The organism is Halpernia humi, from assembly GCF_900108025.1.
Taxonomy (GTDB): domain Bacteria; phylum Bacteroidota; class Bacteroidia; order Flavobacteriales; family Weeksellaceae; genus Halpernia; species Halpernia humi.
On record NZ_FNUS01000001.1, the window covers coordinates 922,473 to 980,143 of the forward strand.

At 33.0% G+C, this 57,671-nt stretch carries 47 protein-coding genes (2 of these 47 cut by a window edge); 29 read left to right on the forward strand and 18 right to left on the reverse strand.

The window, feature by feature from the left end; all coding sequences use genetic code 11:
• The 5 genes in view from rocD to C4S29_RS04310 are tightly spaced (at most 41 nt apart) and all read left to right on the forward strand, a layout consistent with a single transcriptional unit that may run on beyond the window.
• Positions 1 to 1,201, forward strand: the 3' portion of a protein-coding gene (gene rocD / locus C4S29_RS04290; protein WP_103912870.1) for an ornithine--oxo-acid transaminase. Its footprint begins 74 nt before the window's first position; only the last 1,201 of its 1,275 coding nucleotides appear in the window; its start codon lies beyond the left edge, outside the window; the stop codon is at positions 1,199 to 1,201.
• A gap of 41 nt (positions 1,202 to 1,242) precedes the next feature.
• Positions 1,243 to 2,010 (forward strand): glycosyltransferase family 2 protein, encoded by a 768-nt coding sequence (locus tag C4S29_RS04295; protein ID WP_103912871.1) that lies wholly within the window; start codon positions 1,243 to 1,245, stop codon positions 2,008 to 2,010.
• 27 nt (positions 2,011 to 2,037) lie between these two features.
• Entirely contained in the window at positions 2,038 to 3,009 is a 972-nt protein-coding gene (locus tag C4S29_RS04300; RefSeq protein WP_185116939.1) for a glycosyltransferase family protein, read from the forward strand.
• 3 nt (positions 3,010 to 3,012) lie between these two features.
• Positions 3,013 to 3,945 carry a glycosyltransferase family 2 protein gene (locus C4S29_RS04305; RefSeq protein WP_103912873.1) on the forward strand — a complete coding sequence of 311 codons (933 nt, stop codon included), beginning with the start codon at positions 3,013 to 3,015 and terminating at the stop codon, positions 3,943 to 3,945.
• A 9-nt stretch (positions 3,946 to 3,954) separates the two neighbouring features.
• Positions 3,955 to 5,247: a glycosyltransferase gene (locus tag C4S29_RS04310; RefSeq protein WP_103912874.1), complete on the forward strand. Its 1,293-nt coding sequence runs from the start codon at positions 3,955 to 3,957 to the stop codon at positions 5,245 to 5,247.
• A 16-nt stretch (positions 5,248 to 5,263) separates the two neighbouring features.
• Here C4S29_RS04310 and C4S29_RS04315 read toward each other — a convergent pair whose 3' ends face one another.
• Positions 5,264 to 5,608, reverse strand: coding sequence for a phosphomannose isomerase type II C-terminal cupin domain (locus tag C4S29_RS04315; protein ID WP_103912875.1), 345 nt, complete (start codon positions 5,606 to 5,608; stop codon positions 5,264 to 5,266).
• A gap of 85 nt (positions 5,609 to 5,693) precedes the next feature.
• On the opposite strand from C4S29_RS04315, the gene gltX reads away from it, so the two are divergent.
• Together gltX and C4S29_RS04325 are read left to right on the forward strand one after the other, a co-directional pair.
• Positions 5,694 to 7,205: a glutamate--tRNA ligase gene (gene gltX / locus C4S29_RS04320; protein ID WP_103912876.1), complete on the forward strand. Its 1,512-nt coding sequence runs from the start codon at positions 5,694 to 5,696 to the stop codon at positions 7,203 to 7,205.
• A gap of 52 nt (positions 7,206 to 7,257) precedes the next feature.
• Positions 7,258 to 8,214: an acetyl-CoA carboxylase carboxyltransferase subunit alpha gene (locus C4S29_RS04325; RefSeq protein WP_103912877.1), complete on the forward strand. Its 957-nt coding sequence runs from the start codon at positions 7,258 to 7,260 to the stop codon at positions 8,212 to 8,214.
• 82 nt (positions 8,215 to 8,296) lie between these two features.
• On the opposite strand, the gene C4S29_RS04330 is transcribed toward C4S29_RS04325, so the two are convergent.
• Positions 8,297 to 8,869 (reverse strand): DUF6759 domain-containing protein, encoded by a 573-nt coding sequence (locus C4S29_RS04330; protein ID WP_103912878.1) that lies wholly within the window; start codon positions 8,867 to 8,869, stop codon positions 8,297 to 8,299.
• A gap of 134 nt (positions 8,870 to 9,003) precedes the next feature.
• Here C4S29_RS04330 and tsf point away from each other — a divergent pair, with 134 nt between their 5' ends.
• The 8 genes from tsf to C4S29_RS04370 all read left to right on the forward strand — a co-directional run bounded on the left by tsf (position 9,004) and on the right by C4S29_RS04370 (position 22,938).
• Positions 9,004 to 9,828 (forward strand): translation elongation factor Ts, encoded by an 825-nt coding sequence (gene tsf / locus C4S29_RS04335; RefSeq protein ID WP_103912879.1) that lies wholly within the window; start codon positions 9,004 to 9,006, stop codon positions 9,826 to 9,828.
• A gap of 125 nt (positions 9,829 to 9,953) precedes the next feature.
• Positions 9,954 to 12,989 (forward strand): choice-of-anchor L domain-containing protein, encoded by a 3,036-nt coding sequence (locus C4S29_RS04340; RefSeq protein WP_103912880.1) that lies wholly within the window; start codon positions 9,954 to 9,956, stop codon positions 12,987 to 12,989.
• A gap of 56 nt (positions 12,990 to 13,045) precedes the next feature.
• Entirely contained in the window at positions 13,046 to 17,182 is a 4,137-nt protein-coding gene (locus C4S29_RS04345) for a T9SS type B sorting domain-containing protein (protein ID WP_103912881.1), read from the forward strand.
• A gap of 112 nt (positions 17,183 to 17,294) precedes the next feature.
• Complete coding sequence (locus C4S29_RS04350; RefSeq protein WP_103912882.1) at positions 17,295 to 18,104, forward strand: hypothetical protein; 810 nt, start codon at positions 17,295 to 17,297, stop codon at positions 18,102 to 18,104.
• A gap of 89 nt (positions 18,105 to 18,193) precedes the next feature.
• Positions 18,194 to 20,797 carry a phosphatidylglycerol lysyltransferase domain-containing protein gene (locus tag C4S29_RS04355; protein ID WP_103912883.1) on the forward strand — a complete coding sequence of 868 codons (2,604 nt, stop codon included), beginning with the start codon at positions 18,194 to 18,196 and terminating at the stop codon, positions 20,795 to 20,797.
• A gap of 51 nt (positions 20,798 to 20,848) precedes the next feature.
• The gene (locus C4S29_RS04360) at positions 20,849 to 21,538 is read left to right on the forward strand and encodes an AcvB/VirJ family lysyl-phosphatidylglycerol hydrolase (RefSeq protein ID WP_103912884.1); all 690 of its coding nucleotides are present in this window, start codon (positions 20,849 to 20,851) and stop codon (positions 21,536 to 21,538) included.
• Positions 21,539 to 21,625: 87 nt separating this feature from the next.
• Positions 21,626 to 22,303 carry a tRNA (guanosine(46)-N7)-methyltransferase TrmB gene (gene trmB, locus C4S29_RS04365; protein ID WP_103912885.1) on the forward strand — a complete coding sequence of 226 codons (678 nt, stop codon included), beginning with the start codon at positions 21,626 to 21,628 and terminating at the stop codon, positions 22,301 to 22,303.
• On the forward strand, positions 22,303 to 22,938 hold the full coding sequence (locus C4S29_RS04370; protein WP_103912886.1) for a DUF6759 domain-containing protein: 636 nt from the start codon (positions 22,303 to 22,305) through the stop codon (positions 22,936 to 22,938). The genes trmB and C4S29_RS04370 overlap by 1 nt, the downstream gene beginning before the upstream one ends.
• A 155-nt stretch (positions 22,939 to 23,093) precedes the next feature.
• On the opposite strand, the gene C4S29_RS04375 is transcribed toward C4S29_RS04370, so the two are convergent.
• From C4S29_RS04375 to rplM, 4 genes are all read right to left on the reverse strand, one after another.
• On the reverse strand, positions 23,094 to 23,582 hold the full coding sequence (locus tag C4S29_RS04375; protein ID WP_103912887.1) for a papain-like cysteine protease family protein: 489 nt from the start codon (positions 23,580 to 23,582) through the stop codon (positions 23,094 to 23,096).
• 184 nt (positions 23,583 to 23,766) lie between these two features.
• A complete protein-coding gene (gene rpsB, locus C4S29_RS04380) occupies positions 23,767 to 24,528 on the reverse strand; it encodes a 30S ribosomal protein S2 (RefSeq protein ID WP_103912888.1) in 762 nt (253 codons plus the stop codon).
• A 188-nt stretch (positions 24,529 to 24,716) separates the two neighbouring features.
• Positions 24,717 to 25,103 carry a 30S ribosomal protein S9 gene (rpsI, locus tag C4S29_RS04385; protein WP_103912889.1) on the reverse strand — a complete coding sequence of 129 codons (387 nt, stop codon included), beginning with the start codon at positions 25,101 to 25,103 and terminating at the stop codon, positions 24,717 to 24,719.
• A gap of 7 nt (positions 25,104 to 25,110) precedes the next feature.
• Complete coding sequence (gene rplM / locus C4S29_RS04390) at positions 25,111 to 25,566, reverse strand: 50S ribosomal protein L13 (protein ID WP_103912890.1); 456 nt, start codon at positions 25,564 to 25,566, stop codon at positions 25,111 to 25,113.
• 807 nt (positions 25,567 to 26,373) lie between these two features.
• Between rplM and C4S29_RS04395 the strand changes: the two genes are divergently transcribed.
• From C4S29_RS04395 to C4S29_RS04405, 3 genes are all read left to right on the forward strand, one after another.
• Complete coding sequence (locus C4S29_RS04395; RefSeq protein ID WP_103912891.1) at positions 26,374 to 27,480, forward strand: DUF3667 domain-containing protein; 1,107 nt, start codon at positions 26,374 to 26,376, stop codon at positions 27,478 to 27,480.
• Positions 27,481 to 28,340: 860 nt separating this feature from the next.
• Positions 28,341 to 29,534, forward strand: a complete 1,194-nt coding sequence (sucC, locus tag C4S29_RS04400) for an ADP-forming succinate--CoA ligase subunit beta (RefSeq protein ID WP_103912892.1) — start codon at positions 28,341 to 28,343, stop codon at positions 29,532 to 29,534.
• A 96-nt stretch (positions 29,535 to 29,630) separates the two neighbouring features.
• Positions 29,631 to 29,921 (forward strand): GNAT family N-acetyltransferase, encoded by a 291-nt coding sequence (locus tag C4S29_RS04405; RefSeq protein WP_103912893.1) that lies wholly within the window; start codon positions 29,631 to 29,633, stop codon positions 29,919 to 29,921.
• Here C4S29_RS04405 and C4S29_RS04410 read toward each other — a convergent pair.
• The 5 genes from C4S29_RS04410 to smpB form a co-directional block, all read right to left on the reverse strand.
• Complete coding sequence (locus C4S29_RS04410) at positions 29,910 to 30,881, reverse strand: glycosyltransferase family protein (protein WP_103912894.1); 972 nt, start codon at positions 30,879 to 30,881, stop codon at positions 29,910 to 29,912. The genes C4S29_RS04405 and C4S29_RS04410 overlap by 12 nt on opposite strands.
• 84 nt (positions 30,882 to 30,965) lie before the next feature.
• Positions 30,966 to 31,790, reverse strand: coding sequence for a UDP-2,3-diacylglucosamine diphosphatase (locus tag C4S29_RS04415; protein ID WP_103912895.1), 825 nt, complete (start codon positions 31,788 to 31,790; stop codon positions 30,966 to 30,968).
• Positions 31,791 to 31,851: 61 nt separating this feature from the next.
• Complete coding sequence (locus C4S29_RS04420) at positions 31,852 to 32,592, reverse strand: YebC/PmpR family DNA-binding transcriptional regulator (RefSeq protein ID WP_103913037.1); 741 nt, start codon at positions 32,590 to 32,592, stop codon at positions 31,852 to 31,854.
• Positions 32,593 to 32,691: 99 nt separating this feature from the next.
• Complete coding sequence (locus C4S29_RS04425) at positions 32,692 to 34,185, reverse strand: OmpA family protein (RefSeq protein WP_103912896.1); 1,494 nt, start codon at positions 34,183 to 34,185, stop codon at positions 32,692 to 32,694.
• 77 nt (positions 34,186 to 34,262) lie between these two features.
• Positions 34,263 to 34,721, reverse strand: a complete 459-nt coding sequence (gene smpB / locus C4S29_RS04430) for an SsrA-binding protein SmpB (protein ID WP_103912897.1) — start codon at positions 34,719 to 34,721, stop codon at positions 34,263 to 34,265.
• Between the two features lie 89 nt (positions 34,722 to 34,810).
• Between smpB and C4S29_RS04435 the strand changes: the two genes are divergently transcribed.
• The 4 genes from C4S29_RS04435 to C4S29_RS04450 all read left to right on the forward strand — a co-directional run bounded on the left by C4S29_RS04435 (position 34,811) and on the right by C4S29_RS04450 (position 39,376).
• Positions 34,811 to 36,433 (forward strand): ABC-F family ATP-binding cassette domain-containing protein, encoded by a 1,623-nt coding sequence (locus C4S29_RS04435; RefSeq protein ID WP_103912898.1) that lies wholly within the window; start codon positions 34,811 to 34,813, stop codon positions 36,431 to 36,433.
• Between the two features lie 181 nt (positions 36,434 to 36,614).
• The gene (recJ, locus tag C4S29_RS04440; protein ID WP_103912899.1) at positions 36,615 to 38,327 is read left to right on the forward strand and encodes a single-stranded-DNA-specific exonuclease RecJ; all 1,713 of its coding nucleotides are present in this window, start codon (positions 36,615 to 36,617) and stop codon (positions 38,325 to 38,327) included.
• A gap of 60 nt (positions 38,328 to 38,387) precedes the next feature.
• Complete coding sequence (gene nadD, locus C4S29_RS04445) at positions 38,388 to 38,969, forward strand: nicotinate (nicotinamide) nucleotide adenylyltransferase (RefSeq protein ID WP_103912900.1); 582 nt, start codon at positions 38,388 to 38,390, stop codon at positions 38,967 to 38,969.
• A gap of 65 nt (positions 38,970 to 39,034) precedes the next feature.
• Positions 39,035 to 39,376 (forward strand): DUF3817 domain-containing protein, encoded by a 342-nt coding sequence (locus C4S29_RS04450; protein WP_103912901.1) that lies wholly within the window; start codon positions 39,035 to 39,037, stop codon positions 39,374 to 39,376.
• Positions 39,377 to 39,441: 65 nt separating this feature from the next.
• On the opposite strand, the gene C4S29_RS04455 is transcribed toward C4S29_RS04450, so the two are convergent.
• Positions 39,442 to 40,866 (reverse strand): SDR family oxidoreductase, encoded by a 1,425-nt coding sequence (locus C4S29_RS04455; RefSeq protein WP_103912902.1) that lies wholly within the window; start codon positions 40,864 to 40,866, stop codon positions 39,442 to 39,444.
• Positions 40,867 to 40,933: 67 nt separating this feature from the next.
• Positions 40,934 to 41,434, reverse strand: coding sequence for a DUF6702 family protein (locus tag C4S29_RS04460; RefSeq protein ID WP_103913038.1), 501 nt, complete (start codon positions 41,432 to 41,434; stop codon positions 40,934 to 40,936).
• 54 nt (positions 41,435 to 41,488) lie between these two features.
• On the opposite strand from C4S29_RS04460, the gene C4S29_RS04465 reads away from it, so the two are divergent.
• From C4S29_RS04465 to C4S29_RS04475, 3 genes are all read left to right on the forward strand, one after another.
• A complete protein-coding gene (locus tag C4S29_RS04465) occupies positions 41,489 to 42,076 on the forward strand; it encodes a HupE/UreJ family protein (RefSeq protein ID WP_103912903.1) in 588 nt (195 codons plus the stop codon).
• A 73-nt stretch (positions 42,077 to 42,149) separates the two neighbouring features.
• On the forward strand, positions 42,150 to 44,519 hold the full coding sequence (locus tag C4S29_RS04470) for a M1 family metallopeptidase (protein ID WP_103912904.1): 2,370 nt from the start codon (positions 42,150 to 42,152) through the stop codon (positions 44,517 to 44,519).
• 535 nt (positions 44,520 to 45,054) lie between these two features.
• A complete protein-coding gene (locus C4S29_RS04475) occupies positions 45,055 to 47,256 on the forward strand; it encodes an outer membrane beta-barrel family protein (RefSeq protein WP_103912905.1) in 2,202 nt (733 codons plus the stop codon).
• Positions 47,257 to 47,355: 99 nt separating this feature from the next.
• Here the strand turns inward: C4S29_RS04475 and C4S29_RS04480 are convergent, their stop codons facing one another.
• Positions 47,356 to 48,564, reverse strand: coding sequence for a tetratricopeptide repeat protein (locus C4S29_RS04480; RefSeq protein WP_103912906.1), 1,209 nt, complete (start codon positions 48,562 to 48,564; stop codon positions 47,356 to 47,358).
• Positions 48,565 to 48,624: 60 nt separating this feature from the next.
• Positions 48,625 to 51,999 (reverse strand): methylmalonyl-CoA mutase family protein, encoded by a 3,375-nt coding sequence (locus C4S29_RS04485; RefSeq protein ID WP_103912907.1) that lies wholly within the window; start codon positions 51,997 to 51,999, stop codon positions 48,625 to 48,627.
• A 184-nt stretch (positions 52,000 to 52,183) separates the two neighbouring features.
• On the opposite strand from C4S29_RS04485, the gene C4S29_RS04490 reads away from it, so the two are divergent.
• The 3 genes from C4S29_RS04490 (at position 52,184) to C4S29_RS04500 (ending at position 54,125) form a co-directional block, all read left to right on the forward strand.
• Positions 52,184 to 52,624: a GNAT family N-acetyltransferase gene (locus C4S29_RS04490; protein ID WP_103912908.1), complete on the forward strand. Its 441-nt coding sequence runs from the start codon at positions 52,184 to 52,186 to the stop codon at positions 52,622 to 52,624.
• Positions 52,624 to 53,694, forward strand: a complete 1,071-nt coding sequence (locus C4S29_RS04495) for an alanine racemase (protein WP_103912909.1) — start codon at positions 52,624 to 52,626, stop codon at positions 53,692 to 53,694. The genes C4S29_RS04490 and C4S29_RS04495 overlap by 1 nt, the downstream gene beginning before the upstream one ends.
• Before the next feature lie 98 nt (positions 53,695 to 53,792).
• The gene (locus C4S29_RS04500) at positions 53,793 to 54,125 is read left to right on the forward strand and encodes a hypothetical protein (RefSeq protein ID WP_103912910.1); all 333 of its coding nucleotides are present in this window, start codon (positions 53,793 to 53,795) and stop codon (positions 54,123 to 54,125) included.
• Between the two features lie 7 nt (positions 54,126 to 54,132).
• Here the strand turns inward: C4S29_RS04500 and ctlX are convergent, their stop codons facing one another.
• Positions 54,133 to 55,056 (reverse strand): citrulline utilization hydrolase CtlX, encoded by a 924-nt coding sequence (gene ctlX / locus C4S29_RS04505; protein WP_103912911.1) that lies wholly within the window; start codon positions 55,054 to 55,056, stop codon positions 54,133 to 54,135.
• An 88-nt stretch (positions 55,057 to 55,144) separates the two neighbouring features.
• Here ctlX and C4S29_RS04510 point away from each other — a divergent pair, with 88 nt between their 5' ends.
• Positions 55,145 to 55,807, forward strand: a complete 663-nt coding sequence (locus tag C4S29_RS04510; RefSeq protein WP_233740478.1) for a copper homeostasis protein CutC — start codon at positions 55,145 to 55,147, stop codon at positions 55,805 to 55,807.
• A gap of 162 nt (positions 55,808 to 55,969) precedes the next feature.
• On the opposite strand, the gene C4S29_RS04515 is transcribed toward C4S29_RS04510, so the two are convergent.
• Complete coding sequence (locus tag C4S29_RS04515; RefSeq protein WP_103912913.1) at positions 55,970 to 57,163, reverse strand: homoserine dehydrogenase; 1,194 nt, start codon at positions 57,161 to 57,163, stop codon at positions 55,970 to 55,972.
• Positions 57,164 to 57,180: 17 nt separating this feature from the next.
• A protein-coding gene (locus C4S29_RS04520; RefSeq protein ID WP_233740479.1) for a homoserine O-acetyltransferase family protein crosses the window boundary here: on the reverse strand, positions 57,181 to 57,671 show its 3' portion. It continues 457 nt past the right edge of the window; the window shows 491 of its 948 coding nt (coding positions 458-948); its start codon lies beyond the right edge, outside the window; it ends in the stop codon at positions 57,181 to 57,183.

Below are 57,671 nucleotides of genomic sequence, written 5' to 3' on the forward strand. Positions count from 1 at the left end.
GCTTCCTGTGGTTTTAGAAAAAGGCGAAGGCGTTTTTGTTTGGGATGTAGAAGGTAAAAAATATTATGATTTTCTTTCCTCCTATTCCGCTGTAAATCAAGGGCATTCTCACCCAAAAATTGTGCAGGCATTAGTAGATCAAGCGCAAACTTTAGCTTTAACTTCCCGTGCTTTTTATAACAACGCACTCGGTCCGTATGAAAAATATGTTACCAACTATTTCGGTCTAGATAAGGTTTTACCAATGAATACTGGTGCAGAAGCAGTTGAGACAGCTATTAAATTATGCCGAAAATGGGCGTATGAAAAAAATGGAATTGAAGAAAACCAAGCAGTAATTGTCGTTTGCAAAGGAAATTTCCATGGAAGAACGACTACCATTATTTCTTTTTCTGATGATGACAACGCTCGAGATAATTTCGGCCCTTACACTGGTGGCTTTGTAAGCATTCCTTACAATGACATTGATGCGTTGAAAAAAGTGGCAAAAGACAAAAATGTAATTGGGTTTTTGGTAGAACCAATTCAAGGCGAAGCGGGAGTTTACACGCCAGATGAAGATTTTATCGCGAATGCACAAGCGGTTTGTCATGCCAATGGAATGTTATTTATTGCTGATGAAGTTCAAACAGGAATTGCACGTACCGGAAGTCTTTTAGCGGTATGTGGAAATTGTACTTGTGAAAATAAATGCGAAAAGCAAGCGACTTATACTAAACCAGATATTTTAATTTTAGGCAAAGCACTTTCAGGCGGTGCTTATCCAGTTTCTGCGGTTTTGGCAGATAATGAAATTATGGAAGTCATAAAACCAGGCCAACACGGCTCTACATTTGGTGGAAATCCTATCGCTGCAAAAGTAGCAATCGCTGCCTTAGAAGTAGTTAATGATGAAAATTTAATTCAAAATGCACGAAAATTAGGCCATCTTTTTAGAAAAGAAATGAACCGAATAATTGCAAAAACCGACTTAATTGTAAAAGTGCGAGGAAAAGGTTTACTAAACGCAATCATCATCAATGATTCACCAGAAAGTGATACGGCATGGAATCTTTGCGTAGCCATGAAAAACAACGGACTTCTTGCAAAACCAACACACGGCAATATCATCCGCTTTGCACCACCTTTGGTGATTACCGAAGAGCAACTTTTGGATTGCGTTGCCATTATTGAGAAAACGGTTTTAGAATTTGAAAAATAATCTCGAAACATTAAAGTTTTAATCTTCAAAATTTTAGTTTGATGAATAACACTATTGCTAAAATTAGTGGTTTGATGATTACTTATAACGAAGAAAAAAACATCCACGAAGTTTTGAAATGCTTTCATTTTTGCGATGAAATCATTATTGTTGACTCGTTTAGCACCGATAAAACCGTAAAAATCGTGCAGAAATTTCCAAAAGTAAAAATCATTGAAAATAAATTTGAAGATTTTACCAAACAACGAAATTTAGCATTAGAAAATGCAGCAAATGATTGGGTTTTATTTCTAGACGGTGATGAAAGAATTACACCTGAATTAGAGAAAGAAATAATTACTGAACTTGCAAAACCGAACAAGAAAAACGCCTACTATTTTTATCGGCAATTCTTTTTTGCAGGGAAAGCGCTCAATTATTCTGGCACTCAAAATGACAAAAATTTCAGACTTTTTAGAAAATCGCAATGCCATTATATTGCAGATAAGAAAGTACACGAAACGCTTGCAGTAAATGGTGAAATTGGAGTTTTAAAAAATAAACTTCTTCATTATTCCGTTAATAATTATAAATCTTATCGCGAAAAAATGTTGCATTACGGAGAATTAAAAGGGCAAGAATTATTTTCAAAAGGAAAACGCTTTAGTCTATTGGCGCAATATTTGAAAACAACCTTCAAATTTTTTAAATCTTATATTTTAAAATTTGGCATTTTAGATGGAAAAGAAGGCTATCAATTATCTTATCTGCAAAGTTTAAGCGTTTTTGAAACCTATGAATCCTTAAAAAGAGTAGAAAATAAATCTTAACTTGCCATTCAGAGAAATAAAATCTTAATGAAAATTTGTATCATAAGTTTTGATTTTTGGAATTACGACGAACACATTGCAGCGGCTTTACGCAGCAAGGGTGTAGAGGCATATCATATCAATATTGGTGCGTATAAGCACAAAGATTTTTCTGCAAAAATCACCAACACTTTTTCTAAAGTTTTTTTGAAAAAAAATATCAAAAATGAAAAAAGACAAAATTTCATTCTAGAGCAATTAGAAGCGCTTGGGCATCAAGATCAGATTTTGATTATTAACCCAGAATTGATTGAAGAAAAATTTCACCTAGAAATAAAAAAATTCACATCCCGCTACATCGCCTATTTATACGATAGCCTTGCGCGTTGCCCAGCAGAAAGTATTTTGCATTTGTTTGATGATATTTATTCTTTTGACGCGCAAGATGTTGCACAATATGGCTTTACAAAAATCAACAATTACAACTATTTAGAAAAAGTAGAGATAGAAAAAAATCCGGAGTTTGATCTGGTTTATTTGGCTTCTTATGACGAACGTCTAAAAATGCTCTATAAAATTACCGATCAATTAGAGAAAATGGGCATGACGTATCGATACATTATCGTTGGAAAAAAAACATGGAAGAAGAACCTCTTGAAACTCGTAAGTTTCACAGGAAAAGACAAATCAAAAAAATACCAAAGCCGAAGAGTTAACCAAAAAAATATTCCGCAATTTTATACGCAAGGTAAAGTTTTGCTAGATTTGGTGCGAGAAAACCAAAGCGGTTTGAGTTTTAGAATTTTTGAAGCGATGGCTTTAGGCAAAAAAATAATTAGTGATAATCAATCGCTCAAAAATTACGATTTTTATAATCCTGAAAATATATTAATTTTGAAAGATGATGCAAGTAATCTAAACAAAGCCTTTTTCGAAACACCATACGAACCTTTGCCAGAAGAAATTTATAGAAAATACACTTTAGAGACTTGGGTGGAAACGGTTTTTGAATTGAAATAGAAAATGACAACTTCCGTAGCACTTTGCACCTACAATGGTGAAAAATTTTTAAAACAGCAGATTGATTCTATTTTAAATCAAACTGTTTGTGTTGATGAAATTACTATTTGTGACGATTGTTCTACAGATAAAACCGTTGAAATATTAAATGATTACAAAATAAAATTTCCAGATTTATTTCAGATTTTCATTAATGAAAAAAATCTTCGTAGTGTAAAAAATTTCGAAAAAGCCATTTCACTTTGCACAAAAGATATAATTTTTTTATGCGATCAGGATGATGTTTGGAAGATTGAAAAAGTAAATTTGTTTTTAAAGAAATTTGCCGAAAATTCAAATTATAAAGTTATTTGCAGCAATGCGGAACTTATAAATGAAGAAGGAAATTCCATAAATAAAAATACGATTTGGGATGTACCGTTCTATTTTAAAAAAAATAGAAAAAAAATAGATTATTTTAAAAGTTTTTGCCTCATAGGTAATTTTGCAACTGGAGCAAATATGGCTTTTGATCGAGATTTTATTTCAACTATACTTCCTTTTCCAGAAAAAAACTTTCATCATGATGAATGGCTTGCAATAGTTTCAAGTGCAGAAAATAAATTTCTTTTTTTTGATGAAAAAACTGCCTATTATAGAATTCATCAAAATCAGCAAGTTGGAGGTGTTTTTTTTGAAAATAAAAAAAATATAGAAAGCCAATTGTTTAAGCGCTTTAATCTTGAAAATCAAAATATTTCTTTCAGAATTTTAAAACGCCGAATTTTAAATTTAAAAAAGAAAAAAGAAAAAATATTATCAATATCTGGAAATCAAAAAAGCGCAATCAAAACTAGGTTATTGCAAACAATTGATAATTACTTATTAAATTTGAAGTTTCAACTAAAAAAAGAAAATAGCCTCAAGTATTACTTTTTTGAATTATTTTATTTTTAATCATTACCAATGGCAAACAGCAAATTTGGCGTCAATATTTCAGGATACATAAACAAGCAATTCGGTTTAGGTGCGGGCGTTCGAGCGAATATAAATTCTATAAAAACCACTTCTATTCCATTTGCAATTAATGATTTTAATATTAAGATTTCTGAACATATAAAAGAAGATTTTAAAAGTGCCATTGAAGTTTCAGAAAAAAATCCATATAATATTAATTTAGTTCAAATTAATATAGATAGACTGCATTCTGTAGTACAAGATGTGGATAATTCTTATTTTAAAAATAAGTATAATATTGCATTTTGGGCGTGGGAATTAGAAAATTTCCCAGAGGAATCTAAAATATTTTTCACCTTATTTAATGAAATTTGGGTGCCAAGTAATTTCTGTACAGAAGCGATTTCTAAAGTTTCGCCAGTTCCTGTTATAAAAATAATGCATGCGATAGATATTGAAAAGCCTAGGTTTAATAGAGTGGATTTTGGCTTGCCAGAAGAAAAATTTATTTTCCTGACTATGTTTGATTATTACAGTTCAATGACTCGTAAAAACCCTTTAGGAAGTATTGATGCTTATGAAAAAACTTTCGGTATAAATAATAAAGATGTTTTATTGGTGATAAAATCTTCTTTAAGTAAAGAATTTCCAAAAGAAAAAAAAGAATTAACAGATAGAATTGGCGACAATAGAAGCATAATAATTATTGAAGAAATTTTAGAGGAAAATAAATTATTTAGTTTAATTAATTGCTGTGATTGCTTTGTTTCACTTCATAGATCTGAAGGATTTGGACTCACAATGGCGGAAGCGATGTTTCTGGGTAAGCCCGTGATTGGAACCGCTTATTCTGCAAATATTGAGTTTATGACGATCAATAATAGTTTTTTAGTTAAGTATGATTTAATTGACACAGGAAATAATTATTTATTTGTTGGTGGGAAAAGCGTTTGGGCAGATCCAGATATTTCTCATGCTGCAGAATTAATGAAATTTGTGGTTGAAAATCCTGAGGAAGCAATTAAAATCGCGAAAAAAGGGCAATATTTTGTGAAGCAGAATTTAAATCCAAAAAAAATTGGTGAAAAAATTGAAGCCCGTTTAAATTTTATAAATCAAGAATTCTGTAATAACATTAACGTTGAAAACTCTAAAGCGGAAGAATATTTAAGATTTGAAAACCAATTACTTCAGCAAAAAATTGATAAAATGAAAACGCTTTTTGGCGTTCAAATAAAATTAAAATTTAAAAATTTACAAAACAAAATAAGAGGGCGAAATAGAAAATATTTCTGGGAATAAATTATCTAAAACTTTTTTATGCTCTCGAATACTCATCATCCAACCTCACAATATCATCTTCCCCGAAATAAGTTCCGGTTTGCACTTCTATAAAAATAACAGGTTTTTCTGTTAAATTCATAATGCGGTGTTTTGCACCCAACGGAATAAAAATACTTTCGCCATAGGATAATTTTATTTCTTCGTCATCTAAAATTATTGTTGCATCACCTTCTATAATCGTCCATTGTTCCTGCCTTTTATGATGGTATTGATAAGATAATTTCTGACCAGGATTCACAATAATTCTTTTTAATTTATAGTGCGGCTCATCTGCCAAAACAAAATATTTTCCCCAAGGTCTTTCGCCAATTTCTAACATAAAAATTATTATTTTACAAAACTAAATAATTTAAACGAAACTATACATACTATATTTTCTTAAATTTGCAGCCTAATAATTAAAAATGAGCAACGTAAGAGTGCGCTTTGCACCAAGCCCAACTGGGCCATTACATTTAGGAGGCGTTAGAACCGCTTTATACGATTATCTTTTCGCTAAAAATACGGGCGGAAAATTTATTTTAAGAATTGAAGACACAGATACCGCAAGATTTGTGGAAGGTGCCGAAGAATATATTTTAGAAGCCTTGGATTGGTGCGGCATCACACCAGACGAAAGCCCAAAACATGGCGGCAATTTTGGCCCATACAGACAATCCGAAAGACGCAATATTTATGACAAATACATAGCAGAAATCTTAAAAACAGACTATGCTTATTTGGCTTTTGATACGCCCGAAGAACTTGACGAAATCCGGAAGGAATATGAAGAGAAAGGCGAAGTTTTTTCTTACAATTACATCAGCAGAAACCGTTTAAAAAACTCTTTTTCTCTATCTAAAGCAGAAGTGCAAAACCTTTTAGATCAAAAAACGCCTTATGTCATTCGTTTTAAAATGCCCGTTGATCGCACTTTAATTTTAGAAGACATCATCCGCGGAACATCACATGTAAATACCAACTCTTTGGATGATAAAGTTTTAGTAAAACACGACGGAATGCCAACTTATCATTTCGCAAACGTTATAGATGATCACGAAATGGAAATTTCACACGTCATTCGCGGCGAAGAATGGCTGCCCTCACTTGGCTTGCATAATTTATTGTACGAAGCTTTTGGCTGGGAAAAACCTCAGTTTGCACATTTGTCTTTAATTTTAAAACCGGAAGGCAAAGGAAAACTAAGCAAACGCGATGGTGACAAATTTGGTTTCCCCGTTTTTCCATTAAATTTTAAAGACCCAGAAACTGGCAATATTTCTAAAGGTTACAGAGAAGAAGGCTACTTGCCCGAAGCGTTTATTAATATGGTTGCACTTCTCGGTTGGTCGCCTTCAGATGATAAAGAAATCATTTCTTTAGTTGAAATGGTGCAAGAATTTGATTTGAATAAAGTGCATAAAGCAGGCGCAAGATTTAGTAAAGAAAAAGCGGAATGGTTTAACCATCAATATTTGCAACAGAAAAGTGACGCAGAAATTTTAAATAATTTAAAAAATATTTCTGAAGTATCTGAAAGTAATATTTCAGACGAAAAATTATTAAAAATCATTGGCTTAATGAAAGAGCGTGCTAGTTTTGTGAAAGAGATTTACGCTGAAGGCATTTTCTTTTTTAATGCACCAAAAACTTTTGATGAAAAAGCATCTAAAAAAGCTTGGAATGAGAAGACGGCAGAAATTTTAAAAAAATTATTCGATAAATTATCCCAAACATCTTTTCAAGCGGAAGAAATTTCTATTGAAATTCATGCTTTTGCTGAGGATGAATCTTTGGGTTTTGGCAAAATTATGATGCCGCTTCGTTTGGCTTTGGTAGGCGAATTAAAAGGCCCTGATGTACCAGATTTATTAGAGATTTTAGGAAAAAACGAAAGCGAACAAAGAATAAAATTTGCGATTGAAGCATTAAAATAAGTAGATTGCAAAAATATTTAATTAAATTTGATTTATAATTCTAACGTAAAATATGGAGTATTTAGATTTTGAGCAACCCGTGAAAGACTTGATGGATCAGTACGAAACTTGTAGTCTTGTAGGTGATGAAAGCGGCGTTGACGTAAAATTGGCCTGCAGCCAGATCGAAGATAAAATCTTAGAAACCAAGAAAAAAATCTACGGAAATCTCACACCTTGGCAAAGAGTTCAACTTTCTAGGCATCCTAATCGGCCTTATACGCTTGATTTTATAAATGGAATAGTAGATGCGAATAGCTTCCTCGAACTCCATGGCGATAGAAATTTTGCAGATGATCCCGCAATGATTGGCGGCCTTGCGAAAATAGATGGCCAAAGTGTAATGCTTATCGGAACGCAAAAAGGTAGAACGACCAAAGAAAGACAATTTCGCAGATTCGGAATGAGCAATCCGGAAGGCTATAGAAAAGCACTGCGATTGATGAAATTAGCGGAAAAATTTAAAATACCTGTGGTAACTTTAATAGATACACCGGGCGCATATCCTGGTTTAGAAGCAGAAGAACGCGGGCAAGGAGAAGCAATAGCGAGAAATATTATTGAAATGACGACTTTGAAAACACCAATCATCACTATCATTATTGGTGAAGGTGCGAGTGGCGGCGCTTTAGGAATTGGTGTTGGAAACAAGGTTTACATGCTCGAAAACACTTGGTATTCTGTAATCGCACCCGAAAGTTGCTCCTCAATTTTATGGCGAAATTGGGATCATAAAGAAGATGCTGCCAATGCATTAAAATTAACGCCGAAAGATATGTTGCACGAAAAATTTATTGATGGCATTATAGAAGAACCGCTTGGTGGCGCACATTATGACCCAGAAACAACCTTTAAAAATGTTAAAAAAACCATCCTTACAAATATAAACGCATTCAGAAAGTTTTCCGAAAAAGAATTGGTAACACAAAGACAAGACAAGTTTATTGAAATGGGGAAATTTAAAGGCTAAAACCTTATTAATAATACAAAAAATCCGTGGAAAATTATTTTTCTGCGGATTTTTTTTGTGTATAAAAAGCTTTACATTTATCTTATTTTTTAATGTATTTTGGGTTATTCAATGTTATCACAATATCTCTAGTAACACTTTTTACAGAAGAATATTTAGCATCGCAAACCGAAGAACTTAAGGCGTATGTGCCCTTCTCAACCATTATAAAATTATTATTTCTTGCCGGAATTGTTAAATTATAATACTTTTTACCACTAATTTTCATAATTAAATTGCAGGAAGAATTATTCACAATTTGGATGTAGGCATTTTTATCGCTAGGATCATTATTAAAAAGATGTGTTAAAACCGCCGCCGTTTTTTTATTTCGATCGTTAGAGCCGTCCTTCAAATCGCGCCGCACCTCCTTTTCTAACTTTCTTTTGGTAAGGTTTGTTACTTTAGGTTGCGCCGCAGTAGAGCCTTTACCCGCAATTAATGAATAAAGTTTTCTTTTAAATTCTGGCGTCTTCGGATTGTTCGGATTATATTTCACAAAATTTGCAATTACCTGAGGATCATTGCTTTTTTCGACTTGAGCCTCCGTATATTTCGATTGTGATAAAACGAAAATTGAACATAATAGACTAGAAATAAATAGAAATTTTTTCATTTTTAAGGGTATGATTTTTATATATAACTTTATTTAAACGTTAAATACATCTTTTTAGTTTGCATTAAATTTATTATCTTTGCAGCGCTGAAAAAACAGCAATAATTTACACTAAATTTAATAAAATATTTGATATGTATACACCCGCAGCAGCAGACGTAGCAAAATTAAGAAGTACTACAGGCGCAGGAATGATGGATTGCAAAAAAGCTTTGGTAGAATCTGAAGGAGATTTCGAAAAAGCAATTGAAATTCTAAGAAAAAAAGGCCAAAAAGTTGCCGCTAACAGAGCAGATAGAGAATCCACAGAAGGTGCTGTAATTGCAAAGGTAAACGAAGACAACACAATGGGCGCAATCATAGCACTAAATTGTGAAACAGATTTTGTTGCAAAAAATGCAGATTTTGTTCTTTTGGCTAATGAATTGGCAGAACAAGCAATTTTCTATTCTAATAAAGATGAATTTTTAGCATCAGATTTCCACGGACAATCGGTTGCTGATAAATTAATAGAGCAAACTGGGTTAATTGGTGAGAAAATTGAAATCGGTGCTTTCGAAAGAATTGAAGGGCCATTTCTTGGTGCATACATCCACGCTGGAAATAAAATTGCAGCAATCAGCGCACTTTCTGGGAAAGTAGATGGCGGAAGTGAAGCCGCAAAAGCCGTATCAATGCAAGTTGCAGCGATGAACCCGATTGCTTTAGACGAAACAAAAGTGTCTCAAGAAACAATTGATAGAGAATTAGAAATTGAAAGAGATATTTTAACTAAAGAAGGAAAACCTGCTAATATTATCGATAATATTTTGAAAGGTAAAATGCAAAAGTTCTACAAAGACAACACTTTGGTTCACCAAGCTTTCATTAAAGATAGCGGAATGAGCGTTGCAGAGTATGTGAAATCTGTTAGTAGTGATTTAAAAGTAGTTGGTTTTGTGAGAGTAAGCCTTACTTAATTTTTTATAACCGAGAGATTTTACAGAAATCTCGTTATTCTAAATATATTATCTCCGTTGAATATCAGCGGAGATTTTTTTTGCTTAAAATCTGTTTTTATTTAAGTAAATTTACAACCCAAATTATGTTTAAGGCTTTTTACTTTAAAATATTATTTATCATTGTTCTCTGCAGTACCTTTTTTTTGAAGGCGCAATACATCTCTGTTGACAATGTTTACACAGCAGATCAATTAGTGAAAGATGTTTTTTTAGGCAGTGCAAATTCTAATTGTGTGCAAGTTTCTAATGTGCAAGTATCTGGTTGGGATTTTGGTAGCGGAGATTTGAGTTATGGCTATTTTAATAAATCAAACTCAAGTTTTCCATTAGGTGAAGGGATTTTACTTTCTACAGGAAGACTTTTTCAAGCACCTGGGCCAAATAATGGAAACACGAGTTCTACTGCTTCTAATTGGTTCGGAGATGCAGATTTAGAAAAAGCTTTAGGAATTGGCGGCACTTTCAACGCGACTTCTTTAGAATTTGATTTTATTCCTGTGCAAACCAATAAAATTAGTTTTGATTATATTTTTGCTTCTGAACAATATCTTTCAAATCCTTCTGCAAACCAATGTGGCTACACTGATGGTTTTGCATTTTTAATTAAAAAAGCAAACTCCACGGACGCTTATACAAATATTGCTTTAGTTCCAAATACCAATATTCCTGTAAGTGTAAATACCGTTCGTGGTCCCGGAACAATTTGCCCTGTTGCAAACGCCCAATATTTTGAAGGTTTTAATCCACAAAATTCGCCGGTGAGTTTTAATGGTCAAACTAAAATTTTAACAGCAAAAACTGATGTAATCCCAGGTGAAAAATACCATATAAAATTAGTGATTGCCGACCAAGGAAATGGTCTTTACGATTCTGGTGTATTCTTAAAAGCCGGAAGTTTTTTGGGTAATAAAGATTTAGGACCAGATCGATTAATTGCTACAAATAATGCTTTGTGTGCTGGTTCTTCTTTGGTTTTAGATGCTACAACTTTAGGCGCAACTTATCAATGGTACAAGAATAATCAAATTTTAACTGGGGAAACAAATGCAACTTACACGGTAACTTCAGCAGGAAATTATTCTGTGATAATCTCAAATTCTGGTTGTAGTTTAAAAGGAGAAATCAATATAGAATATTCTGCCGCGCCAGTTTTAAAAGATTTAACAATCACAAATTGTGATGATAATTTTGATGGAAAAATTGATGTAGATTTTAGCCAAATAATTCCGCAAGTTTCTAGTGATTTGCAAGGCTATCAACTTTCATTTTACGCAGATCCCAATTATCTAAATATTTTACCGACCAATTGGTCTTATTATGCCGATACAAGAGTTTATGTAAAAGCAACTTCTGCGTCAAATTGCCCACCAATTACTTCTATCATTGATTTTAAAATTGGTGATAAAATCCCGATAACTTCGCCAATTTCACAAAACATTTGTTCACAAGGAAGTTCGGAGGCTGTGTTACTTTCAGATTACATTAATTTTTTCACTACAGATACTTCTGTTAGTTTTAAATTTTATAAAACTTTTGCTGATGCACAAGCAAATATTTCTGGTACCGAAATTTCTGATAATCAAAACATTAACCAAGATGAAACTTTCTACATTAGAGTTTCTAAAAATGGAATTTGTGACAATATCGGAACTTTAAATTTATTGTTTAAAACAGCAACTTATTCCACCACACTTCCGCCAAATGTGACAGTTTGTGAAGGTTCCACAACCATTTTAGATGCAGGTTCTGGTTTTGTTTCTTATTTGTGGAGCACGGGCGAAACCACACAACAAATCACTGTAGGAAAAGGAAATTATTATGTAGATTTAACTTCTGCAAATGGCTGCACAGTTCGCCAAAATGTAAATGTTACAGAAGAATTGAAAGCCGTTTTAAACACGTCTGCTTATTCTGGTGAAAATTGTGATGATAATTTTGACGGCAAAATAGATGTTAAATTTTCTGATATTTCGCCCATAATTTTACCAAATTCTACGGGTTTTACTGTAAAATATTATTCTTCACAAGCATTTGCAAACGCTGGTGGAACAAATAATTTGCCCGATAATTTTTCCTATTCTTCAGACACAACGGTTTGGGTGAGAGTAGAATCTTCGGTTTGTCCGCCAATTATTCAGCCTTTAAATTTTAAAATAGGAAATTCATTAGTTTTAATAAAAAATAATACTACAATTTCAGAATGTGATGATGATTTTGATGGATTAAAAACCGTTGATCTTTCTAAATATTTGTCTGAATTTACAACAGATTCTGGCGTGAATGTGAGTTACTACAATAGTCTTCAAGATGCTAAAAATAAACAGAATTCAATTTCAAATCCGGTTTCTGTAAACCAAAATGGAACTTTTTATTTAAGGTTTTCTAAATTTAATTTTTGTGATGCTATTGCCACTTTAAATGTGAATATTAATGTTCCTAAAGGTTCTACATCTTTAAAAGATCAAGTGATTTGTTCTAATGCAAAAGTTATTTTAGACGCTGGAAGTGGATTTAAATCTTATCACTGGAGCACAGGAGAAACGACTTCTTCTATTTTAGTTGGCGTAGGCGATTATTATGTAGATTTAACCTCAACAGATGGCTGTGTTTACAGACAAAATGTTACCGTAACGGCTTCTTCACAAGTAATTATTAAACAAATAAACATTACAGGAAGCACTGTAGAAATTTTGGCAGAAAATGGCACTAAACCTTATCAATACAGCATTGATGGAGTAAATTTTCAAAATTCTAATATATTTAAAAACGTTTTGCGCGGTATTCACACGGCTTATGTAAAATCAGCAAATGATTGCGGTTTTGCAACTAAAGATTTTATTATTATTAATCTGATTAACGTAATCACGCCAAATGGAGATGGCAAAAATGATGTTTTAGATTATTCTGATTTAAAAATAAAAAATGATGTTTCCATAGAAATATTTGATAGAACTGGAAAATTAGTTTACAAAAACACGGATAAAACCTTTACTTGGGATGGGAAAAGCGATGGTAGAAATTTACCTACCGGAAATTATTGGTATATTTTGAAATGGATTGAGCCAGACACACAAATCCCTGTTATTTACACAAATTGGATTCTACTTAAAAACCGATAATTTGTTTCAAAAGCAAATAAATAATTAGTTATAAATTTGCAAGAACCACAAATAGTATGAAAAAATTATTATCCTTTCTATTTTTTACATTTTTAATTATAAAAAGCTTTGCGCAACTAGATACTGAGCATTGGTTTGCACCGATGATGGATCGGGTAAACAATGGCGAAGAAGTTCAAACTATTTATTTCTCTACAAATGTTACGACGCCATTTCCTGTCACAATTTATAATAATAATATCCCAATTGGCACTGTAAATGTAAGCAAAGGAAACCCTCAAAAATTTAGCGTTCCTCGTAAATACATTATTACTACTACTGAAACAGATTTGTTTCATCCCGTTACAATGGGTCTTTATACGAAAGGTGACCAACCCTATTTTGCCAACTTAAGATTTTCTATGTATAACCATGCAGAAATTTTAACATCCAAAGGAAAAGCAGGAATTGGGACGAAATTTTATGTTGCGGTGGCGCCAATTTCCGTTAGCAATAATATTTTAAATTTTATGACGAGTGTTTTAGCAACCGAAGATAACACGACGGTTACTATTTCTGGATATCAACCCACCGTTATTTTTTCTACGCCCCAATCTTCAACCATCACATTTACTTTAAACAAAGGAGAGTCTTACATTATTGATGGAAAAGGTAATATTTTTGGGAACAGGCTTGGTTTTATAGGTGCAAAAATAGTTTCAGACAAACCAATTTCTGTGACCAATGGAAATTTTAATGGGCAATATGCTGGCAATTATTCCAACAGTTCGGATATTTTGATGGATCAATCTGTGCCTGTCGAAAGATTGGGGCAAGAATTTGCTTTAGTAAAAGGAAATGGCCCTATCGGTGATGGGATGGAAGGCGGCCTCATTATCGCAACTGAAGATAATACGCAAATTTATGTAAATAATATACCTACCGCTGTTGCTACTTTAAATGAAGGCCAATATTACAAATTATCAGAAACTTATTACACAGCGCACAGCGGAAATGTGTATAATATGTATGTAAAAGCAACAAAAAATATTTATCTCTATGAATTATTGGCAGGTGCAAACTCTGGTAATGTGCAAGCAACAGGCGGCTTTAATTATATTCCACCGCTAAGTTGTTATCTTCCAAAGACTATTGATGAGATTGGTTTGATAGATGAAAATTTGACCTTTTCTAATGGCTATCCGTTTGGGCAACTAAAAATTCCGACGAAATTAAATATAATCACCGAAGCTGGCGCAAGTGTTAAAATAAACGGTGTCGCACTTGCTCCAACAGAAGGCCCTTATCCTTTATTAGGGAACACAAATTGGGTCACTTATTCCAAAGAAAATGTTTCTGGAAACATCACAATTGAATCTACAAAATCTGTAACTGCGGGTATTGCGGCTGGCGATGGCGCAGTTGGGTATGGCGGCTATTTCGCAGGTTTTTCCTCTATTCCTGCAATTTCTAAAAAATCTGGAACTTGCATACCGGGAATCATTTTAGAAGTGCAATCTGGTTTTGATACTTACCAATGGTTGCTAAATGACGTCCCTATTTCAGGAGCGCAATCTAACACTTTTGCGCCTTTAGTTGCAGGAAATTACACGGTAAAAGTTACGAATGGCTCTTGCCCTGCCGTAACAACTAAACCTTTTTTAGTACTAAAATGCCCAACAGAAACCACGATTACAAAAACAGTTTGTGGCATTTTTACCATCATACCAAAATTTACAAATTCTACGCAAAACATTGTTTTAAGTACGATAAAAATTACAACTCCACCATCAAAAGGTATTGCAAAAATAGATCCTACAACAGGGAATATTACCTATACACCAAACGCAGGTTCAACCGGAACAGACTCTTTTAAATATAAATTTTGTGGTGACGGTATTTTTGAAGAATGTGAAGAAGTTACAGTAAATATAACACTTGGACAGTTGACCGTAAACAATGCCACTTTAACAAATTGCAAAGTAGGAAATAGTGGCATATTTGATCTTTCTAGCGCAAATATTACCACCAGTTCTCCTGTTACCAAAAAATACTATAAAACGCTCCTAGGCGCACAAAATGATGATCCCACACAAGAAATTTTAAACTTTACAGCCTATTCTTCTACCGGCGGCGATGTTTTTGCCGTAGTAACAACACCAGAAGGTTGCCGCGATATTGCAACAATTACTTTGCAGTTTTTCCCAGAAATTATTTTAGACACCACACTTTACAACGCCACAAATTGCGATGAAAATTTAGATGGAAAAATAGATATTGATTTTTCTACCATTACGCCAATAATTCTACAAAACGCAACTTATTTCGAGACGAGATATTACTTAAATTTAGCAGATGCCAATGCTTTAAATGGAAATTTCTTACCTAATAATTGGTCTTATTCTGCGGATACACAAGTTTACGTTCGTGTAATTTCGCCCGACGGATGTTTACCCGGAACAGGTATTATCAATTTTACAATTGGTGCTAAAGTTTCAATAAACTCTCCTATCACACAAAATGTTTGTTCTCAAAATTCTTCAGAAAACATTGTTTTATCAGATTATATTCCATTTTTTACAACTGATACTGGTGTAACATATACATTTTTCAAAACTTTAGCAGAGGCTAAAGCAAATGTTTTTGGTAGTGAAATTTCTGCAAATCAAATAATTTCTGCAGATACTTCATATTTTGTAAGATTTTCAAAAACAGGTGTTTGCGACAATATTGGAGAATTAAATTTAATATTTGCAAAACCGCTAAATTCTACAACTTTGCCCGCAGAAATTACAGTTTGCGAAGGTTCTACCACTCTTTTAGATGCAGGTTCTGGTTTTAAATCTTATTTATGGAACACCGGTGAAACCACACAAAGTGTAACAAAAGGAAAAGGCACTTATACCGTTACACTCACCTCACAAAACGGCTGCTCAATCGACCAAACAGTTGAAGTGAAAGAATCTTTGAAAGCCGTTTTAAACACCGCAGATTACACCGCAGAAAATTGCGACGATGATTTTGACGGTTTTGTTAATATTAAATTTTCAAATATCACACCTATTATATTACCAAACAGCGCAGGATTTACCGTAAAATATTACGCGACAGATGCCTTCGCAAACGCAGGTGGAACCAATAATTTACCAAATGACTTTGCCTACAATACAAATACAACAGTCTATGTTCGGGTAGAATCTGCTTTTTGCCCACCAATTGTTCAGGCATTAAATTTAAAAATAGGCACTTTACTTCCTTTAATTAAAAATACAGTATCGGTGTCTGAATGCGATGACAATTTAGATAACATTAAAAGTGTAGATCTTACAAAATATTTAACAGAATTTACCGCTGATCCTACCGTGAACGTAAGTTATTATGATAATTTACAAAATGCTAAAATGGCACAAAACGCCATTTCTAACCCAGTTTCAGTCAACAAAAGCGGCACTTACTATTTCCGAATATCCAAAATTGGTTTTTGCCCTGTTATTGCAACTTTAGATATTTCTATTGATGTCCCAAGAGCATCTAGCGTATTGCAAGACAAAAATATCTGCCCTGGAACAACAACCGTTCTCGATGCAGGAAGTGGCTTCACATCTTATCTTTGGAGCACCGGCGAAACCTCCTCTTCTATCACAGTAGGCGTTGGTGATTATTATGTAGATTTAGAAAACCAAAAAGGCTGCATTTACCGCCAAAATGTTTCCGTAAAAGAAGTTGAATTACCAAAAATTACGGCAATTGACATCAAAGGATCAACAGTTACTATCACTGCAGAAGGCGGCAATAAACCTTATTATTACTCATTAAACGGTTCGCCACAGCAAGCTTCAAATGTTTTTACAAATGTAAAAAGTGGTAAAAATATTGTTTTTGTGACATCCGCAGATCAATGTAATCCTGTTTCAAAAGAATTTTCTATTATAGTTATCACCAATGTCATTACGCCAAACGGCGATCATTACAATGATACTTTTAACTTTTCTGATCTAAAAACAAAAGACAACGCCAAATTTGAAATTTTTGATCGCTACGGAAAAATGATTTTTAAAGGCACGGAAAGTAATAATTTCACTTGGGATGGCACTTCTAATCTTCGGAACCTACCAACAGATTCTTATTGGTACGTTTTAGAATGGCAAGAATTCGGTGCTGCTACAACCGTGAAACAAAGCGGTTGGGTTTTGCTTAAAAACACTAATTTTTAACAACATTTATCATTTTTCATTGCATTTTATTCAAAGTTTAATATTTATTTAACTTGCTTTAGTACTAAAAGAACTTGCTTATTATTAAATTCTAATTACTTTTGTGGTCTGTATGAAACGACTACTTATTCTACTTTTTTTTCCCTTCATTGCACAACTACATGCGCAGATTTTTGGTGGTGAAATTTTTTTGAAAGACAATTCTAACCTTTATCTCAATCAAATTTATGTTACCAATCTAGAAACTCAAAAAACCGTTTTAGCAGATTTTAATGGTGATTTTCAATTAGAAGCCAAACCAGGCGATATCATTCGATTTACCTCCATCGTCACCGAAAGAAAAGACGTGAAAGTAATGCCAAACATGATGATTTCTTATCGAAATTTAATTGAATTAAAATTGGCTTATACAGACATTGAAGAAGTTCTAATCCCCAATTTTAAAGTTTCTGGCAACCTTAGAAAAGATGTTCTAGCCTTGCGAACCGATAAGAAAAAAGACGAATTAGAGAAAGCCATCGGTTTGCCCAAACCAAAAGGAAACGGTTTGCCACCACAACTTCCCGTGGCAGGTTTTTATGGCGGCGGCCTCACTTTTAGTTTAGAAAGTATTTATGATATTTTATCTGGCGAAAGAAAAAAGCAAGAACGCTACCAAGAATACGAAATAATGACCAGAGATATTACCAATATTCAAAAATATTTTGGCGACGACTATTTTATCAGATTGAAAATTCCGCAAAATTTAATCCCCAACTTTTTGCAATTTGTGTACAGTTCAGATAATCTGAAATATTATTTAAACAATAATAATTATGAAGCCACGCAAATTTACATAGAAAAATACCTTCCTATTTACCTTGTGAGACTCAAAAACTCTAATCTTCAAAAAATTATTTCGCAACCTATAACAAATGAATAGGTAATTATTACTTTTTTTAATTAAAATTTTTGCGCTTATTATTTGTAAACTTACTTTAACTTTGTTTCTTAATAATTGCATATTTCTAAATGTTTTCTTTTAAAAAACCCGCTTTTTTCGAAAATTTTTGGCCAAAATCTTATTGGAAAGAAATTCTCGCCATTTTTATAATCCTTCTTGCTTTTGTTTTTTTTAAAAGTGAGCGGCACGAAATGCGCCAAATCGTTCCACAGTTGGAAGCTGCAAATCTCACCTGGATTTTAGTTGGTGTTTTTGTAACCCTTGCTTACGTATCGCTTCAAGCCTTGATGTATGTGGAAAGTTTTAGAGCCGTTGGTTTAAAACTAAAAATTTCTGAAGCCATCACTTTATTTTTAAAACGAAATTTTTTAAGCGTATTTCTTCCCGCAGGCGGCGTGACGTCTTTGGCCTATTTGCCCACAGAATTAAAAAGAAAAAATTATAACGCTGGCAAAATGCACCAATCTGGCGTTATTTATGGTTTTGTAGGTTTATTTACGGTTTTTCTTGTTGGCATTCCCGTCATTGCATATAGTATAATTAAACGGCAAAATATCGGCAACGCTTGGCTTGCACTTTTGGTTTTAGGTGCTATTCTATTGCTGCTGTTTTTATTATTTAAAGACATTCAGCATAAAGGATTTTTTTATAAATTTTTAGATAAAATTTTTCCTTCAGCAATGGTTTATATCGAGGATATTTTTTCTGCAGAAGTAGATAAAAAATATTTTTATAGAGTTGTGATTTATTCTATTATCATTGAATTTGTCGGTATATTTCACGTTTTTATTGCAATGGCAGCTTTGGGCGCGTCGCCATCTTTTAGCGCGGCAGCAATTGGATATACTGTCTCTGTTCTACTAATGATTATTTCCCCTTTTTTGCGAGGTTTAGGCGCAGTAGAACTCACGATGCTTTATATTTTTACTGCCTTTGGATTTAGCAACAGTACCGCTTTGGGCATTACACTACTCTATCGAATTTTCGAATTTTGGTTCCCGCTACTTTTAGGGATTTTTGCTTTTCTTTATAATGGTAGAAAATTATTTGCACGGATTTTTCCAGCGTTGGCAATCTTTTCTTTAGGTTTAATAAATATAATTTCTGTAATTACGCCACCTTTAGCCGACCGAATTAGTATCATGAAAAACTATTTGCCCGTTGAAGCATTGCATCTGTCAAAACTATTGGTTTTGGTTTTAGGTATTGCATTAATGGTAATTTCTGCACGTTTGATAAAAGGCTTAAAAAGCGCTTGGTATTTGGCAATTATTTTTTCTATCTTTTCTATTTTCGGAAATGTTTTAAAAGGCTTTGATTATGAAGAGGCCACCTTTGCGGCATTTACTTTATTTTTACTTATTTCAACACGGAAGCAATACGTTTTAAAAAGCAATCGTAAATGGTTGAAAATGGGTTTAAAATCAGTCTCAATAGTGCTTTGCGCAGTTTTAATCTTTGATTTTTTTAGTTTTTATTTAATAGACAAACGGCATTTCGGTATAGATTTCACGTGGAAACAATCGCTCTATTATACCTTTCAAAGTTTTCTTTTATTTTATACCGACCTTCCAAAACCCGAAACTGTTTTTGGTAAAGATTTCATAAGCATTACCAAATTTTTAGGATTTATGTCTTGGTTATTTTTGCTTTTTGCTTTATTAAAACCATTCAACCAAATATTTGGTGAAGGCGCGAAAGATAGCCGTAAACAGGCGGAAATTTTACTCAATAATTACGGGAATTCTGCCCTAGATTTTTTTAAAATAAGCAAAGACAAATTGCTTTTAGTCTCAAAAACTTTGGACGCTTTCACCTCTTATAAAGTTGCAAATGGATTTGCCATTGCACTAGAAGAGCCCGTTTGCAATGAAGAAGATAAACTATTTGCAATAAAAGAGTTTGAAGAATTCTGCAAAAAAAACGGCTTAAAATCGGCTTACTATCGCGTGCCCGAAGTAAATTTAGATCTATTTAAAATATTAAAAAAGAAAAAATTATTAATTGGTCAGGAAGCAATTGTAGATGTTCAAAATTTTACTTTACAAGGAAAAGACCGCAAATCTTTGCGAAACGGCATCAATAGTATTTCAAAAAAAGGTTTTGTTTCAGAAATTATTTTAGCACCACAAAAGGAAGAATTTTTAAATGAATTAAAAAATATTTCTGATGAATGGTTGAGTGAATTCAACAAAAAAGAAAGCGTTTTTTCGCAAGGTAGTTTTGAGACCGATTTATTAAAAAATCAAGACATTATTATTATAAAAGATGCAGAAGAAAAGGTTCAAGCTTTTCTAAATGTGATACCAGATTTTGCGCCAGACGAAACCACTTATGACTTAATCCGGAAAAGAAAAGCGGCACCTGGAGGCTGTATGGATGTTTTAATAGTAGCATTGATAGATTATGCAAAAAATAAAAATCTGAAATTTCTAAATATGGGCCTCACACCAATGAGTGGTTTAGACGCGCCAGATAATGCTGCAGAACAAATTATGAAATACGCGTATCACCGCGTTGGCAGTTTAAAACATTTTCAAACGCTGCGCTTTTTTAAAGAAAAATATGCTACAATTTGGGAAAACAAATACCTTATTTATGGCAATGATTTTGATTTGCTGCAGATACCTAATGCCCTAAATAAAGTAATGAAATCGCATCAAAAAGTTTAAAAATTAAGCGATCGCAAATGCCCATTAAAAAAAACAACCCGTAAAAGTGCAATGAAAAAATCGTCATATCTAAAAATAGTGCTGCTTGCAAGTCTAATGTTAATGATAAATTGCAAGCAATCTTCAGAAAATCCGGATTTTCCTGTGCGAGAACTAGATGCCAAAAACAACACGCCATTTATATTTTATATTAGCGGGGATGCAGGATTCAATACATTCTCTAAAAAACTAAGCGATCGTTTGCACAATGATCAGTTTGATATAACTGCATTAGATTCAAAATCTTATTTTTGGGCGCCTAAAACACCGAAAGAAACGACCGAAAAAATAAGTGCTTATTTGAGTGCAAAACTAAAAAATAGAAAAAACCAAAAAATAATTATGCTTGGCTACTCTTTCGGCGCGGATGTTTTGCCTTTCATTGTAAACAGATTACCAGAAAATTTACAAAAAAAAATCGCTGCTGTAGTTTTGCTGGATCCTAGTAAAACCGCAGATTTCGAAGTGAGTTTACAAGGCATGCTTCTCGATAAAGCGCGCGGCGATTACGAAGTTTTACCAGAAATAAATAAAATGAAAGTGGAAAAAACTTTAATTATAAGAAGCGATATTGGTTTAAAATTTCCGATAAATAAAGTTACGATCCCAAATTTAATTTCAAAACACCTTCCGGGAAATCATAGATTTAATTATGATTATGCAGAATTAGCACAATTAATTTTAGAAATTAATAAATCTTAATAAAATTTTCAGTTTTTTTTGAGTTTTATAAGATCTAAAAGTTTGCTATTGAGAAGAATAAAGTTAATTTTGTGCCGCTAAATAATTATGGGAAAAAATAAACAGGCACGTTTCGACGAAAATAAAATCTTACCAAACGTTTTTCAACCAACCAGAGCAGAAGTTTTGGAGCAATACAAACTCAAAGGAAAATGGAATGCGGAGGTTTTCAAAAATGAAAACCCCATTGTTTTAGAATTGGGTTGCGGAAAAGGCGAATATTCTGTAGGTTTAGCAAAAGCATTTCCAGATAAAAATTTTATTGGTATTGATATTAAAGGTGCAAGATTTTGGTTTGGTGCAAAAGAAGCAAACGAATCCGGTTTAGATAATGTCGCGTTTTTAAGAACGCAAATAGAACTCGTTGATTATTTCTTTGCAGAAAATGAAGTGGATGAAATTTGGATCACTTTCCCAGATCCGCAGATAAAATACCGACGAACAAAGCACCGATTAACGCATCCTGATTTCTTAGTGCGCTATAAAAAATTTCTAAAAAAAGATGGTTTAATTCATCTTAAAACAGATTCAGAATTTTTGCATGGCTACACTTTAGGTTTGCTTCAAGGCGCAGGTCACGAAATAATTACAGCGCACCACGATATATATGGCGCACCAGAATACGAAGCAAATACGCCACTTTTGCGGGAAATTCAAACTTATTATGAAGATCTTTTTGCAAAAAAAGGAAAAACCATTACCTACATAAAATTTCGTCTTCATTAATGAAAAAAATTACGAAAACACTAATGATTTTGAGTCTTGTTTTTTTCAGCCAAAGTTTTGCACAGAAAAAAACCGACAAAGAAAAGAAAAAATACAATTATGTTTTAACGACTACAAACATAAATGATATTGAAGAATTTCTTGCAACTGCAAATCATGAAGATCCAAGATATCCAATTTGTAAACGTAGATTGGTAGAATTGAAAAATGCAACTTGGATGAAAAATGGTCCTGTTACATTTATGCAACCACGACCAATTATGCAAGTTCCAAAAATGCAACAGCAATCTTTTGTAGATCAAACAGAATTTAATGAATTAAAAAAGAAAAATGGAGAAAAACACACTACAAAAACGGTCAATCTTCTTAATTCATTATTCAACCCAGATTTAAAAAGCGAAGAAAAAATCATATTGGTACAAAATCATTCTAATTGCAACATTATATTTTCAATACAAGGAGAAAAGGCAATAAAATTGGCGATTCCGGCAAAAGGTGAAGATTTTGCAATTGTGAAAAAAGGCGAATATCATTTAGAATCCAATATTTGTGGCATATCTTACAAAAGCACAAAAAATTTTCAGAAAAGCTCCATTTTAACATTGGAAGATCCTGTAATGTTAGGAAATAGATAAAATAAATGAAGATAAAAGCCGTTCCAATTTTTTTTGAGATGGTTTTTACAATATTAAACTTTAAGAACTATGCAATTGGAAATTTATCTAGTTTTTGAAAATATTGTTGCATTGCAATTCTAAAAAGTATTTTGGAGTTTTAATTTATTAAAAAATTAAAACGGTGTTCCAACTACAACAGAATTTCCCCATTTCCAGGCGTAATATAATTGCTTTATACTTTGTTCATAGGTCATCCCAGTTGCAGGATCGCTTACAACGATAAGCCCGTTCTTAGAAATCCTTTGTAGCAAAATAAAATGACCAACATGGGGATTATTGGTTGGATTTACAAATGCTATTAATTTCCAACCATCACGCAAAGTTCTATAAAGTTCTTGGTAATTAGCAGGGTAAGGAACGGTCCATGATTTAAAATTATAAGATTTAAGCAAATAATTAATTTCCGCTGGGCTTGCTGGTCTATCTTGCGGATATCCGGTTAATCTTGAAACGATTTGTGCTTGAGATTGCTTAACATTTGCTTGCCACAATGCACTCTGAATGCAAGAAGCCCAACACCAGTTTGGCTGCTCTTGAACGCTTATTTGCGCTACTAATTTTAATGAAAACGCAAAAAATATTAATAAAATTGTTTTTTTCATAATTTATGATTTTTATGTTTGATTAAATCTATTAATAAGGCTGTTTTCAAAATTACTAATTTTTTTTTAAAAGACTTTTCGCTGCCATCTAGCTAAAAACATTTTTAAAATTGATACTAGAAAAATAAAACATAAAAAAACCGAACTGTTTTCACAATTCGGTTTTTATATTTCAGAAAAAATCCTATTTTTCGTCGAAATCTGCATCAGCCTCTACTGATACTTTTTCGCCTTCTTCTTTAGATTTTTCTTTTTCTGCTTTTCTTTGAGATTGTCCTTCTTTGATGGCGTCTGCAACTACTGTTAATAATAAATCAACAGATTTTGAAGCATCATCATTCCCTGGAATAACATAATCTACTTTTCTTGGGTCAGAGTTAGTATCTACGATTGCAAATACAGGTATACCTAAACTTTTCGCTTCAGTTACTGCAATGTGCTCACGCAAAATATCTACCACAAAAAGTGCGGAAGGAAGACGAACCATATCAGAAATAGAACCTAAATTCTTTTCTAAATTAGCTCTTTGTCTATCTACCTGCAATCTTTCTTTTTTAGATAAAGTTTCGAAAGTACCATCTTTCTTCATTTTATCAATCTGGTTCATTTTTTTAACCGCTTTACGGATGGTTACGAAATTCGTAAGCATTCCTCCTGGCCATCTCTCTGTAATATAAGGCATATTAAGTTCCGAAGCGTGTTTTGCTACGATTTCTTTCGCTTGTTTCTTTGTTGCTACGAAAAGTACTTTTTTACCTGCAGAAGTTAATTTTTCTAAAGCTTTACAAGCTTCGTCTAATTTCACTGCTGTTTTATGTAAATCTACGATGTGAATACCGTTTTTCTCCATAAAAATGTATGGAGCCATATTTGGATTCCATTTTCTAGTCATGTGACCGAAATGAACGCCTGCCTCTAAAAGGTCTTTTACATTTGCTTTTGCCATGTTTTTGTTTTTTAGTTTACATTCCGCTGTTACGCAATCAACATTTCTTAAGATGGGAGAAAAGTTTGGGTGCTAAACTAAACGGGCAATTTTTAATTAAGATTTGTAGAGCCAAGAACCGAGAACCAAGAGATAAAAACTTTGAAAAGTCTTGCATCTTGAATCTTGCATCTTGAATCTGAAATTTTTTAACGTTTTGAGAATTGGAATTTCTTTCTCGCTTTTTTCTGTCCTGGTTTTTTTCTTTCAACCATTCTAGCGTCTCTTGTTAATAAACCTTCTGGTTTCAACAATAAGCGGAACTCTGCATTAATATCGCAAAGTGCACGAGAAATGCCTAATCTGATTGCTTCAGCTTGGCCAGTGTTTCCACCACCGAAAACATTTACTTTCACGTCATACTGCCCTACAGTTTCTGTTAACAAAAATGGTTGATTCACTTTGTAAACCATCACATCTGTAGAGAAATAATCTGCTGCGGCTTTACCATTTACCGTAATTTCGCCAGAACCTGGCTTAAGGTAAACTCTAGCAACAGAAGTTTTTCTTCTTCCTATTTTATGAGTTATAGACATATATTAATTATTTGAATTCGTTAATATTGATTTCTTTTGGCTGCTGCGCTTCATGCTTGTGATCAGTCCCTTCATATAAATAAAGATTTCTGAACAACTGACTGCCCAATCTGTTTTTAGGAAGCATCCCTTTGATGGATTTTTCTAAAACTTTCAAGCTGTCTTTTGTCTTTAGCTCTTCAGCAGTCATAGACTTTTGGCCACCAGGATAACCAGTATGCCAAATGTACGTCTTATCCGCCCATTTGTTTCCTGAAAGAGTGATCTTTCCAGCATTCAAAACAACCACATTATCTCCGCAATCTGCGTGAGGTGTGAAATTCGTTTTGTGCTTACCTCTCAAAATTTTTGCAACCTTGGAAGCCAAACGGCCCAACGGTTGGTTTTCGGCGTCTACCACAACCCATTCTTTATTTGCAGTAGCTTTGTTAGCCGAAACGGTTTTGTAACTTAATGTATTCACAATTTATCGTTTACGATTAAACATAATTTTACCCAATACGGGTGTGCAAAGGTAGGAATATTTTTTTGTTCTGAAAAGTATATTTCAGAATGTTTTAAAATTAAAACTAAAACATTGATCATATTGATTTTATCAAAAATAAATCTAGATTTTTACAGGTTTAGAAGCAATAAGTTTTTTTTATTTTTCAACTTCTGTACCAGCTGTCCACTATATCTTTTTTGTCATTGCGAGCAAAGCGAAGCAATCCGTTGAAAATTTTCGCAATTGCAATAACAAAAAAGGATGCCGTTCCCATCTGGGCTAAGTTGAGGATTAGAGTTTTGTTTGAACTAACTTCGATCTTTTTATATAATAATTGGATGTCCGATTTCAATCATAATGCTAATTTTTAACGCAAAGATTGAACTCCTACGCAGTTCTTTTGCAATATTGTTAATTTTTTCTACAAAGATATTACTCCTACGGAGCATTTTTATTTTTCGGAAAATTCAAAGATAAAATGGTATAGTATTTTTTTGGATATCCGCTTTCAACCATGTTGCTAATTTTTAACGCGAAGAAGAACGCAAAGATTTTTATTGATTCTCTGCCTAAATCATGTTTTTAAGGTCACAAATCGAAGATTCATCAATTCCTCTAAAACTATTATAAAAACATTGATCAAGCCGTTTCACTTCGTCGAATCTTTGATTTCACTTAGCAAAGTCCTTAAATAATAAAAAACATTTATGATGAATGACGGACCTACAGAAAATAAAAAATCAAACATTATTAATATTTATTTATTTTTGATAAAAAAAACAAATGAGCCACGGAAAACTTCGAACAGAAAAAAATTGTTTAAACTGCGGAAACATAGTAGAAGAAAAATTTTGCCCTCATTGTGGACAAGAAAACATAGAACCAAAACAACCATTTCATTCCCTTTTCACACATTTTGTAGAAGATTTTACGCACTATGATGGCCAATTTTGGAAAACAATCAAATACCTTCTTTTTCGCCCTGGGAAATTAACCAATGAATATTTGGCAGGAAAAAGACAACAATATGTAGTGCCAGTGAAGCTTTACATCTTTATTAGTTTTATTACATTTTTCCTTTTTTCTCTATATTCACCGGTTTCCACAGATCAAGTCTTCAATGACAGAGTAGTAAACAATGAGGCAAAAAAAAACATGGCTAATGAATTAAAATCAGATGAAGTTCTCGGACAGATAAACGCCATTAAACCTTTGGGCAAAGAAGATTCTTTGGCACTCTTAAAAGTACAAAATTTTGTAAAAGATTCGGCGAAATTCGATGAACTTATAGAAGAAACAGATATGAATAGCAAACTAAGTGAAAGTTCTGCCTATAGAGGTTTTAAGACAAAAAGTGAATATGATAAATATCAAAAATTGCATCCTTCTTGGCTCAATAGATTTGATAGACCTTTTGCTTATAAATTTTTCGAATTAAAAAAAATGGAAATTTCTAAAAAGGAAATTTTCATTAAATTTTTCGAAATCGCATTTCATAATCTCCCGAAAGCACTTTTTATTTACTTACCAATTTTCGCTTTTTTCCTGTGGCTTTTTCATAACAAAAAAATGTGGTGGTATTTTGATCATGGTATTTTTACACTTCATTACTTTTCTTTTTTATTGCTAATAATTACAATAATGTGGCTAACGGGAAAGGTATTTAATTTGCTTCCAGATAATGGTTTTGTGAATTTAATCCAAACCTTGGGTGGATTTGTAATTACAATTTATGCATTAATTTATTTTTTCTTAGCACACCATCGCGTTTATCACGCAGGTAAGAAATTTAGTGTCTTTATTGGGGTTATTTTATTTTTCATTAATTTTTTCGCTTTTTCTTTTTTGCTTGTAGGTTTGATGGCTTTAAGTTTTTTAATGCTTAAATAAATTGCAATTTTTGAGTAGGTTTCTTTTGAAATAAGAAAAAGCCATTTTCTTCTAATGAAAGTTTCATTAAAATTAAAACTATTTCAGGAAGATTTTATCTAATAACCTGAGTTCGATTATTATTCAATTTTCAAAGTATTAATTATCACCAACTTAAAAATATCAATTGCGTCGGGCTTTAGCCCGATGAAAGTAATGCGTCATTTGGCTTTAGCCAAAACGTATATTAGGTTTTGGCTAAAGCCAATTCTTATTTAAAACCTTATAAAACGGGCTAAAGCCCGTTCCTATTGATGTTTTTCAAAAAATTATTATTCGAACTTACGTTAATATACATTTTAAAACAAACCCTTTCAGAAGTTTAAAACCCTGAAAGGGTAAAAAAACAGCATCGTAATGCTATTTTTATCTAACAGAAAATAGCGCAATTCTGATTTCTTCTGAAGTTCATTATTTAGAATAATCAAAAAATATTTTAGAGAGTTAAAAATCAAATATAAGTTTCTTAATTACCTTTTGTGCATATAGAAAAATATTAAACGCAAAGGCGCAAATAATTTATTTTCAGATATTTACGTTTATAAGGCGCAAAGTTTTAACTTCGTTAAAAGATGAAAATCTTTGATTTTCTTGCGCCTTAGAACTATTTTCATAATAACTAAGTTCTTGCGCCTTTGCGTTTAACTTGATTTACGGCTAATTATGCAGCTTGTCTAAATGCACAACAGGTTCTTAATGATTAAAATGAGTATGAAAATATTGCTTAAAGAAAAATCAATAATACTAATTTCCAAGGTAAAATTGCATCTTTTTTCTTAAATTTGTAAAACTTTAAAAAAAATAATTAATTAAAATAAATTATGAATCTTCACGAATATCAATCTAAAGACATTTTAGCAACTTATGGCGTAAGAGTTCAACGAGGACACGTCGCGAATACAGTGGAAGAAGCAGTAAGCGCAGCACAAAAATTAACGGAAGAAACTGGCGCATCTGCGTGGGTTGTAAAAGCGCAAGTGCATGCTGGTGGACGTGGGAAAGGCGGCGGCGTAAAGTTTTCGCCAAATATGGATAAATTGAAAGAAAATGCTGGCAATATTTTAGGAATGCAGTTGGTTACACCCCAAACTTCGGCAGAGGGAAAAAAAGTGCATTCGGTTTTAATAGCAGAAGACGTTTATTATCCGGGAGAATCTGAAACTAAAGAATATTACGTTTCAGTACTTTTAGATCGTGCGCAAGGTAAAAATATGATTGTTTATTCTACAGAAGGTGGAATGGATATAGAACATGTAGCAGAAGTTACACCACATTTAATTCATAGTGAAGTTGTAGATCCTGCAGTTGGTTTACAAGGTTTCCAAGCGAGAAAAATTGCTTTTAATTTAGGTTTAAGTGGCGATGCTTTTAAAGATTTTACAAAATTTATAACTTCTTTGTATAACGCTTATGTTGGCATTGATGCTTCGTTGTTTGAAATAAATCCAGTTTTAAAAACATCAGATAATAAAATTATTGCAGTAGATGCAAAAGTTTCTTTAGATGATAATGCGTTATTTCGTCATAAAGATTTAGCAGCATTAAGAGATAAAAGAGAGGAAGATGCAACGGAAGTTGAAGCGGGCGAAGTAGGTCTAAACTTTGTAAAATTAGATGGAAATGTTGGTTGTATGGTAAATGGAGCCGGTCTTGCGATGGCAACTATGGACATCATTAAACTTTCAGGTGGAAATCCTGCAAACTTTTTGGATGTTGGGGGTACTGCAGATGCAGAAAGAGTAGAAAAAGCATTTGGTATTATTTTAAAAGATCCAAACGTAAAAGCGATTTTAATTAATATTTTTGGTGGAATTGTTCGTTGCGACAGAGTGGCACAAGGTGTTGTAGATGCGTATAATAATATGGGCTCTCTTCCTGTTCCTTTAATAGTAAGACTTCAAGGTACGAATGCTGTAGAAGCTAAAAAATTAATTGATGATTCTGGCTTACCAGTTCACTCAGCGATTACTTTGGAAGAAGCAGCCGACAAAGTGAAAGAGGTTTTAGGAAACTAAAATTTTAATTAAATAAAAAATTAAAAAGAAGATCAATTTTGGTCTTCTTTTTTCTTTGTAGTACATTAAGAGAATTTCTTAACTTTAAATAAAAATATGGATTTTAAAAATAATAGAAATGGAAACGGTGGCTTTATTTCTTTAAACAAAGAGGAGGAGGAAATTGGTAGATTAACTTATACTATTTTCGCCGATGATAATAAATTGGTTATCTCTTTTGTATTAGTCCATCCGAAATTTGAAGGTCGCGGCATGGGAAAATATCTTGTGGAAGAAGCCATAAAATTTGGACGAGAAAACAATTGGAGCGTTTATCCACATTGCAGTTACGCAAGATCTGTAATGAAGAGGATGCAAAATATTGAAGATGTTTTTTTAGAAAGTTAGCACTTCATTTAATAAAATTTCTTCAATATCATCTGGATAATTAACCTTTAATTGCTGCTCCGAATTTACCCAATTGCTGATTTCATTAACATCTAATTTTTTAGAATTTAAAACACCCATTTGGTGAAGTGCAAAAGCATTACATTCTTGTTCATATTGATTGCGAATAGGAATTACAAACAATTTTTTATGCAAAAAAAGTGCTTCGGCAGGACCTTCAAAACCAGCATTGCACAAAATACCTTCACAATTTTCAAAATGGTTTAAAAACTGGGTTTCATCTATCGGGAAAATTTCAACATTTTTTTCTCTAAACTGTAACTTGCAATGTTTGGAAAATATTTTCCAATCAACTTGTATTTGCGTTAAAACTTTAATTAAATTTTCATCCGAAAAGCTTGGCAAATAAACGATATAAAATCCTTTTTTGCTTGGATTCAAATTTCTTATTTTTCTTCTAATTACAGGTTTTTTAATTTTTGGATGATAATTTTCAAAGTGAAAGCCAATCTTATTTTCACTTGGTGCGTAATTATTTAAAATCCATTCGCCAAAAAGATCTTTATTTTTAGGTTTAGGTGTTTCATTAAAATTCAATGCCGCTTGGTGACTTAACTCTAACATTTTTAAATTTCTCAATTTGCAAGCCCAAGCCGTAAGTGGCTCATAATCATTAATTATTAAATCGTACTGCGACAATTCAATTTCTTTTATAGCTTTAAACGCTTTAATAAAATTATTTTGTAGAAGAATTTTTTTATAAGAAATTCCACCATTTTTATTGTACAAAAGGGAAATGCCTTTATGCTTAAAATTTATGGGAAAATCTGTCGTTAATTGCGATTGATGACCACTTATAAGGACATCTACAGAAGAATATTTTTTTAAGATTGGCACTATTTCTTGTGCGCGAGCAACGTGGCCATTTCCTGTTCCTTGAAAAGCATATAAAACTTTCATCCGTTTATACTTTTATTTTCAAAATTAAGTTGAAATTGCCCACCTACAAAAGTATTTGTTTGAATTAAAATTAGCGAAATCATATCAGGAAAATTGCGTTACAATTTTTAGAAGATCTTCATTGCTAATTTCTTGGTCGTCTTCTGCTTCTTTATCTGAAAATAAATGTTTATTATCTTCATAATAAAAGATTTCCCAATGGCCATTGTTGTATTCTAAAGAAGAAAGATTTTCAATCCAATCACCCGAATTTAAGTACATGCAAGAGCCATTTTTGGAGACAACTTGCCGCATTTGAGGTTGATGAATATGGCCGCAAACAACGTAATCATAATGATTATCAATGGCAAGTTCAGAAGCAGTTAATTCAAAATCACCAATAAATTTGACGGCTTTCTTTACGTTGTTTTTAATTTTTTTAGAAAATGAATACTTTTCTTTACCCATTTTCTCTAAAAACCAGTTAACGATGGTATTGATTAGTATCAATAAATCATACCCTTTTCCACCTAATTTCGCAATCCATTTAGAATGCTGTACAGATGCGTCGAAAACATCGCCATGGAAAATCCAAGTTTTTTTTCCGTCTAAATCGAGACAAAGTTTATTGCAAAGTTTTAAGTTTCCAAGTTCAAAATCTGCAAATTTCCTGAACATTTCATCATGGTTGCCCGTAATATAAAAAACATTAGTTCCTTTTGTGGCGAATGAAATAATTTTTTTAATTATTTTTAAATGAGATTTGGGGAAGTAAGATTTTTTAAATTGCCAAATGTCGATAAAGTCACCATTTAAAACTAATGTTTTTGGCTTAATAGAATCTAAGTACTTTAGCAGTTCTTTAGCTTTACAACCGTAAGTTCCCAAATGTACATCAGAAATAACAAGCAATTCTACGTCTCTTTTCATTAGTTAGTTTATACAAAGTAACTAATTGAAAATGAACTGAATATTAATGCAACATTATATTTTATAAACTTTCTAAAAGTTCATCCGTAATTTCCATATTGTGATAGACATTCTGCACATCATCATCTTCCTCAAATCTATCTAACATTTTCATATTAATTTTAAATTGCTCTTCTGAAACCTCTTTTGTGCTATTAGGAATGCGTTGTAATTCTCCACTCTTAACCTCGATTTTCAAATCATCTAACTTGTGAGACATCGCGCCGAAATCTTCAAAAGCAGTTGTAATAAGTACCTCATTTTCATCCTCATCAATATCTTCTGCTCCGGCATCAATCATTTCCATTTCAAAATCGTCCCATTCCAAATTAACAGCAGATTTATCCAAATTAAATATACCTTTTCTGTCAAAAATAAAAGCCAATTCTCCGTTTTTACCGAGATTTCCATCAAATTTATTAAAAATTGCCCGAACGTTTGCTACGGTTCTAGTGGGATTATTTGTGGTACATTCAACAAAAAAAGCCACGCCTCCTTGGCCATAACCCTCGTATGTGATTTCCTCATAATTTTCAGCATCTGCTCCACTTGCTTTCTTAATTGCACGTTCTACGTTATCTTTAGGCATATTCGCACCTTTCGCATTTCGAATGCAGTGGCGCAAAGTCGGATTAGTTTCAGGATCAGGACCGCCCGCTTTTACGGCCAAAGCAATATCTTTTCCTATTTTAGAAAATGTTTTTGCCATTTTATCCCATCTAGCCATTTTAGAGGCTTTTCTATATTCAAATGCTCTTCCCATAGAAATATTATAATTTATGTTTGCAAATTTACGCAAAATCATAAAAAAACGCCCTCAAAATTGAGAGCGTTTTTATTATGATTTAAAAAGAAATTCTAATTATTTTCTTTTTTTCTTCATTGATTTCTTTTTCACTGTTGCTTTTTTAACAACAACTGGAAGATCAGATTTTTGCATTGCATCAAAAGCATCTTTATCAACAGCAGTTACTACAACTTTTCTATCAGCCATTCTTTCAGCATCTGAGGCTGTTTCTGGCACTGTTGCATTTGCTTCACCTACACCTTTAGATTTCAATTGATCAGAAGATACACCTCTCGCTTCTAATGCAGCAACTACAGAAGCTGCTCTTTCTCTAGAAAGTTGCAAGTTATATGCTTCAGAACCTTTTTTATCTGTTTCACCAGTTACTAGGAAAGTTCCACCGTTTGAAGATTTTACAATACTAGCAGCTTGATCTAACTTATCACTAGATTCTGGTCTTAAACTAGCTTTGCCAAAGTCAAAGAAAATACCTTTAAGAGCCTTTGTTGCTTCATCAGCAATTTCAGTTTGAGGTTTTGGACAGCCATTGTATTCTGCTAAACCAGGAACTGTAGGACAAGCATCGTCTTTATCTAAGATTCCGTCATTATCAGTATCTGGCCAAGGACAACCTTTATTTTCAACTGGACCTGCAACTGTAGGACAAGCGTCATCTTTATCTAAAACGCCGTCATTATCAGTATCTGGCCAAGGACATCCGTCATTATCTGCAGGACCTGCAACTTCAGGACATTTGTCAACTTTATCGAATACACCGTCACCATCAGTATCTGGGCAACCGTTGAACTCTGGATTTGTTGAAGCAATTCCAGGTACATCTGGGCAAGCATCATCTTTATCTAAAATACCATCTTTGTCTTTGTCTGTATTACCAAATCTAAACAAAAGGGAAGCAGAAGCTTGCCAAAAGTTTACAACACTTGATTTATTTGTTGGCGTAGAAATATAATCACCTTGAACGCCTAAACCAAAGTTTTTCGTTAACCAGAAATTCGATCCTAAACCTGTTGCAACCGTAAAGTGGTTTGCTTTACCTGTAAGGTTTTTGTCACCATCATAAGTTGACTGAAGCACACCATTAACATCAGTTTGCGGGAAAGTAAGACCAGTATAATCGTGTCTTAAGTAATTCGCACCTACTCTTACATAAGGATCAAACCAGGAATCTTCATTCCAAAGTCCGTTTATTTTAAATTGTAAACCTAGACCTGTCTGCAAGAAAAATTCTTTTCCGTAAGAAAATCTTTTATTATCTACATTTCCAACAGTAGTCTGCCAGTCAATTACTAGATATTTGTTTAGATTTCTCGCAACAGTTAGTTTTGATAATGGTGGTGTAATTGTAAAATTACTAGCGTTGTACAATTCACCGTTACTTTTACCGCCAAAAGCAGTAGATAAAACATCGCCTGCTTTACCACCTGCTGCAACATGATTTTCACCATGTGCTCCAACTCCAATAAGCCATGGGTTGGTGGTAGTTTGGGCGAAAACAGTAGTGGCAACAGTAAGTGCCAATGCTGAAATTCCTAATTTTAGATTTTTCATAGAATTAAATGATTAAATAATTGATATTGCAAAATAAATATAATTTTTCCTTATAAACAAAGATTTCGCGAGTTTTTTTAACTTTTCTTTAATATTCTGTCCAAATTTCTTTTACTCTCTCTGTTTTTTATACTTTCTCTTTTGTCGTACAGTTTTTTTCCTTTACCGACTGCAATTAACACTTTGGCCTTTCCATTATCATTAATGTATAACTTCAGCGGCACGATAGTGTTACCAACGTCGTTCAACTTCTTATTAAATTTTAAAAGTTCTTTTTTATGCAATAGCAACTTTCGTTCCCTTTTTGCCTTATGATTATAGAATGTTCCTAATTTATATTCGTCAATATTCATATTTATAATATAAAGTTCACCTTCTATAAATTGACAAAAAGCCTCGGTAATTGATGCTTTTGAACTACGCAAAGATTTTATTTCTGTACCTGTAAGCACAATCCCTGCTTCTAACTCATCTAGAAGTTCGTACTCGAAGCGAGCCCGTTTATTAAATATATTAACTGTTTTTTGTATTTTCATTAATTAAAACTTTAAAACCTTACTAGACATTTCTATCATATATATAATGCACAAAATTTTGTACTTTTGCGCCAAATTTACAAAACAATATGTTAACAGTATCTAATCTATCCCTACAATTCGGCAAAAGAGTTCTTTTTGACGAAGTAAATATAAAATTTACCAAAGGTAATTGCTATGGTATTATCGGTGCAAATGGGGCAGGAAAATCAACTTTTTTAAAAATTTTAAGTGGAGAACAAGATCCCACGTCAGGAAACGTATCTTTAGAACATGGCAAGAGAATGTCCGTTTTAGAACAAAATCACTTTGCCTATGATAATTTCACAGTTCTTGATACTATTTTAAGAGGCAACAAGAAATTATTTGAGATAAAAGAAGAAATGGATGCTCTTTATGCAAAAGAAGATTTTTCTGACGCAGACGGTATAAAAGCTGGTGAACTTGGAGTGATCTATGAAGAAATGGGTGGTTGGAACGCAGAATCTGATGCGCAAACCATGCTTTCTAATGTTGATATTTCTGAAGATATGCATTACCAAATGATGTCTGAACTAGAAAATAAAGATAAAGTACGCGTCCTATTGGCGCAGGCGCTTTTTGGGAGTCCAGATGTTTTAATTTTGGATGAGCCAACAAATGATTTGGATATCCAAACAATTTCTTGGTTAGAAGATTTCCTATCAACTTACGAAAACACGGTAATTGTAGTTTCGCACGACCGTCACTTTTTGGATACGGTTTGTACTCATATTGGCGATTTAGATTTTTCTAAATTAAATCTTTACACTGGTAATTACTCCTTCTGGTACCAAGCTTCGCAATTAGCCACACGCCAAAAGCAGCAAGCCAATAAAAAAGCAGAAGATAAGAAAAAAGAACTTCAAGATTTTATCGCCCGTTTTAGTTCTAATGTTGCAAAAGCCAAGCAAGCAACCGCTCGAAAAAAAATGATCGATAAATTAAACATCGAAGATATAAAGCCGAGTTCTAGAAGATATCCAGCAATTATTTTTGATACCGAAAGACAAGCGGGAGATCAAATTTTAGAAATTAAAAATCTAGAAAAAACCAAAGATGGTGAATTGCTATTCTCCAACATTGATCTTAATTTAAAAAATGGCGATAAAGTAGCTGTAATATCTAAAAATTCATTAGCAATAACAGAATTTTTCGAAATTTTAACTGAGAATGCAACAGCAGACAAAGGCAATTTCAATTGGGGAATTACCACCACACAATCTTATATGCCTTTAGATAACACAGAATTTTTTAAAGAAAACATTAATTTAGTAGATTGGCTTCGGCAATACACCAAAAACGATGAAGAACGCCATGAAGAATACATGCGTGGTTTTTTAGGCAAAATGCTATTCTCTGGAGACGAAGCCTTAAAATCTTGCACCGTGCTTTCTGGAGGTGAAAAAATGAGATGCATGTTTTCTAGAATGATGCTGCAACGCGCTAATTTCCTTTTACTTAATGAGCCAACAAACCACTTAGATCTAGAAAGCATTACCACACTAAATAACTCCTTGGTAAACTTTAAAGGAGGGATTCTTCTTGCTTCACACGATCACGAAATGCTTGAAACCGTTTGTAACAGAATTATCGAACTTACGCCAAAAGGAATTATTGACCGCGAAATGACTTATGACGAATATTTAACAGACAAAAAAGTAAAAGAACTGCAAGCGGAAATGTACGCTTAAGTTTTTATTATAAATTAAACCTATTTTAAACTTTTTAGAAAGCAATTTAATTCTTTTTGTTTGTGTAGTTTTTCCGCTAAAGTCGGGCTACAAAAAAAATCCCTTTCAACCTTAAATTTGAAAGGGATTTTTGTAGAAAACATGCAAACAAAACTATATTTTTTTTCCGTATTTTTGTAAAATGAGTCAAAAATGGATTTTTCACGAAGCGCCCGCCGAAGAAAGTGTAGATGCAATCGCCTCTTCTCTCGGTTTTGGAGAGTTAGAATCCAAAATATTAATTTTAAGAGGAATAGATAATTATAACAAAGCACGCGAATTTTTCAAACCAAATTTAGGCGATATTCACAATCCATTCCTAATGGCAGATATGCAATCTGCCGTCGAGCGCATTGCAACAGCCATAGAAAACGGAGAAAAAATACTCGTTTTTGGCGATTATGATGTTGATGGCACAACAGCCGTTGCTCTGATGTATCTTTATTTATCTAAAATAGTTCATAAAAAATATTTAGATTACTACATCCCAGATCGTAATGTAGAAGGTTATGGCATTTCTATTGACGGCATCAATTTCGCCAAAGAAAACGGATTTTCATTAATTATAGCCTTAGATTGCGGCATCAAATCTTTAGATAAAATAGATTATGCCAACGCACTGGATATAGATTTCATCATCTGTGATCACCATTTACCAGGTGATGAAATTCCAAAAGCAGTTGCTGTTTTAGATCCAAAACGGAACGATTGCAGATATCCCTTCAAAGAACTTTCTGGCTGTGGCGTTGGTTTTAAATTGTGCCAAGGATTAAATACCATTTATAAAGTTCCCGAAAGCGAACTTTTTGAATTAACCGATTTACTAGCTATATCCATCGCTGCCGATATCGTTTCTATGACGGGCGAAAACCGAGTTTTGGCCAAACAAGGATTAAAAATTTTAAGAAAAACCAGAAATATCGGTTTGCGTTTATTAATCCCCGAAGAAAAATTATCCACTTTTGAAATCTCAAATATTGTTTTTGAGATTGCCCCAAAAATCAATGCAGCGGGCAGAATTTCCCACGGCAAAGCGGCAGTAGAATTAATGGTTTCTGATAATTTGAAACACGCCCACGAAATCGTGAGTAATATTTTAGACTTGAACACCTCGCGTCGCGAGTTAGACAGCTTCAGTACCGTTCAGGCTTTAGAACAAATTATTGAAACCAATCAAGTTAATAATTTTTCCACCGTCGTTTACGGCCCAGGTTGGAACAAAGGCGTTATTGGGATTGTAGCATCGCGTTTAACTGAAACTTATTATAAGCCCACTTTGGTTTTCACCGACGGCAACAATGGCGAGTTGGTTGCTTCAGCACGTTCTGTGGCAGATTTTGATGTGCATGCTGCATTAGACAAATGCTCAGATTTATTTTTAAGATTTGGCGGCCATCCTGCTGCTGCAGGACTTTCTATGGAAAAAGAGAAGTTCGAAAAATTTAAAATTAAATTTGAAAAAACAGTCTCCGAACAAATACAAGAACATCAAAAAAGACCTTCTTTAAAAATAGACTCAGAAATTAAAATTAAAGATTTAGATAAAGAATTCTTTAGTTTTCTGCGCAGATTAGCGCCTTTCGGCCCTGGAAATATGAAGCCCATTTTAGTTTTGAGAAATCTAAAAATTTCTGGCTATTTAAAAATGATAGGAAAAGATGATGCGCATTTGAAATTTAACATTTTAAACCCAAGCACAGGAAAAACCATTGAATGCCTTGGTTTTAAAATGGGAAAAATGGCAGAAAATTTTAGAACTAAAAAATTCGATCTCGCCTTCACTGTAGATGAAAATAATTGGCGCGGAAATGTTACTTATTTCCTCAATATCAGAGATGTGAAATTTTTGTCTTAACGTTGTTAAATTGTTAAGAAATTTTATTTAAAATTCGTGAGTTAGTGGCAAAATTTTAAAATGAAAAAAATCGGTTTATTTTTCGGCTCCTTTAATCCAATCCACATCGGACATCTGATTTTGGCCAACTATATCTTGGAAAATACCGATATGGATGAACTTTGGTTCGTTGTTTCGCCGCAAAATCCCTTCAAAGAAAAAAAATCACTTTTGAATGACCATAATAGATTAGCTATGGTGAGATTGGCGATAAAAAACTATCCGCAAATGCGCGCTTCTAATATAGAGTTTTCTCTGCCAACTCCCTCATATACAATAGATACTTTAATATATTTAAAAGAAAAATATCCAAAAAATTCTTTTTCATTAATCATGGGCGAAGATAATCTCAAAAGTTTGCACAAATGGAAAAATTTTGAACTTTTAATTAAAAATTATCAAATCATAGTTTATCCGAGAACATCTAGTGAAGAACGACCAGAAATCACTTGGAATCAGGAAAATATTCATCGTATTTCTGCGCCAATTATAGAACTTTCTGCCACGGAAATCCGCCGAATGATTAGGGATAAAAAAAACGTGAGACCTATGTTGCCGCCCGAGGTTTTTGAATATTTGGATGGTAGCAATTTCTATAGATAATTTTAGATAAAAGATGCAAAGATAATAGACAATTAAATTGTAGATTTAACTTTTAATACAAATAAATGGATTTTATAGATAAATTTTTCGCAAAATATTCAGAAGATAAATTAGTGCGCTATTTCAAGATTTTTTCTGTGGGAGAAGGTATTACTTGCTTTCTTCTTTATATAATTGCAATGCCGCTAAAACTCTATTTTCCGGAAGAGAATTTCGCACTTATTTTCATTATAATTGTTGGTAATATCCACGGCTTATTTTTCACATTATACCTTATATTTTGTCTGCCGATGCGCAAAATTTTTGTTTGGGACGACGAAGATTTCGTTTTTGCACTGCTTTCTGCTTTTTTCCCATTTGCCACTATTTGGATAGAGCGAAAATTCACAAAGCTAGATCGCGATTGATAATTTTTACAAATTTGAACTATAAATTTTTTACAGTTTCTATTGCATAAAATTTTTGCACGAATTTACGGTTTTACCAAACTGTTTATCATTCCATTAAAAATAAAATAATGAAAAGGTAAAACACTGTACCAATACAACCTACCAGAAAGTCCTAAAGGTCTGTAAATCGCAGTTTGATGCAATATTCCATCCACTATTTTAAATTCTAACCATGCTTCTCCGGGTAATTTCATCTCGGCAAAAAGCAGCAATTTTTTTTCTTTTTTATTGGCATAAAGTACGCGCCAAAAATCCAAAGTATCGCCCGCTTCCAAATAATTGAGGTTTCTTCGGCCACGACGCAAACCTACGCCGCCAAATAATTTATCAATAAAACCCCGAATAGACCACAGAAAATCGCCGTAATACCAACCGTTTTGTCCACCAATAGAAAAAATTCTATCTAAAGTTTTTTCTTCATCTATAACTTTTCGCACTTTTACATCCCTAAAACAGCCGTATTTCGGCACTTCCATATATTGCCAAACATTTTTTTCATGAAAATTTTCTGTAAAAGAATCGTACCAACTAGAGAGCACATCATTTTGTTTTATCTTATCAAATGCCAACTCTAGGGCTTCTTTGTAATCTAAAAGTTCAATCCCTAAAATTTCTGCTAAATTATTTTCTTTTGCAACCACATCAATTTTCATACTATTTACGAGATTTTTTGCCAAAGGATATGAAGTTGATGTGACGAAATAAAGCCAATAAGAAGATAATTTTGGCGTCATCACCGGAACCGTAATAATGCGGCGTTTTAACTTTCGAACTTCAGCAAATTTCAACATCATTTCTTTGTAAGTTAAAACTTCAGTTCCCGCGATATCAAAGGATTTGTTGAATGTATAAGTGTTTAAAAGAGATTTTACTAAAAACTGAATCACGTTACGAATCGCAATTGGTTGGCATTTTGTTTTCACCCAAATTGGCGTAATCATCACGGGCAATTTCTCTACCAAATCTCGGATAATTTCAAAAGAAGCGCTACCTGAACCCACGATAATTCCCGCTCGCAAAGCGGTTAAAGCGTATTTTGAACTTTCTAATGTTTCTTCTACTTGCTTTCTAGAACTCAAATGTTTAGAAAGATGCTCATTATTGACAATTCCCGTAAGATATATGACCTGTTTTGCGTCGGTTTTTTCTATAAATTTTTTAAAATTAATGGCAGAATCCCGCTCCATTTTCTCAAAATCGCCAGTCGTGGTGCTCATTGAATGGATTAAATAGTAAGCCGCTTCAATATCCTTCGGAATATTTTCTAAAGTTTCTGGAATTAAAAAATCGGTATGGATCACTTCAATAGAACCCTTGCGCAAATCAAAATCTTCATTAAATCTTGGCAAATCGCGCACACCACAAACCACGTGATGACCGTCATCTAAAAGCTGAATCAACAATCTTTTACCGATATAACCTGTAACGCCTGTAAGTAATATTTTCATACTATTTTTTTATAAAAGTACGATTTTCTTACTTTACTAAATAAAAAATGGTAAATTTTGAAAATTGCTAAAACTCCTGAAACAAATACCGATTTGGATAGTTTAATTGTGAAGATTTTCGCACACCATTTACAATAATATGTACGATATTCATTTGATCATCAAAATAATTATACATTAAACTTACCGCCGTTTCCACTTTTTTTGGATTTTCAATAGGTGAAGATTCTAAATAAATATCCACCGATTCTGCATCTTCTTCAAAGCCTAAATAATTAAGTTTAATGAATTGATTATTTACTTTTAATTTCAAATATTCCCCGCAATACTCTTTTAATAATTGATTAATTTGCTCTTTAAATTTTTTATCATTAAAACGGATTTCCTTTCCGTATTTATCATTCAAAGCATTTTCTAAATCATCCAAAAAAAACTTGGCAGAAACCTCAAAAGTTTTTGATTTTTCGTTGTACTTAAACTCCACGGAACCCACGTGATAGGGATGTTTTTCTTTAGCAAAAGCAGAAATAGCAAACAATAAAGTGAAGAATATTAGTAATTTTCGCATAGCCAAAAATAAAGATAAAATTTGTATTATCGCACTTTGTAAAATATTTATAAAATGCAAGGCTTTTTCTTTTATTTAAAACTTGGTTGGTCGCATATTATTTCTTGGGACGCATTAGACCATCAATTATTTATTTTGGCTTTGGTGGCCGTTTATACTTTAAAAGATGTAAAAAAAGTACTAATTTTAGTTACTGCATTTACCATTGGGCATTCTATTACTTTGGTTTTAAGTATTTTAGACATTGTGCGTTTTCCTAGTAACTGGGTAGAATTTCTGATTCCAATAACGATAGTTTTAACGGCGTTTGGAAATATTTTTATGTTTAAACACAGGCAGAAATTAATGAAACTGAATTATTTTTTAGCCTTAATATTTGGCCTCATTCACGGGATGGGTTTTGCAAACTCGGCAAGGATGATGATTTCTAGTGAGCAAAATATTGCGGCGCCACTTTTTGGTTTTAATATTGGTTTAGAATTGGGGCAAATTGCTGTAGTTATTTTAATTTTAAGTTTACAATTTTTATTGATGAGATACTTAAAATTACACAAAAAATATTGGCTTATTGTGGCTTCTGGTATTGCACTTATAATTTCACTTATAATGGCGATTGAGCGTGTTCCGTATGGGTTATCATAAAGTTTTGTTAAAATCCATTTATTTTAATTACATTTGAAACGCAAAAAAATATCAAGAAAAACAACGCTTAACTATGAAATTTCTTTCAACATTACTTTCTCTTTTAATATCGACTGTGCTATTTTCGCAAGACATTAAGAACAACCCCACGAGCAATCATGGGAATAAGTTTGAGGCTTTGGGCACCATTTTGCCCTCACCAAATGTTTACAGAACGGCTTCTGGCGCACCTGGACACGAATATTATACCAACAGAGCAGATTATGATATTTCCGCATATTTGGATGAAGACAAAAGAAATCTGAAGGGTTCAGAAACCATCACTTATTACAATAACTCACCCGACGATTTAGATTACATCTGGATGCAATTGGATGAAAATGAACAATCTAGCATAAAAAATGCTGGTTATGATGATAGTTCTACTTTACCCAAAATTACTATAACAGAAGGGTTAAAAACTACAGATCTACCTGCAAAAGACAATGGATATGGTGTGAATTTGGAGAAAATAACGCTCGCAGACGGAACGCCACTTTCATACACTGTCAATAAAACCATGATGCGAATCGATTTGCCTAAAATTCTAAAAAAAGGTGAAAAATTAGTCTTTAAAATAGATTGGAATTACAATATCGCAAACCGCATAGAAAAAGGCGGCAGAGGCGGTTACGAATATTTCCCTGAAGATGGAAATGACTTATATACAATAACGCAATGGTATCCTAGAATGTGCGTCTATAGCGATTTTAAAGGTTGGCAAAATAACCAGTTCACGGGAAGAGGAGAATTTGCTCTAGAATTTGGAAATTATAAAGTATCAATGAACGTTCCTGCCGATCATATCGTAACGGGAACCGGACAAGGAAAAAACTATAAAGACGTATTGACAAGCGCACAATATGCAAGATGGCAAAAAGCCCAAAACGCTTCTGAACCTGTAGAAATCGTAACCTTGGCGGAAGCAAAAAATGCAGAAAAACACAAATCTAAAGAAAGAAAAATTTGGAAATTTGAAGCCAATGACGTTCGTGATTTTGCCTGGACGTCTTCCCGAAAATTCATTTGGGACGGTATGAAAGTGACCATTCCAGAAAATAATAATCAGGTAATGGCGATGAGTTTTTACCCAAAAGAAGCCTACGGTTTATATAGAAAATATTCTACAAAATTAGTCGCACATACCATCAAAACGTATTCAGAATTTACAATTCCATATCCATATCCCGTTGCACAATCCATTGAAGCGGCAAACGGGATGGAATACCCGATGATTTGCTTTAATTATGGAAGAACCGAAAAAGACGGCACTTATTCCGAAGGTATCAAAAACGGAATGATTGGCGTAATTATTCACGAAGTGGGACATAATTTTTTCCCAATGATCATCAATTCCGACGAAAGACAATGGACTTGGATGGATGAAGGTTTAAACACTTTTGTAGAATATTTAACAGAGGAAAAATGGGACAATAAATTTCCCTCAAAACGTGGCCCCGCTTATACGATTGTAGATTACATGAAATTGCCAAAAGACCAATTGGAACCGATTATGACGAACTCTGAAAACATTGTGCGATTTGGTCCAAATGCCTACTCAAAACCTGCAACTGGGCTTAATATTTTGCGGGAAACCATTATGGGCAGAGAATTATTCGACAAAGCCTTTAAAACTTATGCAAAAAGATGGGCATTTAAACATCCAGAACCGGCAGATTTTTTCAGAACAATGAATGATGCAAGTGCAGAAAACCTCGATTGGTTTTGGCGCGGTTGGTTTTATGGCATAGAACCTTGCGATATTTCTATTGATAAAGTGACCGTTGCATCTGGAGATTTTGACACTTCACCAGAAGGCAGAAAAATGACTTACACAGTTGATAAACCTTTAAAACCTAGTTTTGATGATATTTCTAAAATAAGAAACAGGGAAGATAAAACCATAAAATTTGCTGCAGATCAAGATAAAGCGACGCAAGATTTCTACTACCGTTATGACCGTGGAATGGAAACTGTGGATACCGACAAAAAATATGAATTAGCCAATAATAATTTAGAAAAACCATCTGCAAAAGAAAAAGCAGATCTAAGCGATATTTACGGCTACCAAATAGATTTTAGCAATAAAGGAGGTTTGGTAATGCCCATTATTTTAGAATTTACTTTTGAAGATGGAAGCAAATTAGAAGATAAATCTTCCGCACAAATTTGGCGCAAAAACGAAAACAAAGTGTCGAAAACTTATTATTTTAAAAAGAAATTAAAATCAATTCAACTAGATCCAATGCAAGAAACCGCAGATATTGATACTTCAAACAATTATTGGGGCGATATTCCTGCACCGACTTCTAAATTCCAAGTTTTTAAACAAAAAATGGCGAACGCTGGAAGAGGCACTTCAAACGGAAAAGTAAACCCAATGCAGGCTGCAGGGAAAAAATAATTTTCAAAAACTTTTAAAATACCAAAAAATGCTGAATTTATTTTCAGCATTTTTTTTGTTGAAAATTTTGAAAAAAAATGCATTTTAGTGGCGTTTGACAAAGGTCTTCGACAGGCTCAGACTGACATCGCTAGAAATGAAATTCTATTAACGTGTCACACTGAGCCTATAGAAGTGCATTGTTTAATTATAAAATTAAGTTTCAGTGCCATTTGGTGAAAGTTTTATTTTTAAACCATTTTTCTACTCAATAATTCTGAATTATTTAAGATTTCAATGTAATGAATCTTGTTTTATAGTTGTTCTATAATTGGAAACAAAAAACAAATTAAACTTTTAGTATTGATAATCAATTATTTAAATTACATAACTTGTTATTTTTACTACTTTGTATTGCATATTACTATAATATTATTATATCTTTGCAATGTCAATTAATAAGAAAACGAAACAACCGATAAAATAAAAGCCGCAAAAACTGATAATCAAAAAAAACTAATAACTGCGGCCTATATTTTTTTTAAAAAACTTAATTATGAAAATTGTAATCACTTCACTCGCGCTTCTCGCCAGTTCCATTTTATTCGCACAAGAAAGCGCGAAAACAGATTCTACACAAACCAAAAAAATAGATGAAGTTGTAATGACAAAACGGGTTTTTGAGAAAAAAGCCGATAGAATGATATTTGATGTAGCGCACTCGCCCATCGCAAAAGGAACGACCGCTTTTGATTTGTTAAAAGAAACACCTTTGGTTTCTTCCACAGACGACGCCACTTTAAAAATTTTAGGTAAAAATAACGCCCTAATTTACATCAATGGTAAAAAAACCAATATGGATGCAGATTCTGTAATAGAAATGCTAAAAAATATGCCATCTGAAAATTTATCAAAAATTGAAGTAATCACCGTTCCATCGTCAGAATTTCAAGTGGAAAGCAATGATGGAATTATCAATATTATTTTAAAGAAAAAACAAACCGACGGCTTAAACGGAACCTTAAAATTAAGCGATGAACAAGCGTATTACAACAAACCGGCTGCTTCTTTAAGTTTAAACTATAGAAAAGGAAAACTTGGTGCTAACGGAAATGTGTACACAAGTTTATACCCGCATCGCCAATTTTATCATTTGAGCAATGGTAACAATGACTATAAAAACACCAGCGTAGGTTCTATTGACGACCCAAATGTGAATGTAGGCGGATATGTAAATTTGGATTATCAACTTACAGACAAGCAAAGTATTGGTCTTTCTTATAATACCAGATACAATTGGAGCAATAATTCACGTACTAATCTCAATAATTTTTCGCAAGATTTCACTACAAATACTACAAAATCTACAAATACCTATAATGTAGAAGACGCGCATTCTCGCAACAATTCTTTAAACTTAAATTATGAAATAAAAACAGATGATGATGGCAGTAAATTAAGCCTAAATGCATCTTACTTAAATTTCCAAAGATTGCAGCAAAATACAAACACAACCACCAATCTCGACACTCAAATTATCAACAGACAATTTTTGCAGAAAACACCGCAAAACGTTGATAATTATGGCTTTCAAGCAGATTATATACAAAAATTAAAAAAAGAAACAACACTTTCTTTTGGCGGAAATTATAACCATACCAAAACCGATAACGACACAAAATTTGAAAATCTGATCCCACCAACTGGCGAAGATGCAAACCTTTCTAATCACTTCGTTTATATGGAAAATATTTCTGGGTTTTACGGCACTTTAGAGAAAAATTTTGGTGAAAAATTTTCAGGGAAAATCGGGACAAGAATTGAACTAACGCACAACCAAGGTGACGTTTTAGATAAAGCGGATCCTTATTACCATTTCACAAATAATTATACCAGTTTTCTACCTTATGCAAGTGCGAATTACAATTTTAATAAAGAAAACTCTCTTTCTTACACATTTTCAAGCAGAGTAAGAAGACCATCTTTTTGGGAACTTAATCCGTCGCGACAATATTTAACGGAAAATAATTACATCCAAAATAACCCCTTTATGAAGGCTTCAACTTACTACACACAAGAGTTGAACTACATGTACAAAAGCGCTTACTTTTTGGTTCTTAATCACAGTTACGTGAAAGATGATAACGAGCAAATCCCCTTGCAAAAAACCAATGCAAATGGCGATGCAGAACTTCGATATATCAGAACCAACTATGGCGACAAGCAAGAATATTCTGCGAGTTTAGGAATGCAAAAAACCTTCTACAAAGGGATTTGGAATATGAATAATAGTTTTAATCTTACGCACGTCATTTTCAAAGGAAGTGTAAATGTAGATCCAATTACCAACGAAACTTTCCCAGAATTTAACATTAACAAAAAATCGACCTATTTTATGTTGCAATTGCAAAATAACATTCGTCTTTCTGCAAAAAAAGATTGGTATTTAGGCGTAAATTATTTCTATTTATCACCACAGGAAATTGCTTTGGGTAAATTAGGCGTTTTGCAAAGCGTGGATTTGTCCCTCAAAAAAACATTAAAAGATTGGACGTTTATGCTAGAATTAAATGATATTTTCAACACCAATCAAGTAACTATTAATGACTTACAAAGTTCTGGCTATTACAATACGGTCTCACAAAACAATTACAACCGCAGCGTAAGTTTAAAAGTAACCTACAATTTTGGCAACAAAAAAGTAGAAAAAGTACGTAAAACCGAAAGCGCAAACGATGCGATAAAAGATAGAACCTAAATTAAATTTTTCATTAAAAATTTTTTCATTAAAAATCACGGAAGACATTTCGTGATTTTTTGCTTTTGCGGAAAATTCTCAATGAGAATATCACTTCATCTAAAAATCTACATTTTCCTCTCCCAAATCCGAAAGCAGTTCCGAAAAATGAACATCTAAAAAATCAATCGGAATAGTTTGATTTTCATACGCCAACTCATAATTTTTTTTCGCTTCTTCTAAATTCCCTTTTTTGTGAAAATATAAGCCAAAATTTCTACAAGAATAACCTTTATTGTTTGTTCCTGTTTTTAGGGCTTCATTCAAATATTTAAAACCTTCTTCCAATTCGCCTTGTAAAATTAAAGCATAACCTAAATTATCATTAGCAAAGCCAAAATTGTCTCTCATTTCAATGGCTTCTCGAAAATACGGAATGCTTTCTTCTACAAAACCTTCTTTCAATTTTCGATATCCAAAATTATTTTTTCTAGTGGCAAATAAAATGTTTTCTTCTGCACTTTGAATTGTATTTTTTAGTGATTCTGTAATAATTTCGCTTTTTTCGATTGAGATTTTCGGATTTATTTCTAAGGAATTTATTTCTTTAAGTAAATTATTAAGTCGGAAATTAGATTCAATATTCCGCATTAATTCAACATTATTTTTCTGGATTTCATTAGGTAAATGTTTAATCCAATTAAAATTAGAATTGGGAAATAATTTGCAACAGAATGCAAAAGAATACAAAATATTTTCGGGCAACATTGGTGATGAAAAATGCCATTGTGTTTTCCTAAAACCGCTTCTTACAAAACCAACTTCATATCTGTTTTCAAAGAGAATAATACCGAAACCAAAATAAACGCCAGCTAAATACAAAAAATGTTCAGAAATATTTTTTTCATCTTTAAATAATTGATAAGTCATTAATTTTACTCTAATAAACTCAATTACTAAGTTGTAAATTATTTTTTTCTGCGTAATTTTTAGTGAATTTGCGATGAAAAAACAAAATTCATTTTCGTTTGGAACAGTAACTTGTATTTCATTGGTTTCTCCCTGTGAAGCAATAGCATAAATTGAACTGTCTGTTAAATCATAACTTGTTTCAAGGGTAATTTTTTTACTGTTTAAATCTAAAATTGAAATTAAATCTTCAAAAATATTTTCTAATTCAAATTTTTTAGAACTGAAAGTTTTCGGGAAATACTGTTCATTAATAATAATTTGTTCCCCTTTATTTTTAGGAAAACCACATTCTTTTAATAGAATTAAAAAACTGGTTTCCACCCAATTTCTTCGGCTTTTTTCTGTTCTAAAATCCATTTTTAATGCGAAAAAAAATTATTTAATTATTAGACGCGATAAATCGCGTCTCTATCATTTTTACATATTCCGTCTGTATCTTCCGCCCACTTCAAACAATGCATTCGTAATTTCACCAAGCGAACAATATTTCCCCGCTTCCATCATTACTTCAAATAAATTTTCTTGGTTAATGGCTGCGTGTTGCAAATCTTCCAAAACTTTTGCAGATTTCTCTTTGTGTGCTTGCTGATAATTTTTCAAATTCGCAATTTGGATTTTTTTCTCTTCATCCGTAGAACGCATCACTTCTTTCGGCAAAACTGTTGGCGAACCGTCTTTCCCCAAGAACGTATTTACCCCGATAATCGGAAATTCACCCGTATGTTTCAGCCATTCATAATGCATCGATTCTTCCTGAATTTTTGAACGTTGATACATCGTTTCCATCGCACCCAAAACACCGCCTCTCTCGGTAATTTTATCAAATTCTGCGTAAACGGCTTCTTCCACTAGATCCGTCAATTCTTCAATAATAAAAGAACCTTGCAGCGGATTTTCATTTTTCGCCAAACCTAATTCTTTGTTAATGATTAACTGAATAGCCATCGCTCTTCGAACAGATGCTTCAGTCGGCGTCGTAATCGCTTCGTCGTACGCGTTGGTGTGAAGTGAATTACAATTATCATAAATGGCGTAAAGCGCTTGCAAAGTGGTTCTGATGTCATTAAAATCAATTTCTTGCGCATGCAAAGAACGCCCGGAAGTTTGGATGTGGTATTTTAACATTTGGCTTCTTTCATCGGCACCATATTTCAGTTTCATGGCTTTTGCCCAAATTCTTCGTGCCACTCTACCAATTACAGCATATTCCGGATCAATTCCGTTGGAAAAAAAGAAAGATAAATTTGGTGCAAAATCATTAATATTCATTCCTCGACTCAAATAATATTCCACATAAGTAAAACCATTCGAGAGCGTAAAAGCCAGTTGCGAGATGGGATTTGCGCCTGCTTCTGCAATGTGATACCCGGAAATAGAAACCGAATAAAAATTTCGCACTTTATTGTCGATAAAATATTGTTGCACATCGCCCATTAATCTCAATGCAAATTCCGTTGAAAAAATACAAGTATTTTGCGCTTGATCTTCTTTTAAAATATCCGCTTGAACTGTTCCACGAACTGTTGCAATCGTTTTTGCTTTTATATCGGCATAAATATTTGAAGGTAAAACCTCGTCGCCAGTTAAACCTAACAATTTTAGACCTAAACCATTATTTGTTGGGGGCAATTCGCCTGTATAAACCGGTCTATTTAAATTTTTATCGTCGTATTTTTCTTTTAATTTTGCTTCTACTAAATGTTCTAAACCATTTTCAGCAATATATTTTTCACAATTCTGATCGATTGCCGCATTCATAAAAAACGCTAAAAGCATCGGCGCAGGTCCATTAATCGTCATTGAAACGGAACACATCGCATTAACCAAATCAAAACCAGAATACAATTTTTTTGCATCATCTAATGTCGCAATTGAAACGCCCGCATTTCCAATTTTTCCGTAAATATCGGGTGGCAGCGCGGGATCTTGTCCGTAAAGTGTTACAGAATCAAAAGCCGTAGAAAGCCTTTTGGCAGGCATATCTGCGGAAACATAATGAAATCTTCGGTTCGTTCTTTCTGGGCCGCCTTCACCCGCAAACATTCTTGTCGGATCTTCGCCAGTTCTTTTAAATGGATAAATTCCCGCCGTAAACGGAAATTGTCCGGGCACATTTTCTTGTCCTTTCCATTGGATTAAATCGCCCCAATCTTGAAATTTTGGTAAAGAAATTTTCGGAATTTTTAAGCCTGATAAACTTTTGGAAGAAGTTTCTGCTTTAATTTCTTTGCCACGAACGAAGTAAGAATATTCGTCTTCGCGCATTTTTTCCTTAAAGTTTTTCCAGCCTTTTAAGAATAAAATATTTTCTTCTGAAAGTTCTTTTTTTGTTTTAAGATAAACTTTTTCTAATTTTTCAGTCGTGGCTTTATCGTCTGTGATTAAATTTTTCGCGCCATCAATCAAATACATTCTTTTTGCCGTTAATGCCTGATTTTTAACATCTTCATCGTAAGCACGGTTATTATCCACAATTTCAGAGAGATAACGAACGCGTCGCGGCGGAATAATTGTGGTTTCTTCCTGGTGATTTTGTTCTACATATTCGTTAAAATTAAGTTCAGGGAATTTTGTATTTAATTTTTGAATTAAGATATTAAACAATTCCGTGGTTCCCCAATCGTTAAACTGACTGGCTTTTGTGGAAAAAACCGGCATTTCATCCAAAGTTTTTTCAAATAAAAGATGATTTCTTTGGTATTGTTTTCTAACGGCTTGTATGGCGTCTAATGCGCCGCGTTTATCGGATTTATTTAAAGCAATTAAATCTGCATAATCCAGCATATCAATTTTTTCCAGTTGCGTAGAAGCGCCATATTCCGGCGTCATTACATACATTGAAAGATCAGCAATTTCTGTAATTTCAGAACCAGATTGTCCGATACCAGAAGTTTCTAAAATAATCGCGTCTGGCTCGGCTAATTTTAAAATATTTAAAGCCGAATGAATGTAAGGCGAAACCGAAACATTATTTTCCCGAGTAGCCATAGAACGCATATAAACACGTTTGTCATTAATAGAATTCATGCGGATTCTATCGCCTAAAAGCGCGCCGCCGGTTTTTTTCTTGGAAGGATCAATAGAAATTATCGCGATTTTTCTGTCCGGATTTGAACGTAAAAAACGCCGAACCAATTCGTCCGTTAATGAAGATTTTCCTGCGCCGCCGGTTCCTGTAATTCCAATAATTGGGATTTTTGAATATTTTTCATTTTCTGAAACGGTGGAATCTATTTTTTTAACCAAATCTTGTTTTTCATCTGAAAAATTTTCAACGGCAGAAATGACTTCTGCAATGGTTTTCGAATCTTCAAAATTAATTTTATCTAAATCTTCAACCTGAATATCTCGACCAGTTGGAAAATCACTTTGTTTTACCAAATCATCTATCATTCCTTGCAAACCGAGTTCGCGTCCATCATCTGGGGAATAAATTCGGTCGATGCCGTAATCCATTAAATCCTTGATTTCTTCCGGCAAAATTACTCCGCCACCGCCACCGAAAATTTTAATTTGAGGCGCATTTTTTTCACGTAAAAGATCATAAATATATTTAAAATATTCATTGTGACCGCCTTGGTAAGAAGTTAAAGCAATTGCGTTTGCATCTTCTTGTATAGCGCAGTTTACAACTTCTTCGGCAGATTTATCGTGACCAAGATGAATGACTTCACAACCTGTTCCTTGAATCACGCGTCGCATAATATTGATCGCGGCATCGTGACCATCAAAAAGCGAGGCTGCTGTTACAATTCTTACTTTATTTTTTGGTGTATAATTTTCAGTTGACATAATAATTTTGGTAAAGTTCAAAGATAATGATTATCTAAAAGACAATAAAACAATTCCATATTTCATTTACAAAATCAATAAAAAAAGAAGCGAAATTTTATGGCTAAAAAACTCCATTTTTAATTAATAAAAAAGACCAAATCTGATATTCTTATCTTTGTGCTAGAATTTTTAAAAAATAATAATGTTAAATTTTGAAACGTACACACCAGAAAGCAAACCCACAAACGAAGAAAAAGAGGCCGTTGCCAATTTTTTGTTTAAAAGTTTGGAGCAATATGGCGATCCAAAAGCAGATATTTTAAAATGTATGGACTACGCTTTGAAAGAGACCGTTTCTTTTGGTGGATTTATTTGTGTTGCTTTTTTAGAAGATAAAATTGTGGGCGCAGTAATTATCAACCAAACCGGAATGAAAGATTATATCCCCGAAAATATCTTGGTTTATATTGCCACTGATGCAGAAAAACGCGGACAAGGAATCGGGCGACAATTGATGGAAAAAGCCATTGCAACAGCAAAAGGAAACATTGCACTTCATGTGGAACCCGATAATCCAGCGAAAAAATTGTACGAAAAATTGGGCTTTACGAATAAATATTTAGAAATGAGATTGGTGAAATAATGGCAACAATTACTTTACATCGCGATAGATTACGCTACAATTTTGAACGTTTGGATTATTTATTTAAAACCAAAGACATCAATTGGTCGATTGTAACCAAAATTCTTTGTGGAAACGAACTTTTTTTGAAAGAAATTTTGGCTTTAAAACCCACTCAAGTTTGTGATTCTCGCGTCAGCAACCTCAAAGTTATTAAAAAACTGGAGCCAGAAATGGAAACCATTTACATAAAACCTACACCAAAACGCTCCGTTCCAGATGTTGTGAAATATGCTGATATTAGCATGAATACGAACATAGAAACCATAAAAGCTCTCTCAAAAGAAGCCGTAAAACAAGAGAAAACGCATAAAATAATTATTATGATTGAACTTGGCGAACTGCGCGAAGGCGTAATGCGAGAAAATGTGGTGCATTTTTATAAACAAGTTTTCGATTTGCCAAATATTGAAGTAGTGGGTTTAGGCGCTAATCTTTCTTGCCTTTTCGGCGTTTTACCCAATACCGACAAACTCATCCAACTTTGTCTTTACAAACAATTAATAGAAGCCACTTTTAATAAAAAAATACGCTACGTTTCTGGCGGTTCTTCTGTGACTATTCCATTAATTTTTAAAAAAATGTTACCTGCAGGAATTAATCATTTTCGTGTAGGAGAAACACTTTATCAAGGCACAGACGTTTATAAAGATGAAAAAAGCAACCTTTTGGAGCAAGACGTTTTTACTTTGCAAGCAGAAATTATAGAACTTATAGAAAAACCTATGGTTCCCGAAGGTGATTTTGGAACTAATCTGGAAGGTGAAACCTATCAAATTGAAGAAAATTTAGTAGGAAAAACTTCTTTTCGGGCGATTTTAGATTTAGGAATTTTAGATTTAGACCGTGTGAATATTTTCCCAAAAGATGAAAGCATTGGCTATTTTGGGTCCAGTTCTGATATGATTATTTTGGATTTGGGAGAAAATTTAAACAATTACAAAGTTGGAGATTTACTCGATTTTTCAATTAATTATATGGGCGCACTTCGCGCTATGAACTCGAATTATATTGAGAAAAAAGTGGTTTAATTTTTCTAAAATTTTAAAAAAATTTCGTGAAAATTCGTGAAATATTTTGCTAAATTTATTTCAATTTCAAAAGCTTATTTTTGCAAAAATATTTTCAAATGCAACGCGCACTTATTTACTTTTTCGCTGGCACAATCGTTAGTTTTCTGCTTTATTATCTATTTGTAGATACTCAAAAATTACTATTAAATACTTACTATTCAGTCGCTTTTGGCTCTGCGTGGGGTTTGGCTTATTATCTTGACAATCCCAAATTTTCATTACCATTAAAATTGGGTGTTTCACTTCTGGGAATGGCAATTTTAGTGACAATAGGATTTTTTCTTTTCACGCCGCAATTGGCAGTCGCCTCCATTTTAAAATTTTCGATGATTTTTGTAGCTTATTATTTAATTGCGAGCTTTCGGCCAAGTAAATCTTTAAGAGAATAATATTTTCTTACACTTTAGGCAAAAAAACTTCAGCCAACATACATCTTGCACTTCCACCGCCATTGGTTTCGATGGTTTCTAAATTGGCGTAGATAATTTCACAATATTTTTTAATATTTTCTATTTGGTTTGGAACTAAAGATTTAAAAGCAGATTCCGACATTATTAAAAATTTTTCGCCATTTATGTTTTTCAATTGCAACATATTTCCCGCAAACTGATGCATTTGGCTTTCTGAAATTTCAATTAATTCTTTCCCAGAATTTTTAATGACTTCAATTACTTTTTCACGCTCAATTTCGGCATCAATGCATTCTAGGCAAATCACTACAAAATCTTCCGCCACACACATCATCACGTTGGTGTGATAAATTGGTAATCTTTCGCCATTTGCCGTTTGAAAAGAATGAAAAACGATAGGTTCATAACCAATTTTTACACATAAATCTTTAAATAAATTTTCATCTAATCTCAATGAAACAGAGCCATAAGCCAATTTCTTATCGTGGTCGAAGATAATACTTCCCGTTCCTTCTAAAAATAAATTTTCTTTTTCTGATGCCGATAAATCTACTATTTCCTTTAAACTAAAACCAGCATTTTTTACCGCTTCCAAAATTTCTGGGCGGCGTTCTAATCTGCGGTTTTCAGCAAACATCGGATAAAGAAAAGCACGCCCATTCTCATCAAAACTCACCCAATTATTCGGGAAAATAGAATCTGGCGTGTAAGAATCTGCACTATCTTTTACCGTGATTACATTTATTTTTTTTGCCCGAAGCTTGGCTACAAAAGCATTAAATTCTTCTAAAGCTTTCTCCTGTGTATTTGCATTTTCTGCATTGGTTTGGAAATAATTGTTTGCAGCAGTTTCGGCGTTAAACCCAAAATTCACGGGTTCTATCATCAAAACAGTATCGGTAGTTTGCATATTTTTTATTTAAAAATTTTTAAAGAATTACTTTTTTAAAGTTTGCACAAAAATAACTAAATTTAAAGGATATTAAAAAGAAATAAAAATGCTTGAAATTGCCTGTTTTGAAATCACTTCTGCCGAAATTGCGCTGCAATCTTCTGCCGATAGAATTGAACTTTGCAAGGAAATTACTTTGGGCGGATTGACGCCCGAAATTGAAGAATTCAAATATTTAAAGCAAAAATTTCTGAAACCAATTTACGTCATGATTCGCCCAAAAGGCGGCGGCTTTTTCTATGATTTAGAAGAATTTAACATGATGATTAAAAGCATTGAATTGTTTAAAAATTGGGGCGCAGATGGTTTTGTTTTCGGGATTCTAGATGAAAATAATGAAATTGATGTAGAAAGAAATTCTTTTTTAGTAGAACTCGCAAATCCAATTCCGTGCACGTTTCAACGCGCTTTCGACCGAACTAAAAATTTAGAAAAATCCTGCGAAACACTAATTGAAATTGGCTTTGAAAATATTCTAACTTCCGGTGGCGAAAAAACAGCAAAAGAAGGCCAAGAAAATCTGAAAATGTTAATAGAAAAATATTCCGACAAAATTAATATTTTAATCGGCGGAAATGTGCGCTCGGAAAATGTTGAGGAAATTAAAACATTTACTAACGGTAGGCATTTTCATTCTTCTGCAATACCAATCTATGAGCAGTTTGCAAATGATGAGGAAATTAGAAAACTGAAAAGGTTTTCTGTTTAGATTTTACCACAAAGTCACAAAGATTTTAAATGATTTTTAGTTAAAATAGGACACAAAGAATTATGGGTTTTAGGTTTAAATTTTAATAATTTCTCTTTAGATTTTACCACAAAGTCACAAAAATTTTAAACGATAAAACTTCGTGACTTTGTAGTGAAAACTTTAACATAAATCAATTAACACAAAAGAAACTGAATTTTCATTTTCTTTAAAAATTTTCTTTAAATTTTTAAAACTTAAAATTCCAATAAAATAAGCATCTTTTTTGTTGCCATAAAATTCTTCAATTTCCTCGAAAAATGGTCTAAAAAAATCGCTTTTTTCAATCGAATGACGGAATAAAACTTTTAGTTTAAAATCTTCTGTTAAATAAAAACCATCATTATTGATAATTTTTTTATACTCGTATTTATAATCATAACTCAGAGCCGAAATATCCGATAAAACAGCACTTGCAGTTGGAAAAGAACCCGCACCACGACCAGAAAAAAACTGTTTATCTGCAAAAGCGGTTTTAACTTTCACGCCATTAAAAACATCATTTACCGTAGAAAAAGAACTTTCAGAAGAGATAAATTTCGGAATTACCAACGCAATAATTTCCTTATCATTTTTCTTGTGCGCATAAACCAATAACTTAATCTGAAGGTTTTTCTCTCTCGCATAAGCCAATTCTAAATTGGATAAATTCTGAATTCCGAGATTAAAAACCTCATCAGGATTTGTAATAATCCCAAAAGAATGCGCCAATAAAATTTGCAGTTTTGAGCGCGCATCAAATCCGCCAGTGTCTAGAATTGGGTTGCTTTCTGCATAACCTTTTTCTTGCGCTTCTTCTAGAGCTGCAGGAAAAGCGACGTTTTCATGGTAAATTTTACTCAAAATATAATTGGTGGAGCCATTCACAATTCCTTCCAAAGATTCTAAAAAATCATTATTATAATATTCTTCTAAATTTCTGATGATGGGAATACTGCCACAAACCGAGGCTTCATAAAGAAAAGAAACCTGGTGTTTTTTCTGTAAATCGTAGATTTCTTGAAAATGTTCTGCGAGCATTTTTTTATTAGCCGAAACGACGGATTTTCCTTTTTGCATCGCTATTTTTACGATTTCAAAAGCGGCTTCAGAATCATCAATTAATTCTACAACAGTGTTAATTTCGTCATCATTTAGAATATCAAATTTATCGTAGGTGAAGTGATTTGCGGAAATATTTCTTTCTTTTTCCGGATGTTTCACCACAATTTTTTTGATTTTTGCATCTAGATTTTTTGCCTGATGAAGCACTTCATATAAACCGCTTCCCACAACGCCGTAGCCAAATAATCCTATATTTAATTTCTTCTTTTTCATTTAATTTTTTTTAATTTTTAAGACTTTAAATCTTCAAAATGATTTTTTAACAGTTCTGAAATTTTTTCAGTTTCCAGTAAAAAACCATCGTGTCCGTACAATGATTTTATAATTTCAAACTTGGCATTTTTGATATTTTTCGCTAAATATTTTTGTTCAGAAACTGGGAAAAGCAAATCACTTTCAATTCCGATAACAAGCGTTTTTGCCTTAATTTTAGATAAAGCATTTTCGATTGAAGTTCGGTTTCGTCCCAAATTTTGAGTGTCCATGCTTTTCGACAACATCCAATAACTTTCGTTTGTAAATCTTTTTTTTAATTTTTCACCCTGATAATTTTGATAAGAAGAAGCGCGGAAATGATTCAGTTTTTCTTCATCATCTTTTTGGGTTTCATTGAATGTTTCATAATTTCGGTAAGAAAGCAGCGCAATTGCTCGCGCCGCTTCAATGCCATTTTCACCAGAATGTAACGCCATTCTTTGGGCTTCATTAAAGGCAATTCCCC

Coding starts and splice junctions, on each gene's coding strand:
- C4S29_RS04295 (WP_103912871.1), top strand. CDS start 1,243: ATGAATAACACTATTGCTAAAATTAGTGGTTTGATGATTACTTATAAC.
- C4S29_RS04300 (WP_185116939.1), top strand. CDS start 2,038: ATGAAAATTTGTATCATAAGTTTTGATTTTTGGAATTACGACGAACAC.
- C4S29_RS04305 (WP_103912873.1), top strand. CDS start 3,013: ATGACAACTTCCGTAGCACTTTGCACCTACAATGGTGAAAAATTTTTA.
- C4S29_RS04310 (WP_103912874.1), top strand. CDS start 3,955: ATGGCAAACAGCAAATTTGGCGTCAATATTTCAGGATACATAAACAAG.
- C4S29_RS04315 (WP_103912875.1), bottom strand. CDS start 5,608: ATGTTAGAAATTGGCGAAAGACCTTGGGGAAAATATTTTGTTTTGGCA.
- gltX (WP_103912876.1), top strand. CDS start 5,694: ATGAGCAACGTAAGAGTGCGCTTTGCACCAAGCCCAACTGGGCCATTA.
- C4S29_RS04325 (WP_103912877.1), top strand. CDS start 7,258: ATGGAGTATTTAGATTTTGAGCAACCCGTGAAAGACTTGATGGATCAG.
- C4S29_RS04330 (WP_103912878.1), bottom strand. CDS start 8,869: ATGAAAAAATTTCTATTTATTTCTAGTCTATTATGTTCAATTTTCGTT.
- tsf (WP_103912879.1), top strand. CDS start 9,004: ATGTATACACCCGCAGCAGCAGACGTAGCAAAATTAAGAAGTACTACA.
- C4S29_RS04340 (WP_103912880.1), top strand. CDS start 9,954: ATGTTTAAGGCTTTTTACTTTAAAATATTATTTATCATTGTTCTCTGC.
- C4S29_RS04345 (WP_103912881.1), top strand. CDS start 13,046: ATGAAAAAATTATTATCCTTTCTATTTTTTACATTTTTAATTATAAAA.
- C4S29_RS04350 (WP_103912882.1), top strand. CDS start 17,295: ATGAAACGACTACTTATTCTACTTTTTTTTCCCTTCATTGCACAACTA.
- C4S29_RS04355 (WP_103912883.1), top strand. CDS start 18,194: ATGTTTTCTTTTAAAAAACCCGCTTTTTTCGAAAATTTTTGGCCAAAA.
- C4S29_RS04360 (WP_103912884.1), top strand. CDS start 20,849: ATGAAAAAATCGTCATATCTAAAAATAGTGCTGCTTGCAAGTCTAATG.
- trmB (WP_103912885.1), top strand. CDS start 21,626: ATGGGAAAAAATAAACAGGCACGTTTCGACGAAAATAAAATCTTACCA.
- C4S29_RS04370 (WP_103912886.1), top strand. CDS start 22,303: ATGAAAAAAATTACGAAAACACTAATGATTTTGAGTCTTGTTTTTTTC.
- C4S29_RS04375 (WP_103912887.1), bottom strand. CDS start 23,582: ATGAAAAAAACAATTTTATTAATATTTTTTGCGTTTTCATTAAAATTA.
- rpsB (WP_103912888.1), bottom strand. CDS start 24,528: ATGGCAAAAGCAAATGTAAAAGACCTTTTAGAGGCAGGCGTTCATTTC.
- rpsI (WP_103912889.1), bottom strand. CDS start 25,103: ATGTCTATAACTCATAAAATAGGAAGAAGAAAAACTTCTGTTGCTAGA.
- C4S29_RS04395 (WP_103912891.1), top strand. CDS start 26,374: ATGAGCCACGGAAAACTTCGAACAGAAAAAAATTGTTTAAACTGCGGA.
- sucC (WP_103912892.1), top strand. CDS start 28,341: ATGAATCTTCACGAATATCAATCTAAAGACATTTTAGCAACTTATGGC.
- C4S29_RS04405 (WP_103912893.1), top strand. CDS start 29,631: ATGGATTTTAAAAATAATAGAAATGGAAACGGTGGCTTTATTTCTTTA.
- C4S29_RS04410 (WP_103912894.1), bottom strand. CDS start 30,881: ATGAAAGTTTTATATGCTTTTCAAGGAACAGGAAATGGCCACGTTGCT.
- C4S29_RS04415 (WP_103912895.1), bottom strand. CDS start 31,790: ATGAAAAGAGACGTAGAATTGCTTGTTATTTCTGATGTACATTTGGGA.
- C4S29_RS04420 (WP_103913037.1), bottom strand. CDS start 32,592: ATGGGAAGAGCATTTGAATATAGAAAAGCCTCTAAAATGGCTAGATGG.
- C4S29_RS04425 (WP_103912896.1), bottom strand. CDS start 34,185: ATGAAAAATCTAAAATTAGGAATTTCAGCATTGGCACTTACTGTTGCC.
- smpB (WP_103912897.1), bottom strand. CDS start 34,721: ATGAAAATACAAAAAACAGTTAATATATTTAATAAACGGGCTCGCTTC.
- C4S29_RS04435 (WP_103912898.1), top strand. CDS start 34,811: ATGTTAACAGTATCTAATCTATCCCTACAATTCGGCAAAAGAGTTCTT.
- recJ (WP_103912899.1), top strand. CDS start 36,615: ATGAGTCAAAAATGGATTTTTCACGAAGCGCCCGCCGAAGAAAGTGTA.
- nadD (WP_103912900.1), top strand. CDS start 38,388: ATGAAAAAAATCGGTTTATTTTTCGGCTCCTTTAATCCAATCCACATC.
- C4S29_RS04450 (WP_103912901.1), top strand. CDS start 39,035: ATGGATTTTATAGATAAATTTTTCGCAAAATATTCAGAAGATAAATTA.
- C4S29_RS04455 (WP_103912902.1), bottom strand. CDS start 40,866: ATGAAAATATTACTTACAGGCGTTACAGGTTATATCGGTAAAAGATTG.
- C4S29_RS04460 (WP_103913038.1), bottom strand. CDS start 41,434: ATGCGAAAATTACTAATATTCTTCACTTTATTGTTTGCTATTTCTGCT.
- C4S29_RS04465 (WP_103912903.1), top strand. CDS start 41,489: ATGCAAGGCTTTTTCTTTTATTTAAAACTTGGTTGGTCGCATATTATT.
- C4S29_RS04470 (WP_103912904.1), top strand. CDS start 42,150: ATGAAATTTCTTTCAACATTACTTTCTCTTTTAATATCGACTGTGCTA.
- C4S29_RS04475 (WP_103912905.1), top strand. CDS start 45,055: ATGAAAATTGTAATCACTTCACTCGCGCTTCTCGCCAGTTCCATTTTA.
- C4S29_RS04480 (WP_103912906.1), bottom strand. CDS start 48,564: ATGGATTTTAGAACAGAAAAAAGCCGAAGAAATTGGGTGGAAACCAGT.
- C4S29_RS04485 (WP_103912907.1), bottom strand. CDS start 51,999: ATGTCAACTGAAAATTATACACCAAAAAATAAAGTAAGAATTGTAACA.
- C4S29_RS04490 (WP_103912908.1), top strand. CDS start 52,184: ATGTTAAATTTTGAAACGTACACACCAGAAAGCAAACCCACAAACGAA.
- C4S29_RS04495 (WP_103912909.1), top strand. CDS start 52,624: ATGGCAACAATTACTTTACATCGCGATAGATTACGCTACAATTTTGAA.
- C4S29_RS04500 (WP_103912910.1), top strand. CDS start 53,793: ATGCAACGCGCACTTATTTACTTTTTCGCTGGCACAATCGTTAGTTTT.
- ctlX (WP_103912911.1), bottom strand. CDS start 55,056: ATGCAAACTACCGATACTGTTTTGATGATAGAACCCGTGAATTTTGGG.
- C4S29_RS04510 (WP_233740478.1), top strand. CDS start 55,145: ATGCTTGAAATTGCCTGTTTTGAAATCACTTCTGCCGAAATTGCGCTG.
- C4S29_RS04515 (WP_103912913.1), bottom strand. CDS start 57,163: ATGAAAAAGAAGAAATTAAATATAGGATTATTTGGCTACGGCGTTGTG.